58 protein-coding genes and 1 tRNA gene (1 of these 59 running past the window's edge) are annotated in these 53,941 nt (G+C 73.1%); 36 read left to right on the top strand and 23 right to left on the bottom strand.

Annotated features, from left to right (window positions below; translation table 11 throughout):
- Positions 1 to 567 precede the first annotated feature (567 nt).
- Complete coding sequence (locus BCF33_RS07765) at positions 568 to 927, bottom strand: hypothetical protein (RefSeq protein WP_106160401.1); 360 nt, start codon at positions 925 to 927, stop codon at positions 568 to 570.
- Positions 928 to 1,049: 122 nt separating this feature from the next.
- Here BCF33_RS07765 and BCF33_RS07760 point away from each other — a divergent pair, with 122 nt between their 5' ends.
- From BCF33_RS07760 to BCF33_RS07735, 6 genes are all read left to right on the top strand, one after another.
- Positions 1,050 to 2,480 (top strand): FAD-linked oxidase C-terminal domain-containing protein, encoded by a 1,431-nt coding sequence (locus tag BCF33_RS07760; protein WP_106160400.1) that lies wholly within the window; start codon positions 1,050 to 1,052, stop codon positions 2,478 to 2,480.
- Positions 2,477 to 2,827 (top strand): DUF6713 family protein, encoded by a 351-nt coding sequence (locus tag BCF33_RS07755; RefSeq protein WP_106160399.1) that lies wholly within the window; start codon positions 2,477 to 2,479, stop codon positions 2,825 to 2,827. The genes BCF33_RS07760 and BCF33_RS07755 overlap by 4 nt, the downstream gene beginning before the upstream one ends.
- Positions 2,824 to 3,918, top strand: coding sequence for an FAD-binding protein (locus BCF33_RS07750; protein ID WP_106160398.1), 1,095 nt, complete (start codon positions 2,824 to 2,826; stop codon positions 3,916 to 3,918). The genes BCF33_RS07755 and BCF33_RS07750 overlap by 4 nt, the downstream gene beginning before the upstream one ends.
- The gene (gene glcF / locus BCF33_RS07745; protein ID WP_106160397.1) at positions 3,915 to 5,246 is read left to right on the top strand and encodes a glycolate oxidase subunit GlcF; all 1,332 of its coding nucleotides are present in this window, start codon (positions 3,915 to 3,917) and stop codon (positions 5,244 to 5,246) included. Before BCF33_RS07750 ends, glcF begins: the two co-directional genes overlap by 4 nt.
- A 9-nt stretch (positions 5,247 to 5,255) precedes the next feature.
- Complete coding sequence (locus BCF33_RS07740; protein ID WP_106160396.1) at positions 5,256 to 6,005, top strand: trypsin-like serine peptidase; 750 nt, start codon at positions 5,256 to 5,258, stop codon at positions 6,003 to 6,005.
- Positions 6,006 to 6,154: 149 nt separating this feature from the next.
- Positions 6,155 to 6,604, top strand: a complete 450-nt coding sequence (locus BCF33_RS07735; RefSeq protein ID WP_106160395.1) for an Hsp20 family protein — start codon at positions 6,155 to 6,157, stop codon at positions 6,602 to 6,604.
- An 84-nt stretch (positions 6,605 to 6,688) separates the two neighbouring features.
- Here BCF33_RS07735 and BCF33_RS07730 read toward each other — a convergent pair whose 3' ends face one another.
- Positions 6,689 to 7,165: a hypothetical protein gene (locus BCF33_RS07730; RefSeq protein WP_106160394.1), complete on the bottom strand. Its 477-nt coding sequence runs from the start codon at positions 7,163 to 7,165 to the stop codon at positions 6,689 to 6,691.
- 304 nt (positions 7,166 to 7,469) lie between these two features.
- Here BCF33_RS07730 and BCF33_RS07725 point away from each other — a divergent pair, with 304 nt between their 5' ends.
- Both BCF33_RS07725 and BCF33_RS07720 read left to right on the top strand, forming a co-directional pair.
- Positions 7,470 to 8,600: a CaiB/BaiF CoA transferase family protein gene (locus BCF33_RS07725; protein WP_106160393.1), complete on the top strand. Its 1,131-nt coding sequence runs from the start codon at positions 7,470 to 7,472 to the stop codon at positions 8,598 to 8,600.
- A gap of 64 nt (positions 8,601 to 8,664) precedes the next feature.
- A complete protein-coding gene (locus BCF33_RS07720) occupies positions 8,665 to 9,603 on the top strand; it encodes a cation diffusion facilitator family transporter (protein ID WP_106160392.1) in 939 nt (312 codons plus the stop codon).
- A gap of 11 nt (positions 9,604 to 9,614) precedes the next feature.
- Here BCF33_RS07720 and BCF33_RS07715 read toward each other — a convergent pair whose 3' ends face one another.
- On the bottom strand, positions 9,615 to 11,090 hold the full coding sequence (locus BCF33_RS07715; protein WP_106160391.1) for an NAD-dependent succinate-semialdehyde dehydrogenase: 1,476 nt from the start codon (positions 11,088 to 11,090) through the stop codon (positions 9,615 to 9,617).
- A gap of 70 nt (positions 11,091 to 11,160) precedes the next feature.
- Between BCF33_RS07715 and BCF33_RS07710 the strand changes: the two genes are divergently transcribed.
- The 4 genes from BCF33_RS07710 (at position 11,161) to BCF33_RS07695 (ending at position 13,722) form a co-directional block, all read left to right on the top strand.
- Positions 11,161 to 11,946: an alpha/beta hydrolase gene (locus tag BCF33_RS07710; RefSeq protein ID WP_106160390.1), complete on the top strand. Its 786-nt coding sequence runs from the start codon at positions 11,161 to 11,163 to the stop codon at positions 11,944 to 11,946.
- A 75-nt stretch (positions 11,947 to 12,021) separates the two neighbouring features.
- Complete coding sequence (locus BCF33_RS07705) at positions 12,022 to 12,282, top strand: hypothetical protein (RefSeq protein WP_106160389.1); 261 nt, start codon at positions 12,022 to 12,024, stop codon at positions 12,280 to 12,282.
- Positions 12,282 to 12,917: a DUF1523 family protein gene (locus tag BCF33_RS07700; RefSeq protein WP_106160388.1), complete on the top strand. Its 636-nt coding sequence runs from the start codon at positions 12,282 to 12,284 to the stop codon at positions 12,915 to 12,917. The genes BCF33_RS07705 and BCF33_RS07700 overlap by 1 nt, the downstream gene beginning before the upstream one ends.
- Before the next feature lie 49 nt (positions 12,918 to 12,966).
- Complete coding sequence (locus BCF33_RS07695; protein ID WP_158259379.1) at positions 12,967 to 13,722, top strand: SGNH/GDSL hydrolase family protein; 756 nt, start codon at positions 12,967 to 12,969, stop codon at positions 13,720 to 13,722.
- Between the two features lie 15 nt (positions 13,723 to 13,737).
- Here BCF33_RS07695 and BCF33_RS07690 read toward each other — a convergent pair whose 3' ends face one another.
- Genes BCF33_RS07690 through BCF33_RS07680 form a run of 3 tightly spaced genes read right to left on the bottom strand, consistent with a single transcriptional unit; the run spans position 13,738 to position 17,563 of the window.
- Positions 13,738 to 16,065: an aldehyde dehydrogenase family protein gene (locus tag BCF33_RS07690; RefSeq protein ID WP_106160386.1), complete on the bottom strand. Its 2,328-nt coding sequence runs from the start codon at positions 16,063 to 16,065 to the stop codon at positions 13,738 to 13,740.
- A 16-nt stretch (positions 16,066 to 16,081) separates the two neighbouring features.
- Positions 16,082 to 17,083, bottom strand: coding sequence for a deoxyribose-phosphate aldolase (gene deoC / locus BCF33_RS07685; protein WP_106160385.1), 1,002 nt, complete (start codon positions 17,081 to 17,083; stop codon positions 16,082 to 16,084).
- Between the two features lie 30 nt (positions 17,084 to 17,113).
- Positions 17,114 to 17,563 (bottom strand): DMT family transporter, encoded by a 450-nt coding sequence (locus tag BCF33_RS07680; RefSeq protein ID WP_106160384.1) that lies wholly within the window; start codon positions 17,561 to 17,563, stop codon positions 17,114 to 17,116.
- A gap of 79 nt (positions 17,564 to 17,642) precedes the next feature.
- On the opposite strand from BCF33_RS07680, the gene rpe reads away from it, so the two are divergent.
- Positions 17,643 to 18,311, top strand: coding sequence for a ribulose-phosphate 3-epimerase (rpe, locus tag BCF33_RS07675; RefSeq protein WP_106160383.1), 669 nt, complete (start codon positions 17,643 to 17,645; stop codon positions 18,309 to 18,311).
- Positions 18,312 to 18,335: 24 nt separating this feature from the next.
- Here rpe and BCF33_RS07670 read toward each other — a convergent pair whose 3' ends face one another.
- Entirely contained in the window at positions 18,336 to 19,034 is a 699-nt protein-coding gene (locus BCF33_RS07670) for an arylesterase (RefSeq protein ID WP_106160382.1), read from the bottom strand.
- Here BCF33_RS07670 and BCF33_RS07665 point away from each other — a divergent pair.
- The 3 genes from BCF33_RS07665 (at position 19,033) to BCF33_RS07655 (ending at position 23,425) form a co-directional block, all read left to right on the top strand.
- Positions 19,033 to 19,725 (top strand): ABC transporter ATP-binding protein, encoded by a 693-nt coding sequence (locus BCF33_RS07665; protein WP_106160381.1) that lies wholly within the window; start codon positions 19,033 to 19,035, stop codon positions 19,723 to 19,725. The genes BCF33_RS07670 and BCF33_RS07665 overlap by 2 nt on opposite strands.
- Positions 19,726 to 19,780: 55 nt before the next feature.
- Complete coding sequence (locus BCF33_RS07660) at positions 19,781 to 22,291, top strand: ABC transporter permease (protein ID WP_106160380.1); 2,511 nt, start codon at positions 19,781 to 19,783, stop codon at positions 22,289 to 22,291.
- Between the two features lie 96 nt (positions 22,292 to 22,387).
- Positions 22,388 to 23,425 (top strand): peptidoglycan-binding protein, encoded by a 1,038-nt coding sequence (locus BCF33_RS07655; protein WP_158259378.1) that lies wholly within the window; start codon positions 22,388 to 22,390, stop codon positions 23,423 to 23,425.
- Between the two features lie 27 nt (positions 23,426 to 23,452).
- Here BCF33_RS07655 and BCF33_RS14040 read toward each other — a convergent pair whose 3' ends face one another.
- The 3 genes from BCF33_RS14040 to BCF33_RS07640 all read right to left on the bottom strand — a co-directional run bounded on the left by BCF33_RS14040 (position 23,453) and on the right by BCF33_RS07640 (position 24,427).
- On the bottom strand, positions 23,453 to 23,698 hold the full coding sequence (locus tag BCF33_RS14040; protein WP_158259377.1) for a hypothetical protein: 246 nt from the start codon (positions 23,696 to 23,698) through the stop codon (positions 23,453 to 23,455).
- 227 nt (positions 23,699 to 23,925) lie between these two features.
- Positions 23,926 to 24,001: transfer RNA gene (locus tag BCF33_RS07645), tRNA-Ala, on the bottom strand.
- 69 nt (positions 24,002 to 24,070) lie between these two features.
- Positions 24,071 to 24,427 carry a TIGR02300 family protein gene (locus tag BCF33_RS07640; RefSeq protein ID WP_106160378.1) on the bottom strand — a complete coding sequence of 119 codons (357 nt, stop codon included), beginning with the start codon at positions 24,425 to 24,427 and terminating at the stop codon, positions 24,071 to 24,073.
- Between the two features lie 72 nt (positions 24,428 to 24,499).
- Between BCF33_RS07640 and BCF33_RS07635 the strand changes: the two genes are divergently transcribed.
- Together BCF33_RS07635 and BCF33_RS07630 are read left to right on the top strand one after the other, a co-directional pair.
- The gene (locus BCF33_RS07635) at positions 24,500 to 25,198 is read left to right on the top strand and encodes a M48 family metallopeptidase (RefSeq protein ID WP_245883772.1); all 699 of its coding nucleotides are present in this window, start codon (positions 24,500 to 24,502) and stop codon (positions 25,196 to 25,198) included.
- On the top strand, positions 25,195 to 25,830 hold the full coding sequence (locus BCF33_RS07630) for a GntR family transcriptional regulator (protein ID WP_106160377.1): 636 nt from the start codon (positions 25,195 to 25,197) through the stop codon (positions 25,828 to 25,830). Before BCF33_RS07635 ends, BCF33_RS07630 begins: the two co-directional genes overlap by 4 nt.
- A 96-nt stretch (positions 25,831 to 25,926) precedes the next feature.
- Here BCF33_RS07630 and lpdA read toward each other — a convergent pair whose 3' ends face one another.
- From lpdA to BCF33_RS14035, 11 genes are all read right to left on the bottom strand, one after another.
- Entirely contained in the window at positions 25,927 to 27,321 is a 1,395-nt protein-coding gene (gene lpdA / locus BCF33_RS07625) for a dihydrolipoyl dehydrogenase (RefSeq protein WP_106160376.1), read from the bottom strand.
- Positions 27,322 to 27,357: 36 nt separating this feature from the next.
- The gene (locus BCF33_RS07620; RefSeq protein ID WP_106160375.1) at positions 27,358 to 27,753 is read right to left on the bottom strand and encodes an MAPEG family protein; all 396 of its coding nucleotides are present in this window, start codon (positions 27,751 to 27,753) and stop codon (positions 27,358 to 27,360) included.
- The gene (locus tag BCF33_RS07615; protein ID WP_106160374.1) at positions 27,750 to 28,136 is read right to left on the bottom strand and encodes a cupin domain-containing protein; all 387 of its coding nucleotides are present in this window, start codon (positions 28,134 to 28,136) and stop codon (positions 27,750 to 27,752) included. Before BCF33_RS07615 ends, BCF33_RS07620 begins: the two co-directional genes overlap by 4 nt.
- Positions 28,133 to 29,746, bottom strand: coding sequence for a 2-oxoglutarate dehydrogenase complex dihydrolipoyllysine-residue succinyltransferase (odhB, locus tag BCF33_RS07610; protein ID WP_106160373.1), 1,614 nt, complete (start codon positions 29,744 to 29,746; stop codon positions 28,133 to 28,135). Before odhB ends, BCF33_RS07615 begins: the two co-directional genes overlap by 4 nt.
- Positions 29,746 to 32,685 (bottom strand): 2-oxoglutarate dehydrogenase E1 component, encoded by a 2,940-nt coding sequence (locus tag BCF33_RS07605; protein ID WP_106160372.1) that lies wholly within the window; start codon positions 32,683 to 32,685, stop codon positions 29,746 to 29,748. The genes odhB and BCF33_RS07605 overlap by 1 nt, the downstream gene beginning before the upstream one ends.
- 15 nt (positions 32,686 to 32,700) lie before the next feature.
- Positions 32,701 to 33,267, bottom strand: coding sequence for a hypothetical protein (locus BCF33_RS07600; RefSeq protein ID WP_106160371.1), 567 nt, complete (start codon positions 33,265 to 33,267; stop codon positions 32,701 to 32,703).
- Complete coding sequence (gene sucD / locus BCF33_RS07595; RefSeq protein ID WP_106160370.1) at positions 33,264 to 34,145, bottom strand: succinate--CoA ligase subunit alpha; 882 nt, start codon at positions 34,143 to 34,145, stop codon at positions 33,264 to 33,266. The genes BCF33_RS07600 and sucD overlap by 4 nt, the downstream gene beginning before the upstream one ends.
- Before the next feature lie 57 nt (positions 34,146 to 34,202).
- Positions 34,203 to 34,700, bottom strand: a complete 498-nt coding sequence (locus BCF33_RS07590; RefSeq protein ID WP_106160369.1) for a hypothetical protein — start codon at positions 34,698 to 34,700, stop codon at positions 34,203 to 34,205.
- On the bottom strand, positions 34,697 to 35,887 hold the full coding sequence (sucC, locus tag BCF33_RS07585) for an ADP-forming succinate--CoA ligase subunit beta (RefSeq protein ID WP_106160368.1): 1,191 nt from the start codon (positions 35,885 to 35,887) through the stop codon (positions 34,697 to 34,699). Before sucC ends, BCF33_RS07590 begins: the two co-directional genes overlap by 4 nt.
- 244 nt (positions 35,888 to 36,131) lie before the next feature.
- Positions 36,132 to 37,094 carry a malate dehydrogenase gene (gene mdh, locus BCF33_RS07580; RefSeq protein ID WP_106160367.1) on the bottom strand — a complete coding sequence of 321 codons (963 nt, stop codon included), beginning with the start codon at positions 37,092 to 37,094 and terminating at the stop codon, positions 36,132 to 36,134.
- Positions 37,095 to 37,193: 99 nt separating this feature from the next.
- Positions 37,194 to 37,547, bottom strand: a complete 354-nt coding sequence (locus BCF33_RS14035; protein WP_106160366.1) for a hypothetical protein — start codon at positions 37,545 to 37,547, stop codon at positions 37,194 to 37,196.
- A gap of 282 nt (positions 37,548 to 37,829) precedes the next feature.
- On the opposite strand from BCF33_RS14035, the gene BCF33_RS07570 reads away from it, so the two are divergent.
- The 13 genes from BCF33_RS07570 to BCF33_RS07510 all read left to right on the top strand — a co-directional run bounded on the left by BCF33_RS07570 (position 37,830) and on the right by BCF33_RS07510 (position 47,781).
- On the top strand, positions 37,830 to 38,657 hold the full coding sequence (locus tag BCF33_RS07570; RefSeq protein WP_106161455.1) for an HpcH/HpaI aldolase/citrate lyase family protein: 828 nt from the start codon (positions 37,830 to 37,832) through the stop codon (positions 38,655 to 38,657).
- A gap of 9 nt (positions 38,658 to 38,666) precedes the next feature.
- Positions 38,667 to 39,227 carry an NnrU family protein gene (locus BCF33_RS07565; protein ID WP_106160365.1) on the top strand — a complete coding sequence of 187 codons (561 nt, stop codon included), beginning with the start codon at positions 38,667 to 38,669 and terminating at the stop codon, positions 39,225 to 39,227.
- A 156-nt stretch (positions 39,228 to 39,383) separates the two neighbouring features.
- Entirely contained in the window at positions 39,384 to 39,776 is a 393-nt protein-coding gene (gene sdhC / locus BCF33_RS07560; RefSeq protein WP_106160364.1) for a succinate dehydrogenase, cytochrome b556 subunit, read from the top strand.
- Positions 39,777 to 39,788: 12 nt separating this feature from the next.
- The gene (locus tag BCF33_RS07555) at positions 39,789 to 40,193 is read left to right on the top strand and encodes a succinate dehydrogenase, hydrophobic membrane anchor protein (RefSeq protein WP_106160363.1); all 405 of its coding nucleotides are present in this window, start codon (positions 39,789 to 39,791) and stop codon (positions 40,191 to 40,193) included.
- 13 nt (positions 40,194 to 40,206) lie between these two features.
- Positions 40,207 to 40,647, top strand: coding sequence for a hypothetical protein (locus BCF33_RS07550; protein WP_146132799.1), 441 nt, complete (start codon positions 40,207 to 40,209; stop codon positions 40,645 to 40,647).
- Positions 40,644 to 42,449 (top strand): succinate dehydrogenase flavoprotein subunit, encoded by a 1,806-nt coding sequence (gene sdhA, locus BCF33_RS07545; protein ID WP_106160361.1) that lies wholly within the window; start codon positions 40,644 to 40,646, stop codon positions 42,447 to 42,449. The genes BCF33_RS07550 and sdhA overlap by 4 nt, the downstream gene beginning before the upstream one ends.
- 9 nt (positions 42,450 to 42,458) lie before the next feature.
- Complete coding sequence (locus tag BCF33_RS07540) at positions 42,459 to 43,202, top strand: glycosyltransferase family 32 protein (protein WP_146132798.1); 744 nt, start codon at positions 42,459 to 42,461, stop codon at positions 43,200 to 43,202.
- A 354-nt stretch (positions 43,203 to 43,556) separates the two neighbouring features.
- On the top strand, positions 43,557 to 43,835 hold the full coding sequence (locus BCF33_RS07535) for a hypothetical protein (protein ID WP_106160359.1): 279 nt from the start codon (positions 43,557 to 43,559) through the stop codon (positions 43,833 to 43,835).
- Between the two features lie 31 nt (positions 43,836 to 43,866).
- Positions 43,867 to 44,655, top strand: coding sequence for a sulfotransferase family protein (locus BCF33_RS07530; protein WP_146132797.1), 789 nt, complete (start codon positions 43,867 to 43,869; stop codon positions 44,653 to 44,655).
- Between the two features lie 143 nt (positions 44,656 to 44,798).
- Entirely contained in the window at positions 44,799 to 45,578 is a 780-nt protein-coding gene (locus BCF33_RS07525) for a succinate dehydrogenase iron-sulfur subunit (protein WP_106160357.1), read from the top strand.
- A 245-nt stretch (positions 45,579 to 45,823) separates the two neighbouring features.
- Complete coding sequence (locus tag BCF33_RS14230) at positions 45,824 to 46,441, top strand: bactofilin family protein (protein WP_211292367.1); 618 nt, start codon at positions 45,824 to 45,826, stop codon at positions 46,439 to 46,441.
- A 37-nt stretch (positions 46,442 to 46,478) separates the two neighbouring features.
- On the top strand, positions 46,479 to 47,339 hold the full coding sequence (locus BCF33_RS07515; protein WP_106160356.1) for an urea carboxylase-associated family protein: 861 nt from the start codon (positions 46,479 to 46,481) through the stop codon (positions 47,337 to 47,339).
- A 31-nt stretch (positions 47,340 to 47,370) separates the two neighbouring features.
- On the top strand, positions 47,371 to 47,781 hold the full coding sequence (locus BCF33_RS07510; protein WP_106160355.1) for a hypothetical protein: 411 nt from the start codon (positions 47,371 to 47,373) through the stop codon (positions 47,779 to 47,781).
- Here BCF33_RS07510 and deoD read toward each other — a convergent pair.
- On the bottom strand, positions 47,778 to 48,482 hold the full coding sequence (deoD, locus tag BCF33_RS07505; protein ID WP_106160354.1) for a purine-nucleoside phosphorylase: 705 nt from the start codon (positions 48,480 to 48,482) through the stop codon (positions 47,778 to 47,780). The two genes, BCF33_RS07510 and deoD, sit on opposite strands and share 4 nt — an antisense overlap.
- Entirely contained in the window at positions 48,479 to 48,826 is a 348-nt protein-coding gene (locus BCF33_RS14030; RefSeq protein WP_158259376.1) for an H-NS histone family protein, read from the bottom strand. Before BCF33_RS14030 ends, deoD begins: the two co-directional genes overlap by 4 nt.
- Before the next feature lie 214 nt (positions 48,827 to 49,040).
- Between BCF33_RS14030 and BCF33_RS07495 the strand changes: the two genes are divergently transcribed.
- The 5 genes from BCF33_RS07495 to BCF33_RS07475 form a co-directional block, all read left to right on the top strand.
- Entirely contained in the window at positions 49,041 to 50,393 is a 1,353-nt protein-coding gene (locus BCF33_RS07495; RefSeq protein WP_106160352.1) for a 1-acyl-sn-glycerol-3-phosphate acyltransferase, read from the top strand.
- A 289-nt stretch (positions 50,394 to 50,682) separates the two neighbouring features.
- Positions 50,683 to 50,910 carry a hypothetical protein gene (locus tag BCF33_RS07490; RefSeq protein ID WP_106160351.1) on the top strand — a complete coding sequence of 76 codons (228 nt, stop codon included), beginning with the start codon at positions 50,683 to 50,685 and terminating at the stop codon, positions 50,908 to 50,910.
- Positions 50,852 to 51,568 (top strand): helix-turn-helix transcriptional regulator, encoded by a 717-nt coding sequence (locus tag BCF33_RS07485; RefSeq protein ID WP_106160350.1) that lies wholly within the window; start codon positions 50,852 to 50,854, stop codon positions 51,566 to 51,568. The genes BCF33_RS07490 and BCF33_RS07485 overlap by 59 nt, the downstream gene beginning before the upstream one ends.
- 183 nt (positions 51,569 to 51,751) lie before the next feature.
- Entirely contained in the window at positions 51,752 to 52,381 is a 630-nt protein-coding gene (locus BCF33_RS07480) for an acyl-homoserine-lactone synthase (protein WP_106160349.1), read from the top strand.
- A gap of 63 nt (positions 52,382 to 52,444) precedes the next feature.
- Positions 52,445 to 53,941 carry the 5' portion of an ATP-dependent DNA helicase gene (locus BCF33_RS07475; protein ID WP_245883771.1) on the top strand. 33 nt of this gene lie beyond the right edge of the window, so only the first 1,497 of its 1,530 coding nucleotides appear in the window; it begins with the start codon at positions 52,445 to 52,447; the stop codon falls past the right edge of the window.

Here is a 53,941-nt window from a genome sequence, read left to right as displayed (position 1 = left end):
GGCGGCCCCGAAGGGCTCCGCCGATCTTCGCCTCCCGTCCTTCTTCTGCGGAGCGCCCTTGTATCTTTGTTTATGGGACGGTCCGGGCTTCGGACTGTCTTCCCGGGGGCCTGGTTCGTGCCACTCTCGGGCGGGGACCGGGGCGCGAGCCCCCAGGGCCGTTCGGGGCCGCGGGGGGGCTTGGCCGGCCCCCTGGTCTCGGTCGTCCGTGGCCCTCGGCGGCCTTCCTCCGGGGCGCCCCCGTCCTTCGGACTTCCACTTCGCCGGCCTCGTCGGGGCGGGGCGTGCCTTCTGCGCGCGCTGGCGTTCGGCCCTGCCGTTCACCCTTTCTTAAGGGGGCCCGTGCGAGGAGGGGTTGCGGAACAGGCTGCAGAGTCGATGGCCGCGAACGTCGGCGACGGCGTCCCCGTGCGGCCCCGGAACGGCTTCTCGTGCCGATCCGCCGCTGGGGACGTGTTCCTGCCCTCGCCGGCGTTCCCCCCACCTTCCGAGCCAAGGCCGAGGCCGAGGCCGGCCGGGCGGGGCGCGATCCGGCGCCCCCCGGTCCCGGCCGGGGGCGCCCTGGGCTCAGTCGGGAAGGCGCAGCGCGAGGGTCTCGCCCGACCAGCCCGTCGCGAGGGTGCTGGACTGGATGGCGACCTCCTCGACCCCGTCCGGGATCGCCACCCCGGAGAGGGAGCGGGTGAAGGGCTGCTCGTCCGGGTGGGGGTGGGCGAGGACCCGCGTGCCCAGGACCGCGCCGTCCGGGCCGAGGACGCGCCAGCCGTTCGCGTAGTCGTCCCAGCCGGTCTCCTCGTGGGCGATGGTGACGTCGAAGCGCCAGCCGTCCGCCGCGCGCGACGCCTCGGCCGAGACGATGGCGGCCGGGTCGGCGAAGGCCGGCGCGGCGGCGGCGAGAGGCGCGAGGAAGGCTAGGGGGAGGCGCATGGTCGGCCCTTCATGGCACGGAACGGCGCCGATCGCGAGCACCATCGCGTGCGCCCGGACGGCCCCGGTCGCTTTACCGGGCCCCGCCGGCCTGTATACCGGCCCCGAGAGGAGGTCGTCCGATGCAGATGCCCGCGCCCGACGCCCGGATCATGGAGAGGAGGGCCCAGGTCGCCTCGCGCCTGCGCGCGGTCCTGTCCCCCGGCGCCGTGATCGACGACCCCGTGGCGACCCGCGCCTACGAATGCGACGCCCTGACGGCCTACAAGTGCCCGCCGCTCGCGGTCGTGCTGCCGTCGAGCACGCAGGAGGTCGCCGCCGCGCTGCGCGTCTGCCACGAGGAGGGGGTGCCGGTGGTGCCGCGCGGCTCGGGCACCTCGCTGGCCGGGGGGGCGCTGCCCACGGCCGATTCGGTGGTCCTGGGCGTGGCGCGGCTGAACCGGGTGCTCGAGACCTCGCCCGAGGATCGCTTCATCCGGGTGGAGGCGGGGCGCACGAACCTCTCCGTGACCGGCGCGGTCGAGGGGCTGGGCTTCTTCTACGCGCCGGACCCGTCCTCGCAGCTGGCCTGCGCGATCGCGGGGAACGTGGCGATGAACTCGGGCGGGGCGCACTGCCTGAAATACGGGGTGACGACGAACAACCTGCTGGGCGTGACGCTGGTCACGATGGAAGGCGAGGTGCTGGAGATCGGCGGCGCCCACATGGACCCGGCGGGGCTGGACCTGCTGGGGGCGATCTGCGGCAGCGAGGGGCAGCTGGGCGTCGTCACCGAGGCGACGCTGCGCATCCTTCCCAAGCCCGAGGGCGCGATGCCCGTCCTCGTCGGCTTCGACGATCCCGTGACGGCGGGGGCCTGCGTGTCGGGCATCATCGAGGCGGGCGTGCTGCCGGTCGCCATCGAGTTCATGGACCGCCCCTGCATCCGCGCGACGGAGGCCTTCGCGGGCGCCGGATACCCGGATTGCGAGGCGCTGCTGATCGTCGAGGTGGAAGGGTCCGAGGGCGAGATCGAGGAGCAGCTGGGCGCGATCGAGGCCGTCGCCCGGAGGCACGACCCGGTCGAGCTGCGCCGCGCGAAGACCCCCGAGGAGGCGGCGGCGATCTGGCTGGGGCGCAAGTCGGCCTTCGGCGCGATGGGCCAGCTGGGCGACTACATGTGCCTCGACGGGACGATCCCCGTCTCGGAGCTGCCGCGCGTGCTGGGGCGCATCGAAGCGCTGTCGCGGGAGTACGGGCTGGAGGTGGCGAACGTCTTCCATGCGGGCGACGGCAACATGCACCCCCTGATCCTCTTCGACGCGAACGCGGACGGCCAGCTCGAGCGGTGCGAGGCGCTGGGGGCGGAGATCCTGAGGCTCTGCGTCGAGGTGGGCGGCTGCCTGACGGGCGAGCACGGGGTCGGCGTCGAGAAGCGCGACCTGATGGGCGTGCAGTTCGGCGAAGGCGACCTGGAGATGCAGATGCGCGTGAAGGACGTCTTCGACCCCGGCTGGCTGCTGAACCCCGCCAAGGTCTTTCCGCTGGGCGCATCCGAGGGGCGGCGCGCTTGATCCACCCCCTTCCCTGCGCGCCTTGTCTGCTGGTCCACGAGGTCGACGCCATGGAGCATCGCGAACGGCGCCTGCTCCACGGGCTTCGGGACGTGGCCGAGGATCGGGCGCGCGGCGCCTTCATATGGCTCCACTACCCGCTCGTCGCGCTGCTCTCGTGGTCGTTCCTTCCATCCGCGCCCGAGGCGGTTCGCCCGGGCGTCGCCCTCTTCGCCCTCGTTCACCTCGGCCTGCACCTCAGGCTGCGGAACGCGCCTGCGCATGAGTTCCACGGCGTGCTGTCCTGGTCTGCGATCGGCGGTGCGGCCCTGTTCGGCTTGTTCTACCTGCTCACGGTGTTCTTGTGACCCGCCCCGCCACCGAAGACGAACTCGCCGAGGCGATCCGGGGGGCGAATGGCCCCTTGCGGGTCGTGGGCGGCGGGACGCGCGGGATGGCGCCGGGCGGCGAGCCGCTGGAGACGGGCGCCCTCTCGGGCGTGACGCTCCACGAGCCGGGGGCGCTGACGCTGGTGGCGCAGGCGGGAACGCCGCTCGCCGTCGTGAACGAGACCCTGCGGGAGGCAGGCCAGTGCCTGCCCTTCGAGCCGATGGACCATCGGCCCCTGCTGGGGACGGCGGGCGAGCCGACGATAGGGGGCGTCGTCGGGGGCGGCGTCTCCGGCCCGCGGCGGGTGCGGGCGGGGGCCTGCCGGGACGCGCTGATCGGGGTGCGCCTCGTCACCGGCGAGGGGCGCGCGGTGAAGAGCGGCGGGCGGGTGATGAAGAACGTCACCGGCTACGACCTGGCGAAGCTGGCCTGCGGCGCGCGCGGCACGCTGGGGGTGCTGACGGAGGTGGCGTTCAAGGTGCTGCCCCTGCCCGCGGACATGCGGACCCTCGCGCGCGAGGTGCGAGGCGCGCCAGAGGCCGCGGCGCTGATGTCGCGGGCGCTGGCCTCGCCCTACGAGGTCACGGGCGCGGCCTGGGACGGGGCGCGGGTCCTCCTGCGGGTCGAGGGGCTGGAGGGGTCCGTGGCGTACCGGGCCGGGAAGCTGGGCGACTTGGTGGAGGCCGAGCCCTTGGCCGAGGACCCTTGGGCGGCGGTCCGCGACGCGAAGGCCGTCGCCGGGGCGGGCGACCTCTGGCGGGTCCATGTCCGGCCGTCGGACGCGCCCGCCGTGCTGGACCGGGTGCCGCACGAGAGGGCGCTGCTGGACTGGGGGGGCGGGTTGGTCTGGCTGCGGACGGCGCCCGGCACGGACGTGCGGGCGCTGATGGGCGTGCCGGGCCATGCGACCTGCCTGCGGGGTGCGGCCCCGCCCCTCCACCCGCCCGCGGCCGGGATCGCGGCGCTGGAGGAGGGGCTGCGCCGGCGCTTCGATCCCAGGGGTCTGTTCCGGGGCGGGCCGCTCCGCCGCGAGGGGCCGGGCGCCGCCCGCGCCATGGCGGCCCCATGAGGACCGAGTTCACCCCCGAGCAGCTTCGCGACCCGGCGACCGCGCGCTCGAACGAGATCCTGCGGTCCTGCGTACATTGCGGGTTCTGCACGGCGACCTGCCCGACCTATGCGGTGCTGGGCGACGAGCTCGACAGTCCCAGGGGGCGCATCTACCTCATCAAGGACATGCTCGAGTCCGGCCGGCCGGCGGATGCCCGGACGGTCAAGCACGTCGACCGCTGCCTCTCCTGCCTCGCCTGCATGACGACCTGCCCCTCGGGCGTGCACTACATGCATCTCGTCGACCACGCCCGCGCCCATATCGAGCGGACCTTCCACAGGCCCTGGCCGGACCGCGCGCTGCGCCGGGTGCTGGCCATGGTGCTGCCCCATCCGGGACGGTTCCGCGCCGCGCTGGTCGGGGCCAAGCTCGCGCGGCCGTTCCGGCGGCTGGTGCCGGACGCCCGGCTGCGCGCGATGCTGGACATGGCCGACGCGCCCATCGCGTCCCCCGCGCGGCACGACGACCCGCAGGTCCACCGGGCCCGGGGAACGCGCCGGATGCGGGTCGCCCTGATGACGGGCTGCGCGCAGCGCGCGCTGGACGCGGAGATCAACGCCGCCACGATCCGCCTCCTGACCCGGCTGGGCTGCGAGGTGGTGATCCCCGAGGGGCAGGGCTGCTGCGGCGCCCTCGTCCATCACATGGGCCAGGAGGAGCGCGCCCATGCCCAAGCCGCCCGGAACGTCCGGGCCTGGCGTTCGGCGGGCGCCCTCGACGCGGTGGTGATCAACACCTCGGGCTGCGGCACGACCGTGAAGGACTACGGGCACATGCTTCGGGGCGGCCCCCTCGCGAGGGAGGCGGCGGAGGTCTCGGCCCTCGCCGCGGACGTGTCCGAGGTGGTCGACCGGCTGGCCCCCCAGGAAGTTGCCTTCGGCCTGGCGCCCGAGGCGCTGCGGGTGGGCTACCACGCCGCCTGCTCGCTGCAGCACGGGCAGCGGATCAAGGGGGTGCCGAAGGACCTGCTGCGGCGCGCCGGCTTCGAGGTGGTCGAGCCGGCCGACCCGCACCTCTGCTGCGGCAGCGCGGGCACCTACAACCTGATGCAGCCCGAGATCGCGGGGGAGCTGAGGCGCCGCAAGGTCGCCACGCTCGAGGCCGCGGCGCCCGACGTGATCGCGGCGGGCAACATCGGCTGCATGAAGCAGATCGGCGGGGGCACGAAGGTTCCGGTGGTGCACACCGTGCAGCTTCTCGACTGGGCGAACGGGGGGCCGCGGCCGGCGGCGCTGCCGCCCGCCGGGGGCGGCGGGGGCGGTTCCCCCCGGGGCCGAGGCCTGTAGAGGGGCGGGATGCGCCGCGCCCTCCTCCTCCTCTTCCTCCTCCTGACGCCGCTCGCGGCGCCGGCCCAGGGGGTGCGGGGGGACGAGGGCGGCGTGGGCCGCCTCGACATCGGGGAGAGGCGCCTCTGCACCGGGGCCCTGATCGCGCCCGACCTCGTGCTGACGGCGGCGCATTGCCTCCTGCGGGAAGGCCGGGAGGTCGAGATCGGGGGCATCCGGTTCCGCGCCGGCCTGTCGGGCGCCCGCGGCGAGGCGGAGCGCCGGGTCGCGGCGCTGGCGCGCGGGCCGGGCGGCGCGGGGGCGGCGGGCGCCTCCGCGCTGGACGTCGTGCCCGGCGACGTCGCGGTGCTGCGGCTGGCCCGGCCCGTCACGAGCTTCCGCGCGCTGCCGCTGATCCTGGGTCCGCCCCCCGGGGTGGGCGCGCCGCTGCGGGTGATCTCCTACTCGGCGGGGCGGCCCGACGCGCCGCGCACGGAGGAGGGGTGCCGCGTGATCGAGCGGGCGGAGGGCATCCTCGTGACCGACTGCCTGGCGGAGATGGGGGCGTCGGGCTCGCCCGTGCTGGACGGCGAGGGGCGGCTGGTCGGCGTGATCAGCGCCTCGGCGCTGCGCGCCGGCGACGCGGTGTCCCTGGCCGCCGAACTGCCGCCCGCGCTGGTCGCCGCGCTGCGCGAGCGGGCGTCGGGCCGCGATCCCGCGCCGCGCCTGCCGCGTGAGGGCGACGGCGCCCGCGCAAGCGCGCGGTTCGTCCGGCCCTGAGCGGACCCGAGCGGGCTTCTTGAAGCGGCCGCTCCGCGCCCCCATCTGACGGGGGCCCCGGGATGCCGAAGCGTCGGGTCCGGGGGCGCCGAAGGGTCGGCCCCGCCGCGAGGGGGGCGGCCCGCTCATCGCTTGAAGAGGATGAACCCATGCGAACATTCGATCTCGCCCCGCTCTACCGCGCGACCGTCGGCTTCGACCAGATCGCCGAGCTGATGGACCGCGTCACCGCGTCCGAGCAGGGCAACACCTACCCGCCCTACAACATCGAGAAGACCGGCGACGACGCCTGGCGGATCACGCTGGCCGTGGCCGGGTTCACCGACGCCGACCTGAACGTCGAGGTCCGCGAGAGCGCGCTCGTCGTCTCGGCGAAGAAATCCGAGGAGGAGGGCGAGCGGACGTTCCTGCACCGCGGCATCGCCACCCGCGCCTTCGAGCGTCGGTTCACGCTGGCGGACCATGTGCGGGTGACGGGCGCCACCGCCGAGAACGGGCTGCTGAACATCGACCTCGTGCGCGAGGTGCCCGAGGCGCTGAAGCCCCGCCGCATCGAGATCGCCGGCCCGAAGACGATCGAGGGCGAAGCCGTCAACTGATCGGCCTGCGGTCGATTATGGAAGCGAAGGGGCGTCGCCGGATGGCGGCGCCCCTTTCTAGCATGGGGGGCTGGCCCCGTGCCGTCAGTCGGCGGCGCCGACCTCGAACGCGGTGGTGGCCAGGCTCAACTCGTCGTCGTCGTCCATGCCGACGGCGACCCGGCCTTCGATCCCCGATCCGCCGACCTCGTCGAGCGCCGCGACGAAGGGCAGGGTTCCCCGAAGGACGCCGCAGGCGACGACGTCCGCGTCCTCGTCGTCGGTCGCATGGATCGCCACGGCGTAGCCGCCCCCCCCGATCTCGTCGGCGGACACGTCGTCGATGTCCTCGTCCTCGGACCAGAGGGGGTCGGGCTGGGGCGCGCCGGCGTCGCTGACCCGGGCCCATTCGTCCGAGGCGTCGTCGTCCCGGTCGAGGTCGCCGACATCGGCCACGATCGCGTCGCCCGAGAGGCTGCCGCAGTCGGCCGCATAGAGGTAGGCGCCGAGATCGTCGTCATCGGCGAGCGCGGCCGTCCCGAGAAGGGCGGTGGCGGCGGCGGAGGTGAGCAGGCGGGTCATGGGCAAATTTCCTTCGGTGGCGGTGTGCAAGGGCATCCCGCAGAACCGGGCGCCCGTGGAGGAGAACACGGGGCCGGCGGGCGCCGTTCCCGGGGGCGGCGTGCGGTGCGCGCGTCCACGCCGACGCGCAAGGGGACCCGCCGACCCCTCGTGGCGAGGCTCGCCCCCGAGGGGCCGTCCTGCTAGGGCGTGGCCAAGATCGCGGCCGGGGAAAGCACGGAAGAGGGGACCTCATGGGGATCGAGGGGAGGGCAGGGGTGGCCCGCGGCCGCGCAGGACCGGACGTTCCGGCCCCCGCGTTGCCATGAGCGCCGAGGCGCCGCTGAAGGGCCTTCGCGTGCTGGAGCTGGCGCGCGTGCTGGCGGGTCCCTGGATCGGGCAGGCGCTGGCCGACCTCGGCGCGGACGTGCTGAAGGTCGAGGCCCCCGAGGGCGACGAGACGCGGCAATGGGGCCCGCCCTTCGTCGAGGGTGCCGGCGGCGCGCGGGGCTCGGCGGCGTACTTCCACTGCGCCAACCGCGGCAAGCGGTCGGCCGTCGCCGACTTCCGCACGGAGGCGGGGCGCGCCCTCGTCCGCGAGGAGGCCGCCCGCGCCGACGTCCTGATCGAGAACTTCAAGGTCGGCGGCCTCGCCAAGTACGGACTGGACTACGAGAGCCTGTCGGTGCCGAACCCGCGGCTGATCTACTGCTCGATCACCGGGTTCGGGCAGGACGGCCCCTATGCCGCGCGTCCGGGATACGACTTCCTGATCCAGGGCCTGTCCGGCCTGATGTCGATCACGGGCGAGGCGGACGGCCCGCCGCAGAAGGTCGGCGTCGCCGTCACCGACATCGTCACCGGCCTCTACGGCGCGATCGGCATCCTCGCCGCGGTCGAGCAGCGCCACCGGACCGGGCGGGGCCAGCACATCGACATGGCCCTGATGGACTGCGCGATGGCGATGCTGGCGAACCAGGCGATGAACGCCCTGGTGACGGGGCGGGCGCCCGCGCGGCGCGGCAACGCGCATCCGAACATCGCGCCCTACCGCGTCTTCGCCTGCGCGGACGGCCACCTCATCGCGGCCGTCGGGAACGACCGGCAGTTCGCGGCCCTCGCCAAGCTGCTGGGCGCGCCGGCCCTCGCCCGCGACGCGCGCTTCGCGACGAACCCCGCGCGGGTCGCCAACCGCGAGGCGCTGGACGCCGCGCTGGAGCCCCTGGTCGCCGCGCGCAGCCGGGCGGCGCTCCTGTCGGCCATGGAGGCGGCGGGCGTGCCGGGCGGGCCGATCAACGACATCGCCGAGGCGCTGGCCGACCCGCAGGTGGTCGCGCGGGGCCTCGCCATCGCGCCGGGCGGGGTGCCGTCGCTGCGCGGGCCCTGGCGGTTCTCGGACGCGGAGCTGTCCCTCGACCGCGGCGCGCCGGAGCGGGGCGGGGCCGAGGAACCCTAGGGGCGTGCCCGGGATTGTCGCTTTGCGACCGGAGGCGGATCGACCAGGGGCCGGGGGCACGGGCATGGCCGGGCACCATCATCATCACCACGTGGACCCCGAGGCGGGCGACCGGCGCGTGATCGCCGCGATCGGGGTGAACCTGGCGCTGACGGTCGCGCAGGTCGCGGGGGGCATCCTTTCGGGCAGCCTCGCGCTGATCGCGGACGCGCTGCACAACTTCTCGGACGCGGTGTCGCTGATCATCGCCTTCGCCGCCCGGCGGATCGCGCGGCGCCCGCGCGACATGTCCATGACATTCGGCTACGGCCGGGTCGAGGTGGTGGCGGCGCTGGTGAACTACACCACGCTGATCGTGATCGGCCTCTACCTGCTGTGGGAGGCGGGGGCCCGCCTTCTGGATCCGCAGCCGGTGGAGGGGTGGCTCGTCGTCGCGATCGCCGGGGTCGCGCTGGCGGTGGACCTAGTCACGGCCGCGCTGACCTACGCCATGTCGAAGTCGAGCGTGAACATCCGCGCGGCCTTCCTCCACAACGTCGCCGACGCCCTGGGGTCGGTCGCGGTGATCGTGGCGGGGACGCTGATCCTCCTCTTCGGGTGGTGGCTGGTCGATCCGCTCGTGACGGCGCTGATCGCGGGCTACATCCTGTGGCAGTCCGCGCGCGAGATCGGGCCGGTGATCCGAATCCTGATGCTGGGCAGCCCGCCGGACGTGGATGGCGGGGCGGTGATCGCGGCGATGCGGGGCGCGGACGGGGTCCGGGACGTGCACCACGTCCACCTCTGGCAGATGGACGAGCATCGCAGCGCCGTGGACGCGCATCTCGTGATCGCGCCCGGACGCTGGGGCGAGGCCGACGCGGTCAAGCGGGCGGTCAAGCGGGACCTCGCCGCGCGGTTCGGCATCGCACACGCGACGCTGGAGACCGAGTGCGCCCGCCATGCCTGCCCGGACGTCGCCGCCGGCGGCCGTCCCGGGCCCGCCGCGGTGCCGCGGGGCTGACCGCCCCCACCTCAGATCGACAGGCAGACGTATTTCATCTCGAGGAACTCGTCGATGCCATGGGTGGAGCCCTCGCGCCCGAGGCCCGACTGCTTGACGCCGCCGAAGGGAGCCACCTCGGTCGAGATGATGCCGGTGTTCACGCCCACGATGCCGTATTCGAGCGCTTCGGAGACCTTCGTGACCCGGCCGAGGTCCTTGGCGTAGAAATAGGCGGCCAGGCCGTAGATCGTGTCGTTGGCGAGGGCGATCACCTCGTCCTCGTCCTCGAACCGATAGACGGGCGCGAAGGGGCCGAACGTCTCCTCCTCGTTGAAGCGCATGTCGCGGGTCACGTCCGTCACGATGGTCGGCTGGTAGAAGAGAGGCCCCGCGCCGGAGGGCGCGCCGCCCGTGACGACGCGGGCGCCCTTCCCCTTCGCGTCGGCGAGGTGCGCCTCGACCTTCTCGACGGCCTCCCCGGTGATCAGGGGGCCGAGGTCCGCGCCTTCCATGCCGTCGCCGACGGTCATCGCCCGGACGCGCTTCGCGAAGGCCTCGACGAAGGCGTCGTGGATGCCCGACTGCACGTAGAGGCGGTTGGCGCACACGCAGGTCTGGCCGTTGTTGCGGAACTTGCAGGCGATGGCCCCCTCCACCGCCGCGTCGAGGTCCGCGTCGTCGAAGACGATGAAGGGGGCGTTGCCGCCCAGCTCCATCGAGACCTTCATCACCCGGTCTGCGGCCTGCCGCAGCAGGATGCGGCCCACGGGGGTCGAGCCGGTGAAGGTCAGCTTCCGCACGCGGTCGTTCTGCGTGAACTCGTGCCCCATGCCCTCTGCGTCGGTGGAGGGCAGGACGGCGAGGAGGCCGGCGGGGATCCCCGCCCGCTCGGCCAGGACGGCGAGGGCGGTCGCCGAGAGCGGCGTCTCGGCGGCGGGCTTGGCGACGAAGGCGCAGCCCGCGGCGAGGGCGGGGGCGGCCTTGCGGGTGATCATGGCCGAGGGGAAGTTCCAGGGCGTGATCGAGGCCACCACGCCCACGGGCTGGCGGATCACGTGGATGCGCTTGTCGGGCATGTGGCCGGGGATGATCTCGCCCGTGACGCGCTTGGCCTCCTCGGCGAAGAACTCGATGAAGCTCGCGGCATAGGCGATCTCGCCCTTCGCCTCGGCCAGCGGCTTGCCCTGCTCGGCCGTGAGGATCGTGGCGAGGTCGTCCTGGGCCGCCATCATGAGGTCGAACCAGCGGCGCAGCACTTGGGCGCGGTGCTTGGCCGTCGTCGCCGCCCACTCGGCTTGGGCGGCATGCGCCCGCTCGATCGCGCGCGCCGCGTCGGCGCGGGTGGCGTCCGCGACCTCCGCGATCACGTCGCCGCGGGCGGGATTGGTCACGGGAAAGACGGCGCCGCCCTCCGCGTCCCGCCATTCGCCGTCGAAGAGCCGCGTCCGCAGGAGGTCCCGGTCCCCCAGCAGGCCCGGCAGGTTCGTGGTCTCGTCTCTCGGCATGGCGCGATCCTTCCGCGGGTCCCCTTCCTGGCGGGATGACAGGCCCGGCGGGCGCTGCCAAGACGGCGGCATGGACCTGACGGACGAGTACGAGAACGCCAAGTACGTCCCGGACGCCGAGGCCATCCGGGACGGATGGGAGGCGGACAGCCGCGACTTCCGCGCCGCCCAGCAGGCGCTGGGGCGCGCGGCGCTGAACCTCGCCTACGGGCCGGGCGAGCGCGAGCGCTGGGACCTCTTCATGCCCGCCGCCCGGCCCGAGGGGCTGATGGTCTTCGTGCACGGCGGCTACTGGCGGCTGATGGGGCGCGAGTGGTTCGGCCATCTCGCGCGGGGCGCGATGGAGCGGGGCTGGGGCGTGGCGATGCCGTCCTATCCCCTGGCGCCGGACGCGCGGATCGGGGGGATCGCGGGCGCGGTGCGCCGCGCGGTGCTGGCGGCCTGCGCGCGGGTGCCGGCCGGGCCGCTGGTGCTGACCGGGCACTCGGCCGGCGGGCACCTCGCCGCGCGGACGGCGGAGGGGCTGGAGGGGGCGGCGCGGGATCGGCTCTCGCGGGTGGTGCCGATCAGCCCCGTCTCGGACCTGCGGCCCCTGATGCGCACGGCGATGAACGCGGATCTCGGGATCGACCCGCCCGAGGCCGCCGCCGAGAGCCCGGCGCTGCGCCCCGCGCCGGGCGTCCCCGGGACCGTCTGGGTCGGCTCGGAGGAGCGGCCCGCCTTCCTCGACCAGGCGCGGTGGCTGGCGGACGCATGGGGCTGGCCGCTGCGGGTCGATCCGGGGCGGCACCATTTCGACGTGGTGGACGGCCTCGCCGATCCCGGCAGCCCCCTGATGGACGCCGCCTTGGGCTGAAGGGCCCGCGCAGCGGGGTCTCGCGCCCGGCGCGGAGGGCGCTATATCGGGAAGGGGAAGGGAGGCCCCGAGCCGATGCTGCCGATCCTGCGCCTGATGCTGTTCGCGTTCGCCGTGCTGACGGCCATCTACGTGTGCCTCTCGCTCTACGCCCGCGACCGCCGCCGCGAGGCGCTGGAGACGGAGTGGCACCGCCTGAAGGTCGGCGAGAAGGACGACTACGTCCGCGACGGGCTGGTGGCCTATCAGGGCACCCTGCGCCGGCACCTCCTGGGGTGGGTCTACGCGCTGCCGCTGTCGCTCCTGTTGCTGGCGATCTGGATGACGGACGACTGATGCTGACCACGATCCTCCGCATCCTGTTCTGGGGCACGCTCGCGCTGATCCTGGCGGGGTTCCTGCACTACACGCTGCCCCAGCGGGACGTGGTGCAGATCGTGGGCGTGGACGTCCGTCGCACGGACGTGGGCGCCCGGCCGCTGTTCTGGGCCCGGCCCGACACCGGCCAAGCCGCGCTGGAGAACCGGGACGTCCGCTTCATCCGCACGGTCTATCCCGACGGCACGACGATGGAGTTCCGGAACGAGGACACCGGCCTCGGCTGGCCGCCCTACCTCAAGTTCGACAGCGACGAGCTGCAGACCAAGGCCACGGTCGCCGCGCGGGGCGACGAATGGGTGGTGGTCCGGCACTACGGATGGCGCAGCAACCTCTTCTCGATCTATCCCAACGCCTTGTCGATCCGGCCCGCCGCGGGGCCGGGCGACACGCCGTTCCCCTGGACCGCGGCGGTGGTCCTGATCCTCCTGGGGGCGCTGTTCTGGGCGGTGGCCACCCGCTGGCGGCGGTTCAAGCGGGCGCGCATCTCGCCCGTGCTCGACGACATGGACGCCGCTTGGGATGCCCGCCGCGCCCGGATGCGCGAGCGGCGCGCCCGCCGCGCGCGAGAAAAGGCCGAGCGTATCGGCTGAAGCGGCACGCCTTTGGAAACCGTCCGGGGGTGCGACACGTTGTCCCTGCATGGCCGACCTGTCAGCATTCACCCCACCGTCCCGCCGCCGGATGCCGGAGGTCCCGGTTCCCGTCCTCCTCGCCGCGCTCGCGCCGGTGATCGTGCCGCAGGCGGTGATGGCCCGCCGCTTCGCCCGCGTCATGCCCGAGCCGGCCGGCCCACGCGCGGGGCGCGCGGGCGAGGGGCGGCCGCTGAAGGTGCTGGTGGCGGGCGACAGCTCGGCCGCGGGGGTCGGGGTGGCCTGGCAGGACCAGGCCCTGACCGGGCGCCTCGTGCGGCGGCTGGCGCGCCGCTTCGACGTCTCCTGGCGGATCGAGGCGCGATCGGGCCTGACGACGGCGGGCCTGGTCGAGCGGCTGGAGGGCGCGCGCGCGGAGGCCTTCGACGCCGTCGTGCTGGGCGTCGGGGTGAACGACGTGACGCGGGGCGTGCGGCGACGTGACTTCCTGCGCCGGCAGGCTCGGCTGCGGACGCTGCTGCGCGCGCGGTTCGGCGCCCGGCGCTTCTACGTCACCGGCCTCCCCCCCGTGGGCGAGTTCCCCTTGCTGCCCGACCCTCTGCGCCGCGTCGTCGGCCTGCAGGCGGCGCGTTTCGACCGGGCGCTGCGCGGCGCCCTCGCGGGCGAGGAGGACGCCCGGAGAGTGCCTTTCGACACGGGGCTGGACCCGGCGCTCATGGCGGCGGACGGCTTCCACCCCGGGCCCGCCATCTACGAGACCTGGGCCGAGCGGATGGAGCGGGCGATCCTGCGCGACTTCGGCTAGCGGCGGCGCGCCCGCTCAGCCCTCGCCATAGGGCACCCAGACGGTCTTCACCTCCGTCGCCGCCTCCAGGAGCCAGCGCATGGACCCGGTCCAGTCCCGGCCCCTGCCGTTCGTGACCACCGTGCGCTTGAGGTCGCGCGCGGCCTCGCGCTCGACCACCGCGTCGAGGCCGGGCGAGAAGCCCCAGCAGGCGCCCAGGTCCATGTGACCGGCGAGGTGCGGCGCCAACTCGGCGTGGTCCCCCGTCAGGAGGTTCAACGCGCCCGCGGGCACGTCCGAGGTCTCGATCACCTGGATCAGGTCCGTCCCCGCCAGCGGCATGGCCTGCGAGGCGACGGCGACGACCCGGTTGCCCATCGCCAGCGCCGCCGCGATTGGGGCGACGAGGCCGAGGAGGGGGGCGTCGTCCGGGGCGAGGATGCCTATCGTCCCGACCGGCTCGCGCAGCGCCAGCGCCAGCCCCCGGATCGGTACGCCCTTGGCCGCCCCGTCGAACTTGTCCGCCCAGGACGCGGCGGCGGTGAGGGCGGAGACGGCGTCCTCGACCTCCTGCGCGCCACCCTTGCCGGCCATCGCGTCGATCCGGTCGGCGAAGCGCCCGGCCTGCGCGGCGAGGTTCTCGGCCAGGTACCAGAGGATCTGCGCGCGGAGGTGGCCGGAGGTCGCGGACCAGCCCTTCGCCGCGCCCGCCGCCTCGACCGCGTTGCGCACGTCCTTGCGATTGGCGAGCGAGACGGTGCCGAGATGCCCGCCCCCCCGGCCGAACACGGGGCGCGACTGGCCCCCGTCGGGACGGGCCTGCCTGCCGCCGATCAGCATCTTGTGGGTCCGGTCCAGCGGATCCGCGGGCCCGCCCCCGCCCGTCGCCGGCGCGACGCGCGCCAGCTTCGGCCTCTCGGCGGCGTCCTTCGTGTAGGCCAGGAGGCCCTCGGTCCCGCCCTCGCGGCCGAACCCGCTCTCCTTCACGCCGCCGAAGGGGGCGGCCGCGTCCAGCATGTTCGTGCCGTTCACCCAGACGATCCCCGTCCGCAGCTTCGGCGCGACCCCGAGGGCGAGGTTCACGTTCTCGGACCAGACCGAGGCGGCGAGGCCGTAGCGGCTGTCGTTGGCCATCGCGACCGCCTCGGCCGGGGTGCGGAAGGTCGAGGAGACGAGAACGGGGCCGAACACCTCCTCCTGCATCAGGCGGTCGGCTGGCTGGAGGCCGGTGACGAGGGTGGGCGGGAAGAAGCAGCCTTCCGGCGCCTCGCCCTGGTGGACCTCCGCATGGGCCGGGGCGGCGGCGACGGCGGCGCGGACGGCGGCCAGGTGGTCGGGATGGATCATCGCGCCCACGTCCATGGCCTTGTCCAGCGGGTCGCCCACGCGCAGGCTCGCCATCCGGTCCCGCAGGCGGGCGTGGAAGGCGCCGGCGATCCCCTCCTGCACGAGGAGGCGCGAGCCCGCGCAGCAGACCTGCCCGCCGTTGAACCAGATCGCGTCGACCAGCCCCTCGACCGCGCTGTCGAGGTCGGCGTCGTCGAACACGATGTAGGGCGACTTCCCCCCCAGCTCGAGCGTCAGGCGCTTGCCGGTGCCGGCGGTCGCCTCGCGGATGCGGCGCCCGACCTCGGTGGAGCCGGTGAAGGCGACCTTGTCGACCTCCGCCGCGACCAGGGCCGCGCCCGTCGCGCCGTCCCCGGTGACGACGTTCAGCACGCCCTTCGGCAGCCCTGCCTCCAGGGCCAGGTCGCAGAAGGCCAGCGCTGTCAGCGGCGTCCATTCGGCGGGCTTCAGGACGATCGTGTTGCCCATGGCCAGCGCCGGCGCGACCTTCCACGCCAGCATGAGGAGGGGGAAGTTCCACGGGATCACCTGCCCGCACACCCCCAGGGGCGTGCGTCCCGGGACCATCTCGGGCATCAGGCGGGCATGGCCGGCATGGTGGTAGAAGTGGCGGACCGCCAGGGGCAGGTCGATCCCGCTCGCCTCGCGGAAGGGCTTGCCGTTGTCGAGGGACTCGAGCACCGCGAAGCGCCGCGCGTGCTTCTGCAGGCCGCGCGCGAGGGCGTAGAGATGCCGCGCCCGCCCCTCGGGTCCCAGCGCCACCCAGCCCTTCTGCGCGCGCCGGGCGGCCTTCACCGCCCCCGCCACGTCGCCGTCCGTGCCCTGCGTGACCTCCGCCAGCACCTCGCCGTCGCGGGGAGCGGCGGTCTCGAACGTCTCTCCCGGCTTCGTCCAAGCGCCGTCAACGAAGTGCCCGAACCGCCGCCCGTGCCCCTCCAGCCAGTCCGTCGCCGGCTGCGCCGCCTCCGGGGCGGGGCCGTACTCCATGCTCTCGAAGATGCTCGCGATCTCGTTCATCGGGTTCGCCCCCTCCTCATCCCATCGCGTGCCGGTGCGCCGCCGAGTAGCGGCCGGTGACGAAGTGCTCGATCTGCCGCTCGATGTCGCCCAGCAGGGACGAGGCGCCGAAGCGGAAGAGGTCGGGGCGCAGCCAGCGGTCCCCGAGCTCGTCCTTGACGAGCGCGAGGTAGCTCAGGGCGTCCTTCGCCTTCGAGATGCCCCCCGCCGGCTTGTAGCCGACCTTGAAGCCCGTCCGCTCCCCGTAGTCGCGGATGGCGCGCAGCATCACCAGGGTCACGGGCAGGGTGGCGTTCACCGCCTCCTTGCCGGTCGAGGTCTTGATGAAGTCCGCCCCCGCCATCATCGCCACCCGGGAGGCGCGGGCCACGTCGCGCAGGGTGCCCAGCTCGCCCGTGGCGAGGATCGCCTTCATGTGCGCCTCGCCGCAGGCCTCGCGCATGGTCCGGGTCTCGTCGTAGAGGGCCTGCCAGTCCCGGGTCAGGACGTGGCGGCGCGAGATGACGACGTCGATCTCGCGGGCCCCTTCGGCGACGGATCGCTCGATCTCCTTCAGGCGCAGGTCGAAGGGCGAGAGGCCAGCCGGGAAGCCGGTCGAGACGGCGGCGACGGGAACGTTCGTGCCCCTCAGCGCCTCGACGGCGGCGGGCACCATCTCGTGATAGACGCAGACCGCGCCCACCGTCAGGTCCGGCAGCCCGATCGCGTCCAGCAGGTCCTGACGCATCGGCCGGGCCGCCTTGGCGCAGAGCCGCCGCACCCGGCCGGGCGTGTCGTCCCCCGAGAGCGTCGTCAGGTCGATGCAGGAGACGGCGCGCGCCAGCCAGGCGGCCTGCCACTCCTTCTTGACGCTGCGGCGGCTGGGCAGGGTGGCGGCGCGCCGCTCGATCGCGGACTGGTTCGCGCGGGCGTCCAGCGCCCAGTCGAGGTCGGGCGCGGTGCCCTCGTTCCTCGGCTCGTGGAGGGCGAGGGCGCCCTCGGCGCTGCGGGTCCCGGCATGGTGGGCGGTATCGGTCATGGCCTCGGTGTCGCACGGGCGCGCGGGGGATCAAAGCCGCGACGTGAGGACGCCCGCCGCGACCAGCGCGACGGCGAGGAGGCGCTTGGCGTCGACCTCGCGCGGCCGGAGCCCGAAGGCGCCCGTCGCGTCGAGGACCAGGGCCGCCGACATCTGTCCCGCGATCAGCGCGGCCACCAGAGTGACGACGCCGAGGCTGCCCACCGACCATGCCGCCGCCCAGACGTAGACCGCCCCCAGCGCGCCGCCCGCCCAGGCCCACCAGGGTGCGGCGGCGACGGCGGCGGCGGGGGGCAGGCCCCCGCGGGCGAGGGCGATCGCGGCGAGGATCGCGAAGCCGACCCCGAAGGAGACGGCGGCCGCGGCGACCGGGCCCCCGGCATGCGCGGCGAGGCGGGCGTTCATCGGGGCCTGGACCGCGATGCAGGCCCCGCCGAGGAGGATGGCGGCGAGGGCGACGAGGAGGGGCGGTTGGGTCATGGGCGCTGGGTAGCCGCCTGCGCATGTCCGGGACAGCATCGCCCTACACATCGCGGACGCCGCGTGGCAGATCGTCGTCATGCCCAAGCCCCTCATCGCCCCGTCCATCCTCTCCGCCGACTTCGCCGCCTTCGGCGAGGCGATCCGCGCCGTCGAGGCGGCGGGCGCCGACTGGGTCCATGTCGATGTGATGGACGGGCACTTCGTCCCGAACCTGACCTTCGGGCCGCCCGCGGCGGTGGCCTTCCGCCCGCACGTGACGACCTTCATGGACGTCCATCTGATGATCGCCCCCGTGGACCCTTGGATCGAGGCGTTCGCCGAGGCCGGCGCCGACCTGCTGACCGCCCATGTCGAGGCCGGCCCGCACATCCACCGCACGCTCCAGTCGATCCGGGGGGCGGGGTGCAAGGCCGGGGTCGCGCTGAACCCCGGCACCCCCGTCGAGGCGATCGGGCCGCTCCTCGACGACGCGGACCTCGTCCTCGTGATGTCCGTGAACCCCGGCTTCGGCGGGCAGGGCTTCATCCCCGGCACGGTCGAGCGGGTGAGGCGCGTGCGCGCGATGATCGGCGACCGGCCCGTGCGGATCGAGGTGGACGGCGGCGTGGACTCCGGCACGGCCCCGGCCGTGGTGGCCGCCGGGGCGGACGTGCTCGTCGCGGGCTCGGCGGTGTTCCGGGGCGGGCCGGACGCCTACGAGGGCAACATCGCCGCCATCCGCGCCGCCTGCGACGCCGCCGCCTGACGGCGCCGCGCCGGGGGGCCGCGCCTAGGCCCCGTCCGCCTCGATCCGGTCGATCAGCCGCTCGACGGAAGGCCCGATGTCCTCGACGATCAGGGCCACGCCCTCGGCGTTCGGGTGGATGCCGTCGGGCTGCATGTAGGGGCGAAGGTCCTGCGGCGAGCCGCCGCCGGCCGCCTCGATCAGCGCGCCGAACCAGCGCGGATGCAGAAGGTCGCCATGCGCCCGGGCCAGATCGGGGTACATCGCGTCGAAGGCCGCCTTCCAGTCCGGCCCGTAGTTCGGGCTGGCGACGAGGCCGACCACCAGCGTCTCGACCCCCGCCTCGTCGGCCGCGCCGAGGATCGCGTCGAGGTTCGCGCGGCTCGTCGCCGGGTCGATGCCGCGCAGGAAGTCGTTGCCCCCGAGCGCGACGATCATCCCGTCCACCTCGGGCGTCAGCGTCCAGCCGGCGCGCGCCGCGCCGCCGGCCGTGGTATCGCCCGAGACGCCCGCGTTGATCAATCGCACGTCGTGCCCGCGCGCGTCCAGCCACGCCTGCATCCGCGGCACGAACCCGTCCCTCTCGGGCAGGCCGTAGCCTTGGGTCAGGCTGTCGCCGAGCGCGGCGATCACCACCTCCTCGGCCGCCGCCGGCAGCGCCAGCGCGAGCAGGAGCGCGAGGTTGCAAAGGCCCCCGCGCACCCCATGTCGAGCCACGCCCCCGAGACGCCGGAGCCGCCGCATGACCGATCCCGTCCTGTCACTGAGGGACGCCGCCCTCTCGCTCGGCGGGAACGCGGGGCGCGTGGACATCCTGAAGGGCGTCACCCTCGACGTGGCGCGGGGCGAGACCTTGGGGCTGACGGGGCCGTCGGGATCGGGCAAGTCTTCTCTCCTCATGCTCATGGGCGGGCTCGAGCGTCCGACCGGCGGCACGGTGCGGGCGCTGGGCCGCGACCTCCATGCGATGGACGAGGACGCGCTCGCCCGGTTCCGAAGGGACCATATGGGCGTGGTGTTCCAGTCCTTCCACCTGATTCCCACCATGACCGCCCTCGAGAACGTCGCCACCCCGCTGGAGCTGGCCGGCGCCCCGGACGCCTGGGACCGCGCGGAGGCCGAGCTGGGGGCGGTCGGCCTCGGGGCGCGGGCGGCGCACTATCCCGCGCAGCTCTCGGGCGGCGAGCAGCAGCGCGTGGCCCTCGCGCGCGCTTCCGCCCCACGCCCCGAGATCCTCCTCGCCGACGAGCCGACCGGCAACCTCGACGCGGCGAACGGGGCGGCGATCATGGACCTTCTCTTCGGGCTGCGCGACCGGCACGGCGCGACGCTGATCCTCGTGACCCACGCGCCGGACCTCGCCGCGCGCTGCGATCGCGAGCTGCGGTTGGTGGACGGCGCCCTGGACGCCCCGCTCGCGGAAGCGGCTGAGTGACCGTCCCGCGCCGGGGCCCTCCCCCGGCCGCCGGGCCCGCGCGCGGGTCCCGGACGTGAGGGCCGCGTGGCGCATCGCCCGGCGCGAGCTGGCGGGCGGGTTCCGCGCCGGCCTCTCGGGGTTCCGGGTGTTCCTCCTCTGCCTCGCGCTCGGGGTCGCGGCGATCGCGGCGATCGGCCTGACCGGCGAGGCGATCGACCGCGGGCTGAAGGCCGAAGGCGCGGTCCTTCTCGGCGGGGACGCGCAGATCACCCTGACCTACCGCTTCGCCACCCCCGAGGAGCGGGCCTGGATGGACGCCGCCGGCCGCGTCTCGGAGATCGCGGAGTTCCGCTCCCTCGCCCGTGCGGGCGGGGAGGGCGCGCTGACCCAGGTTAAGGCCGTCGACGGGGCCTGGCCCCTCCTGGGCGCCCCCGTCCTCGACCCGCCGATCCCGCTGGAGGAGGCGCTGGCCGGCGACCGGGTCGTCCTCGCGCCCGAGCTCGCCGCGCGGCTGGACGTCGGCCCGGGCGATCCCGTGGCGCTGGGCTCGAAGGAATACGAGGTCTCCGCCATCCTCGTCTCCGAGCCGGACGCCGCGGTGGATTTCGGCCTCGGCCCGCGGACGGTGATTCGCCGGGACGCGCTGGCGGGGGCCGGCCTCATGACCGAAGGTACGCTCTTCGACAGCGCCTACCGGATCGACCTGCCGCCCGGCGCGGACCCGGACGCCCTGCGCGCCGGCTTCGAGGCGCGGTTCGGCGGGTCGGGCGCGCGCTGGCAGGACGCGCGGGATGGCGCCCCCGGCGTGGCCGAGTTCGTCCGCACGCTCGAGGACTTCCTGATCCTCGTCGGCCTCGCCGGCCTCGCGGTCGGGGGCGTGGGCGTGTCGGCGGCGGTGCGCGCCTATCTCGCGCGCAAGACGGGGGTGATCGCGACGCTGCGGACCCTCGGGGCGACGCGCGGCACGGTGTTCCTGGCCTACGTGATGCAGGTCGGTGTCCTGGCGCTGCTGGGGGTGGCGCTGGGGCTCGTGCTGGGGGCCGCGATTCCCCTGGCGCTGGCGCCCGTGATCGAGGCGGCGCTGCCCATCCCGGCGCGGTTCGCCCCCTATCCCGCCCCCTTGGGCGAGGCCGCGCTCTACGGCCTTCTCGCCGCGGCCCTCTTCGCGCTCCCGCCTCTCGCCCGGACGGAGACGGTGCGCCCCGCCGCGCTCTACCGGGACGCGGCGGGCGGGGGCGGCGCGGGGCGGCCGAGGGCGCGCTACCTCGTGGCGCTGGCGGCGCTGGCCGCCGCCCTCGTGGGGATCGCGGCGCTGCTGCAGGGCAACCGGGTGCTGACGCTCTGGGTCGCGGGCGGCGTGGCGGGCGCGCTCCTGGCGCTGACGCTCGCGGCGTGGGGCCTGCGCCTCCTCGCCCGGCGGCTGGCGCGCGCGCGGGCCATGCGGGGCCGCCCGGCGCTGCGCACCGCCTTCGGTGCCATCGCCGGCCCGCGCGAGGAGGCGGGGGCCGTCGTCCTCTCGCTCGGGCTCGGGCTGACGGTGCTGGCGGCGATCGGCCAGATCGACCGCAACCTGCAAGGCTTCGTGCGCGGCGCCCTGCCGGAGATCACGCCGTCCTTCTTCTTCCTCGACATCCAGCCCGACCAGCTCGAGCGGTTCGAGGCCGTCCTGGACGGCACCGGGGCGGTGGACGAGATCGAGGCCGCGCCCATGCTGCGCGGCATCATCACCGGGATCGACGGGCGCCCCGCCGCGGAGGTGGCTGGCGACCACTGGGTGCTGCAGGGCGACCGGGGCGTGACCTACGCGGCCGCCCCCGGCGCGCGCGAGGTGACCGAAGGCGCCTGGTGGCCCGAGGGCTACGACGGCCCGCCCCTCGTCTCCTTCTCCGCGGACGAGGGGCGGGAGCTGGGCCTCGAGCTCGGCTCGACGATCACGGTGAACATCCTGGGGCGGGGCGTCACGGCCGAGATCGCCGCCTTCCACGAGGTGGACTTCGCCACGGGCGGCATCGGGTTCGTCATGGTGATGGACCCCGCCGCCCTGCAGGGCGCGCCGCATACGTGGATCGCCACCGCCCGCGCCGATCCGGGCGCCGAAGGGGCCGTCCTGCGCGCCGTCGGCCGGGCGCTGCCCAACGTCACGGCCGTCTCCGTGCGCGACGCGGTGGACCGGGCGGCGGAGGTGATCGACGGCATCGCGGGCGCGATCCGCGCCGGGGCGCTGGTGACGCTGGTCACGGGCTTCGCGGTCCTCCTGGGCGCGGCCGCCGCGGGGGTGGGCGCCCGGGTGTTCGAGGCGGCGATCCTCCGGACCCTCGGGGCCGAGAGGGGGACGATCCTGCTCAGCTTCGCGCTCCGCTCGGCCCTTCTGGGGGCGGCGGCGGGGGCGGTCGCGCTGGTCGCGGGGTGCCTCGGCGCATGGGGGGTCGTCACCTTCGTGATGCAGGCCGACTACTCGGTGGCCTGGGGCAACGCGCTGCTGATCGTCGCGGGGGGCGCTGCGATGACGCTCCTGGCGGGGCTCGCCTTCGCGTGGCGGCCACTCAGGGCGCGGCCGGCGGGGGTGCTGCGCGCGCGGGACTGAAACATGCTTCGGCGGCAGGCCGCGCGGGACGTCCCGTCACCCCGTGCGCCCGCCTGCGGGCGGTGATAGATGGGGGCGGACCACGGAGAGCCCCCCATGCGACACGTTCCGACGATCCTAGCCGCCGCGCTGGCCGCGCTGACGCTGCCGCAGGCGGCGCGCGCCCATCCCGGCCCCGCCGACGCGAACGGGTGCCACTGGGACTTCCTCTTCTACCACTGCCACCAGATCGCCCCCCAGCAGGCCCCGCTGCCTCAGGCCCAGGCGGTCCCCGTGCCCAGCCGCCCCTTCCAGGCCGAGCCGTCGCGCCAGCCGCGCGTCGATCCGCGCCGGGTGCTCGTGCGCGAGGTGCAGACGGCCCTCTCCGATCTCGGCTGCGAGCCGGGGCCGATCGACGGTGCCGAAGGCCCCTCCACCCGCAGCGCGATCGAGCGGTACGAGGCCGCGTTCGGCTATCCCGTGGTCGGCGCGCCGACAGACGTGCTGCTCCGGCGAATCCGCGCCGACCGCTCCCGCGCCGTGCTGGGCGCCTGCGAGCCGCGGGGCGGCGCGCTCGCCATAGCGCCGCTCCCCGGCGCCGGGCCCGCCATCGAGGAGGCGTCGGGCGGTGCCATCGGCCTCTCCTCGCTGCCGCCCCCGCCCAACGATCCGGGCCGTCCGACGCTGACGGGCTTTCCCGAGCTGAAGGCAGCGGCGGGGCAGGTGCCCATACTCGACTTCGACGGGCTGCCCGTGCGCATCGACGGCGTCGCCGCCGCCCCCGGGCTGACGGCCGAGGCCGACCTGGGCGAGCTGACCGCCGCCATCTCGCCCGAGCCGCACGTCACCTGCGAGCTGACGCGCGGGCTCGACGCGCAGGGCCGCCTGGTGGGCCAGTGCCGCGCCAATGCGCGCGACCTCGGCGAGCAGCTCGTCCTCGCGGGCGCCGCGCTCGACTGCCCGGCGGAGAGCGCGGGGCGCTATGCCGACGCCGAAGGGCGCGCCCGGCGGTCGGGCCGCATCCCCGACGGCGTCGCGGCGGCGGCCGACTGCGCCGACCCCGCAGGCGCGGTGGCCTCGGCGCCGACCGCGCCCGGCCCGCTCGACATCGATGCAATCGGGGTCGAGGCGCTCGAGGCCGTCGGCCGGAACTAGCCGGCGGACGGGGTCCGGGGGACGCGTTCAGGCGCCGCAGCCCGTCGGCAGGCCTTCGGCGACGATCCGCTGCCAGTCCGGCCTGAGCAGCGCCCTGACCGAGAGCGCGTCGCGCGCCCCCGCGGCCGCCGGGTCCAGCATCTGGACCGCGGGCCTCTGCCGGCTCTCCGTGAAGGTCTGGAAACCGACATAGGGGTTGAAGGTGGTGCCCGTGATCCTGCTATCGGACCCGGCCGCGCGGAACACGAACAGGTCGCCGCCCCTGCGGATCACCTCGACGGCCGCCGCCCGGTTGGCGACGGTCCGGGTGCCCTGCGCGCGGCGGGACGCAGCCGCCGCAGGCTCTCCGTACGGACGGCATCGCCGCCGGACCCTCCGGGATCGAGCGGGTCGACCGAGCGCGGCGGGATCGGATGCGCCATGGACACACCCGCCGGTCGGCGCTGCCGACAGCGTAGTTCCGCAGGGGGCGTAGTTCCGAGGCGGGAGGTGTGGAGGTTTGGTGGAGCCTAGCGGGATCGAACCGCTGACCTCCTGCATGCCATGCAGGCGCTCTCCCAGCTGAGCTAAGGCCCCGTCGGCGCTGCCCTTAGACCGCGCCCCCGGGCCGCGCAAGGGGGTCCCCCGCGCGGCCCGGGAAAATCGTCAATCGTCGTCCCCGTCCTTCGAGGCGACGTCCGCCAGCTCGTCCAGCGAGACCTCGTCCTCGTCGTCGTCGTCCAGGACGTCCTCGTCGTCGTCGGCGGCCGCCGCGGCGTCCTCCTCCTCGTCGAGCACGTCGTCGTCGTCGAGCACGACCTCCTCCTCGTCGTCCGCCTCCTTCGAGACGGATTTCGGGTCGGCCTTGTCCGCCTGCATGTGGCGCACCTTGCCCGACATCAGGCTTTCGACGGTGTGCTGGGTGCCGCATTCGGGGCAGGTCATCGGGTCGTTCTGGAGGTCGTAGAAACGCTCGCCGCAGGCCGGGCAAAGCCGCTTCACGCCCCATTCTTCCTTCGGCATCGGGGTCCCTTCCGGGGTCGTGGAAACTGGTGGAACTGGTGGGTCGGGGCCCGATGCCATAGGGGATGGGGCGTGACAAGGCATTCCCCCCGCCGCGCCCCGAAGGCGCTGATCCTCTCCGGCGAGCCGCCCGTCGAGGTGATGCTGCGCGTCGACGCCCGCGCGCGCCGCATCACGCTGCGGATCGGCGCGGACGGGCGCGCCGCCGTCACGCGCCCGCCCTGGGTGCCGGCGGAGGAGGCCGCGCGCTTCGCCCGCTCGCGCGAGGGATGGCTGCGCGAGCGGCTGGACGCCCGGCCCCCGCGCCTGCGACCCGGGCCCGGCGCCGCCCTGCCGGTCGAGGGCGCGCCGCGCGCCATCGTCCCCGGCCCGCGCACCGCGCTCGAGGGCGGTCGCCTCCTCGTCGCGGGCGATCCCGCGGCGGCCGCGCGCGCGGTGCTGCGGCAGGTCGCGCGGGACCGGCTGACGGCGGAGTGCGACCGCCTCGCCGCGGTGCTCGGCGTCTCCTGGGGGCCGCTGGCGCTGCGCGACACCCGCTCGCGCTGGGGGTCCTGCACGGAAGGGGGGCGGCTGATGTTCTCCTGGCGGCTGGCGATGGCGCCGCCCCGCCTCCTGCGCTACGTCGCGGCGCACGAGGTCGCGCATCTGCGGCGCATGGACCACTCGCCCGCTTTCTGGCGCCTGGTCGAAGGGCTCCACCCCCTCTGGCGCGAGGATCGCGCCGCGCTCCACGCGCTCGGGCCCGCGCTGCACGCCTGGGACTTCGGATGAGCGAAGGCGGCGGCCCCCCCGCGCACGAGCGCGTCTACCGCGCCCTGCGCGCCGCCATCATGCACGGCGAGGTCGCGCCGGGCGCGCCCCTCACCCTGCGGGGCCTCGCGGGCGAGCACGGGGTCTCCATGACCCCCGCGCGCGAGGCGCTGCGCCGGCTGGCCGCCGAGGGCGCCCTGACCCTCTCGGCCTCCGGGCGCGTCGCGACGCCCCGCCTTCCCCCCGAGCGCATAGAGGAGCTGGCCGCCATCCGCGCCATGATCGAGCCGGAGCTGGCCTCGCGCGCGCTGCCCCGCGCCCACGGCGCCCTCATCGAGCGGCTGGAGGGGCTGCAGCGCGGCATGGCCGAGATCACCGCCAAGGGCGACGCGGTGGGCTACATCCGCCAGAACCTCGACTTCCACCGGACCCTCTACCTGCGCGCCCGAGCCCCGGCGATGCTGGCCCTGTCCGAGACCGTGTGGCTTCAGCTCGGGCCGACGATGCGGGCGCTCTACGGCCGGCTGAACCGCACGGACCCGCCCCTGCACCACCGCACCATCATCGCCGCGCTGAAGGCGGGGGACGAGCCGGGGCTGCGCGTCGCCGTTCGGGCGGACGTCACCCACGGCCTGCGCCTCCTCCTGGCCTGAGGGCGGCGGCGGCCCGGCCGCCCCGAAGGGCGCCAGCCCCCCGCGGGGCGGAACAGGGGCCGGCCTCGGGCGTGCGCGTCTCGCGTGCCCGTCGTCTCAGGCGTGGATCGCCCCGTCGCCGCAGGCGAGGGCGGCCTCGCGCACGGCCTCGGAATAGGTCGGGTGGGCATGGCAGGTGCGGGCGAGGTCCTCGGCCGCGGCGCCGAACTCCATCGCGACGGCGATCTCGTGGATCAGGTCGCCGGCCATGGGCCCGACGATATGGGCGCCCAGGATGCGGTCCGTCTCGGCGTCCGCGACGATCTTCACGAAGCCCTCGGCCGCGAAGTTCGCCCGCGCCCGGCCGTTGCCCATGAAGGCGAACTTGCCGACCTTCACCTCGCGCCCGCCATCCTTCGCCTGCTCCTCCGTCAGGCCGACGGCGGCGACCTCGGGGGCGGTGTAGATCACGTTCGGGATCACGCGGTAGTTCACGTGCCCGTGGCCCTTCGCGATGGCCTCCGCGACGGCCATCCCCTCGTCCTCGGCCTTGTGGGCCAGCATGGGCCCTTCGATGCAGTCGCCGATCGCGTAGAGGCCGGGGACGTTCGTGTCCCAATGGTCGCGCACCTTCACCTGGCCCCGGTCCGTCATCTCGACGCCCAGCGCGTCCAGCCCCAGCCCTTCGGTGAAGGGCCGCCGGCCCGTGGCGACCAGCACCGCGTCGACCTGGGCCTCGCCCTCGCCGCCGTCCTTGCGCAGCTTCCAGCGGACGGTGGCCTTCCTGCCCTTCCTCTCGACCGCCTCGACGGCGGCGCCCGTGACGAAGGATATACCCTGCTTGGCCATGATCTTCTGGAACTGGCGCGCCACCTCGGCGTCCATGCCGGGCGTGATGCCGGCGGCGTATTCCAGCACCGTCACCTCCGCGCCGAGGCGGGCGTAGACGCTGGACAGCTCCAGCCCGATCACGCCGCCGCCGATCACCGCCATCGCCTTCGGGATCCTGGGCAGGCGCAGCGCGCCCTCGCTGTCGACGATCACGCCGCCGTCGTTGTCGACCTCGGCGAAGGGCAGGGCGCTGGCCTCCGAGCCGGTGGCGATCACGACGTTCCTCGCCTCGTGGACCTCCTCGCCCACCTTCACGCGCCCCGCCTCGGGGATCTCGGCCCAGCCCTTCAGCCAGTCGACCTTGTTCTTCTTGAAGAGGAACTCGACCCCCTTGGTGTTCTGCTCGACCACGTCCTGCTTGTAGGACTGCATCCGCTTCCAGTCGACGGACGGGGCGGCGCCCTTCAGGCCCATCTTGGCGAAGTTCTCCTGCGCCTCGTGCAGCTGCTCGGTGGCGTGCAGCAGCGCCTTCGACGGGATGCAGCCCACGTTCAGGCAGGTGCCGCCCAGCGTCTCGCGCCCCTCGACGCAGGCCGTCCTCAGGCCGAGCTGCGCGCAGCGGATCGCGCAGACGTATCCGCCGGGGCCGGAGCCGATCACGATGACGTCGTAGGTGGCCATTTCCGTTGTCCTTCGGGTGGGGGGTTGGGTGCCGGGTCAGATAAGGACGGCGAGGATCATCGCATAGGTCGCCCCGAACCCCGCGATCCAGACGACCGAGCGCCAGGGCCTGAGGTCGAAGGCGTAGGCCGGCACGTAGAGGACGCGGGCGGCGAGGTAGAGCCACGCCATCGCCGCGGTGAAGCCCGTGGAGCCTTCCGAGAGCGTGACGAGGACCACCGCGACGGTGAAGAGGATCAGCCCCTCGAAATGGTTCGTCATCGCCCGCTGCAGCCGCCCGCCGAGATCCGACAGGGGCCGCGAGGGCGGCCGGTCCCGCGCGGACATGGCATAGCCCGGCCCCACGTCCCGGTTCGCCCGGATCGAATAGAGCAGGAACTGCACCCCCTGAAGGAGCGCGGCGAGCGCGAGGACGAGGAGTTCGGGGGTCATGCGTTCTCCCAGTGGTAGGGCACGTCCGACAGGCGGTCGGCGGCGAAGGTGAAGAGGACGCGCATGGGCCCGTCCGGGGCGGACCAGCCGTGGATCAGGCCGGCGGGGACGAACACAGCGTCGCCCGCCCCGATGGCGACCCGGTCCGGCCCGGCGAGGAGGAACCCCTCGCCCTCGATGACATACCCCGTCTCGGGTCTGTCGTGGTGGTGGCGTCTCTCGACCTGGCCCGCCCTCATCTCGACGATGCCCTGGACGATGGAGGCGGAGGGCCCGTGCTCGGCGTCCACGAGCGTGCGGAAATTGACCCGCCCGCGCGCCGGGTCGTCCCAGGCGTCGAGCCGCGTGTCGGCCTCTCGGATGTGGACGACGGCCCCGGTCACAGGTCCATCAACAGCCGCCGCGGGTCCTCCAGCGCCTCCTTCACCCGCACGAGGAACGTGACCGCCCCCTTTCCGTCCACGATCCGGTGGTCGTAGCTCAGCGCGAGGTACATCATCGGGCGCGCGACGATCTCGCCGCCCACGACCACGGGCCGCTCCTGGATCTTGTGCATCCCGAGGATGCCGGACTGCGGCGGGTTCAGGATCGGCGAGGACATCAGCGAGCCGTAGACCCCCCCGTTCGAGATCGTGAACGTCCCGCCCTGCATGTCCGCCATGGAGAGCTTGCCGTCCCGCGCCGCCACGCCCTTCTCCGCGATGGCCTTCTCGATCCCGGCGAAGGACAGCCGGTCCGCGTCGCGGATGACCGGGACCACCAGCCCCGAGGGCGTGCCGACCGCGATGCCCATGTTCACGTAGCGCTTGTAGACCACGTCCGTGCCGTCGATCTCGGCGTTGACCTCCGGCACCTCCATCAGGGCGTGGCAGCAGGCCTTGGTGAAGAAGGACATGAAGCCCAGCTTCACGCCGTGCTTCTTCTCGAAGAGGTCCTTGTACTCGCGCCGCAGGCCCATCACCGCCGACATGTCCACCTCGTTGTAGGTGGTCAGCATCGCGGCGGTGTTCTGCGCGTCCTTCAGGCGGCGCGCGATGGTCTGGCGCAGGCGGGACATTCGGACCCGCTCCTCCCCGTCGGCCTGATCCGCCGGGGTCGGCGCGCGCGGCGGGGCCTTGGCCGCCGGGCCCTCCCCCTGCGGCTGGGAGAGGGCCTTCAGCACGTCCTCCTTCATCACGCGCCCGTCGCGGCCGGTGCCCGTCACGTCGTCCCGCGATAGCCCCTCGCGGGCCATCATCGCCTGGGCCGAGGGCGCGTCCTCGACGTCGCCCCTGGGGTCGCTGCGTGCCGGCGCCGGCTCGTCCGCGGGGGAGGAGCCGTAGTCCGGGCTCGTGCCCCCGGCCGAGGGCGCGGCCTCATCCGCACCGCCGGACGCCGCCCCGGCGCCCGCATCGCCGCCCCGGATCACCGCGAGCTGCGCGTCCGCCTGCACCGTCTCGCCCTCGGGGGCTGTGATCCGGTCCAGCACCCCGGCGGCGGGGGCGGGCACCTCGACCGAGACCTTGTCGGTCTCCAGCTCGCAGAGCATCTCGTCCGCCTCGACGCTCTCACCTTCCTTCTTGAACCAGGTGGCGACCGTGGCCTCGGTCACGGACTCGCCCAGGGCCGGCACCATGACGGGGATCTCGCCCCCGGCCTCGCCCCCGGCCTCGCCCCCGGCGCCTTCGGCCGCGCCCCTCGCCACGTCCTCCGAATGGCCCGCGGCCTCGGCGGCCTCGCGCTGGTCGGGGGTGTTCGGCCGGGCGGACCGGGTCGCGCCCTCGCCCGCGGCGATGCTCGCCAGCAGCGCGTCGGGCGCGACTGTCTCGCCCTCCTTGGCGACGATCTCCTCCAGGATGCCGGCGGCGGGGGCGGGCACCTCGACGGTGACCTTGTCGGTCTCCAGCTCGCAGAGCATCTGGTCGGCCTCGACGGCCTCTCCCTCCTTGACGAACCAGGTCGCCACGGTGGCCTCGGTCACGGACTCCCCCAGGGCGGGCACGCGGACTTCCATCACTTCTCTCCGATCGTCAGGGCGGCGTTCACGAGGTCGGCCTGCTGTTCCTTGTGCGACGAGGCGAGGCCCGTCGCGGGCGAGGCGCTCGTCGCGCGGCCGGCATAGGCGGGGCGCTTCGCGCGGTGCCCGATCCGCCCCAGCACCCATTCGAGGTTGGGCTCGATGAAGGACCAGGCGCCCTGGTTCTTCGGCTCCTCCTGGCACCAGACGACGTCGGCGTTCGGGAAGCGCGACAGCTCCTGGACCATGGACTGGGCGGGGAAGGGGTAGAACTGCTCGACCCTGAGGAGGTAGACGTCGTCCGCCCCGCGCGCGTCCCGCTCCTCCAGAAGGTCGTAGTAGACCTTGCCCGAGCACAGGACGACCCGCCGGACCGCGTCGTCGGCCTTCAGCGCCAGGTCGCTCAGCCCCTGCTGGGCGTCGTCCCACAGGACGCGGTGGAAGCTGGACCCGGTGGTCATCTCGGCCTTGGTGGACACCGCCATCTTGTTCCGCAGCAGCGATTTCGGCGTCATCAGGATCAGGGGCTTGCGGAAGCTCCGGTGAAGCTGCCGGCGCAGGATGTGGAAGTAGTTGGCCGGCGTGGTGCAGTTGGCCACGATCCAGTTGTCCTGCCCGCACATCTGCAGGAACCGCTCCAGCCGGGCCGAGGAATGCTCCGGCCCCTGTCCCTCGTAGCCGTGGGGCAGCAGGCAGACGAGGCCGCTCATGCGAAGCCATTTCGACTCGCCGCTGCTGATGAACTGGTCGAACATGATCTGCCCGCCATTGGCGAAGTCGCCGAACTGCGCCTCCCACAGCGTAAGGGCGTTGGGCTCTGCCAGCGAGTAGCCGTACTCGAAGCCCAGCACCGCGTATTCCGAGAGCATCGAGTCGATGACCTCGTAGCGCGCCTGCCCCTCCTCGACGTGGTTGAGGGGGTAGTAGCGATCCTCGTCCGCCTGGTTCACGAAGGCGCTGTGCCGCTGCGAGAAGGTCCCCCGCGCCGAGTCCTGCCCCGACAGCCGAACCGGATACCCCTCCGTGAGGAGCGAGCCGAAGGCCAGCGCCTCGGCCGTGGCCCAGTCGAAGCCGGCCCCCGTCTCGAACATCTCGCGCTTGGCGCCGATCAGCCGCTCGACCGTGCGATGGACGGGGAAGCCCTCGGGCACGCGCGTCAGCGCGCCCCCGATCCTGTCGAAGAGGGCGGGGTCGATCGCGGTCTTGCCGCGCTGGTACTTGCCCTTCTCGCGCTTGTCCAAGTGCGACCACTTCCCGTCCAGCCAGTCGGCCTTGTTGGGGCGGTACTCCTTGCCGGCCTCGAACTCGTCCGCGAGGTGGGACTGGAAGGCGGCCTTCATGTCCTCGACCTCGCCCTCGGGGATCAGGTCGTCGGCGATCAGCCGGTCGGTGTAGAGGGTCAGCGTGGTCTTCTGCTTCTTGATCGTCTTGTACATCACCGGGTTGGTGAACATGGGCTCGTCGCCCTCGTTGTGCCCGAACCGGCGGTAGCAGAAGATGTCGATCACGACGTCCTTGCGGAACTTCTGGCGGAACTCGGTCGCCACCTTCGCCGCGTGGACCACCGCCTCGGGGTCGTCGCCGTTCACGTGGAAGATCGGCGCCTCGACCATCAGCGCGATGTCCGTGGGGTAGGGGGACGAGCGGCTGAAATGCGGCGCCGTGGTGAAGCCGATCTGGTTGTTCACCACGATGTGCATCGTCCCGCCCGTCCGGTGCCCCCGGACGCCCGAGAGCTGGAAGCACTCGGCCACCACGCCCTGGCCGGCGAAGGCCGCGTCGCCGTGCAGCAGCAGCGGCAGGACGCGTGTGCGCTCCTCGTCGCCCATCTGGTCCTGCTTGGCCCGCGCCTTGCCCAGCACCACGGGGTTCACCGCCTCCAGGTGCGAGGGGTTCGCCGTCAGGCTGAGATGGACGGTGTTCCCGTCGAACTCCCGGTCGGAGGAGGCGCCGAGGTGGTACTTCACGTCGCCAGAGCCGTCGACGTCGTCCGGCTTGAACGAGCCGCCCTGGAACTCGTTGAAGATGGCGCGGTAGGGCTTGCGCATCACGTTGGCCAGGACCGACAGCCGGCCCCGGTGGGGCATGCCGATGACGATCTCCTCGATCCCGAGGGCGCCGCCGCGCTTGATGATCTGCTCCATCGCCGGGATCAGCGCCTCGCCCCCGTCGAGGCCGAAGCGCTTGGTGCCGGTGTACTTCACATGGAGGAACTTCTCGAAGCCCTCCGCCTCGACGAGCTTGTTCAGGATCGCCTTGCGGCCCTTCCGGGTGAACGCGATCTCCTTGCCGTAGCCCTCGATCCGCTCCTTCAGCCAGGCCGACTGCTCGGGGTCGGAGATGTGCATGAACTGCAGCGCGAAGGTGCCGCAATAGGTCCGCCGCACCAGGGCGAGGATCTCGCGCAGCGTCGCCGTCTCGAGGCCGAGGACGTTGTCGATGAAGATGCGCCGGTCGAGGTCCGCGTCCGTGAACCCGTAGGACCGGATGTCCAGCTCGGGGTGGTCGGACTTCTCGCGAAAGCCCAGCGGGTCGAGGTCGGCGGCGAGGTGCCCGCGGATGCGGTAGGCGCGGATCAGCATGAGCGCGCGGATGCTGTCGGTGACGGCCCGCCGCACGTCCCGCTCCGAGACCTCGCGCCCGGCCTCGGCGGCCTTCCTCTCGATCTTCGTCGCGGCGGCCTTGGCCTCCGCCTCCCCCCACTCGCCCGTCAGGGCGCCGTGCAGCTCGCCCCCGGGCTGGGGCGGCCAGTCGGCCCGCGCCCAGGACGGCCCCTCGGGCGCCTCGCCGAGCTGGTCGAAGAACGCCCGCCAGTCGTCCGCCACCGCGTTCGGATCGTCCCGATAGCGGGCCTGCAGCCGCTCGAGATAGGCGGCGTTGCCCCCGTCGAGGAACTGCGAGGCGTGCATGATGTCGTTGGGGGACTGGTCGGTCATCGGAACGTCTCGGGGCTATTGAGGGGGGAGATCGCGTTCGATCAGGTAATGCCCCGTCGCCGCCACGGGGAGGGCCGCCGCCTCGGAAAGGACGGCCGGGTTCATCGGCACGGCCCGAAGGCGCCCGCCTGGCAGCGGCTGGCTCAGCGGCGGGCCGTAGCCGGCGGCCGGGTCGGCCGGGGGCGGCAGGGGCGCGGCGGTGGTCGCGGCGCAGGTCAGCGTCGTGCCGTCGATCAGCGAGAGCCGCAGCGCCTCGCCCGGGTTCCGCAGCAGCACCCGCACCCGGCTGCCTTCCGTGTCCACGCGCCGCGCCAGCCCGCGGGCCATCGCTACCGACCGCTCGATGTCCGATCCCGCATGGGGGGGCAGCGGGCCGGACGCCAGCATGTTGTAGGCGTCGATCAGGCCGACCCCCAACGCGGCCTCGTCGGGCAGCGCCTCGCCCGGCTCGACCACCGCCCAGCCTTCGCCCTTCAAGGCCTCCAGCGCGGCCTCGAAGGACGGCGCGGAGAGGCACGGCCCCGGCGGGGTCGCCGCGGCCGGCGCGGCCAGCAGCGCGAGCGCCGCGGCGAGCCGCTTCACCCGATCGCCTCCAGAACCGCCTCGCCCAGGGTGGCGGGGCTGTCGGCCACCACGATCCCGGCCGCGCGCATCGCCTCGATCTTCGATTCGGCGTCGCCCTGACCCCCCGCGACGATGGCGCCCGCATGGCCCATCCGGCGGCCCGGCGGCGCGGTGCGGCCGGCGATGAAGCCCGCCGTGGGCTTCCAGCGGCCGCGCTTGCGCTCGTCTGCGAGGAACTGCGCGGCCTCCTCCTCGGCGGTGCCGCCGATCTCGCCGATCATGATGATCGACTGCGTCTCGTCGTCGGCGAGGAACATCTCCAGGACGTCGATATGCTCGGTCCCCTTGATCGGGTCGCCCCCGATCCCGACGGCGGTGGACTGGCCCAGCCCGCTGTCGGAGGTCTGCTTAACCGCCTCGTAGGTCAGCGTCCCGGACCGCGACACGACCCCCACCGACCCCCGCTTGTGGATGTGGCCCGGCATGATGCCGATCTTGCAGGCGCCGGGCGTGATCACCCCGGGGCAGTTCGGCCCGATCAGCCGCGTCCCCGAACCGTCCAGCGCCCGCTTGACCACCGCCATGTCGAGGACGGGGATGCCTTCGGTGATGCACACCACCAGCGGCACCTCCGCGTCGATCGCCTCCAGGATGGAATCGGCCGCGAAGGGGGGCGGCACGTAGATCACGGAGGCGTCCGCCCCCGTCTCCGCCACCGCCTCGTGGACGCTGTCGAAGACCGGCAGGTCCAGGTGCACCTGCCCGCCTTTGCCGGGGGTCACGCCCCCCACCATCTTGGTCCCGTAGGCGATCGCCTGCTCGGAGTGGAACGTCCCCTGCGAGCCGGTGAAGCCCTGGCAGATGACCTTCGTTTCTTCGTCGATGAGGATGGCCATGTCGGCTCCTGGAGTGGGTGTTCCTTGCGGGCGCGTCCCGCCCATGCGGCCCGCGGGCTAGTCGCGGCGCCCCTCGCCGTGGCCGCCGCCGTGCGAATGCTCGCCCCAGCGCCCGCCCTCCTCCCCGTGGGAGGTGTCCCGGACCATCGAGAAGCGCACGGGCCCCTCGAGGCGCGTGACCACGATCATCTCGCCCTCGGGCGCGTCGATGCGGTGGAAGAAGCCGCGGCCCCCGTCCTCCGCGCGCGAGACGACGACCTCGCCGCCCGCGGCCTCGGCGATGGCGTCCGCGTCGGCGTCCGCGCCCTCGCGCGTGGGGGCGGGGGCCCCGTGCGCGCGCACCTGGCAGGCGCGCCCGGCCTCGAACTCGTAGTCGAAGGCCCGTGCCCCCTCGCGCCCGGTGTAGTCGCGCGCGGCCGAGCGGATCGCCTCGGCGTCCAGCTCCGGCACGGCGGCGATGCAGACCGCCTGGAAGGGCGTGGGGCCCTCCCCCTCTGCCGCCGCCCCGAGGGGCGGCGCCAGCAGGACGGCCGCGATCAGGATCCGGCCCCTCATCCCTTCACCGCCTTCACGATCTTCTGCGCCCCGTCCTTCAGGTCGTCCGCCGCGATCACGTTCAACCCGCTCTCGTTGATGATGGCCTTGCCCTTCTCGACGTTCGTGCCCTCGAGGCGCACCACCAGCGGCACCTCCAGCCCGACCTCCCTCACCGCGGCGACCACCCCTTCGGCGATCACGTCGCAGCGCATGATGCCGCCGAAGATGTTCACGAGGATGCCTTTCACCTGCGGGTCGCTCGTGATGATCTTGAACGCCTCCGTCACCTTCTCTTTCGTCGCGCCGCCGCCCACGTCGAGGAAGTTCGCCGGCTCCGCCCCGTAGAGCTTGATGATGTCCATCGTCGCCATGGCCAGGCCCGCGCCGTTCACCATGCACCCGATCTCGCCGTCGAGGGCGATGTAGTTCAGGTCGTACTTGCCGGCCTGCAGCTCCTTGGGGTCCTCCTCGGACTCGTCGCGCAGCTCGGCGATGTCGGGATGGCGGTAGAGGGCGTTGCCGTCGAAGCCGACCTTCGCGTCCAGGACCTTCAGGTCGCCGCCCGTCGTGACGATCAGCGGGTTGATCTCCAGCTGCTCCATGTCCTTCTCGACGAACGCCCGGTAGAGCTGGCCCATCAGCTTGACGCACTGCTTGACCTGCGGCCCCTCCAGCTCCAGCGCGAAGGCGACCCGCCGCCCGTGCCAGGGCATGAACCCGGTCGCCGGGTCCACGTCGAAGGAGACGATCTTCTCCGGCGTGCTCTCGGCGACCTCCTCGATGTCCATCCCGCCTTCCGTCGAGCAGACGAAGCCGATGCGCCCCGTCTCCCGGTTCACGAGCAGCGCGAGGTAGAGCTCGCGCGCGATGTCGCTGCCGTCCTCGATATAGATGCGGTTCACCTGCTTGCCCGCCGGGCCCGTCTGGTGCGTGACGAGGGTCCGTCCCAGCATGGCGCGGGCCTCCTCGGCGGCCTCCTCGACCGATCGGGCGATCCGGACGCCGCCCTTGCCTTCCTCGGCACCCTCGAAGCGGCCCTTGCCGCGCCCGCCCGCATGGATCTGCGCCTTCACGACCCAGAGGGGGCCGTCCATCTCGCCCGCCTTGGACTTCGCCTCGTCGGCGCGCAGGACCACCCGCCCGTCGCTCACGGGCGCGCCGTAGTCGCGCAAGAGGGCCTTGGCCTGGTACTCGTGGATATTCATGGGCGGGCTCCGCTGGAACGTCTCCGCCCCCTTAGCCCGGCGCGCCGGCCCCGCCCAGCCCCGGGGGCCCCGGGAAGGCGGCCCGGCCACCCGCCGCGCATTCCCGTGATCACGGCTCGCGGCGCCGTGATCACAAACCCGCGCCGCGGGCCGCGGACGGTGCCGCGCCGCCGTCGGGTCCCGCGCCTCCGGGATGGTCGCCGCGGCGCCCCGGCTCGCCCGCCGCGGTCCCCGGCGGCCGGCCTCAGGCCAGCGCGTCGTCGATGCCCTTGCAGGCGTCCACGAGGCCCTTCACCGCCTCGACGGACTTGTCGAACATGGCCTGCTCGTCCCGCGAGAGCTTGATGTCCACGACCCGCTCGATGCCGCCGGCGCCGATCACCGTCGGAACGCCCACGTACATCCCCTTCAGCCCCAGCGCGCCGTCCACCCAGGCCGCGCAGGGCAGCACGCGCTTCTGGTCCTTCAGGTAGGCCTCCGCCATCTCGATGCCGCTCGTCGCGGGGGCGTAGAAGGCGCTGCCGGTCTTCAGCAGGCCGACGATCTCCGCCCCGCCGTCGCGGGTGCGCTGCACGATCCGGTCCAGCTTGTCCTGCGTGGTCCAGCCCATCTCGACGAGGTCGGGCAGCGGGATGCCCGCCACGGTCGAGTAGCGAACGCTCGGCACCATGGTGTCGCCGTGCCCGCCGAGCACGAACGCCGTCACGTCCCGCATCGAGACGCCGAACTCCTCCGCGAGGAAGTGCCGGAAGCGCGCGGAATCGAGGATGCCCGCCATGCCGCACACCCGCTCGGCCGGCAGGCCGGAATACCGCTGCAGCGCCCACACCATCGCGTCGAGCGGGTTGGTGATGCAGATGACGAAGGCGTCGGGGGCGTTCCTCGCGATCCCCTCCCCCACCGACTTCATGACCTTCAGGTTGATCCCCAGAAGGTCGTCGCGGCTCATGCCGGGCTTGCGGGGCACGCCGGCGGTCACGATGCACACGTCGGCGCCCGCGATGTCGGCGTAGTCGTTCGCGCCCTTCAGGGCGACGTCGAACCCCTCCACGGGGCCGGACTCGGCGATGTCCAGCGCCTTGCCCTGCGGCACCCCTTCGGCGATGTCGAAGAGGACGACGTCCCCCAGCTCCTTGATGGCGGCGAGATGGGCGAGCGTGCCGCCGATCTGTCCCGCGCCGATCAGCGCGATCTTGGGTCTGGCCATGTCCGGTTTTCCCCTGAGCATGTCGGTGTGGCTTTCGGTTCGGTCCGCGGGCCTAGCCCCGGCGCGGGGCCGGGGCAAGGCGCGCGCCCGGCGCCCGCGTCAGGCCGGCACGCCCGGCGGGGGAGGGGCCTCGCGCAGGTCCTCCCAGCCGTGGCCGGCGGCGATGACGCAGGTCCGGCCCGAGGGCTCGGTCGCGATCACCGTCCAGCCGCCCCCCTCGGAGGCGAAGACCTCGACCACCCGGCCCGACCCGTGCATCCCGATGCCGCGCCGGGTCTCGCCGCGCCGCTCCGCCAGAAGGGCCAGCACCTCCGGGCGGCGCCCGCATGCCGCCGCCGCGCCTGGCCGGGCCTCCGCCGGCCTGGCTCCGCCGCCGCCTTCCCGCGCCTCGGCCGGTCCCCACCATGGCGGCCCCAGCAAAGCCGCCAGCATGCAACCCAAGATGACCCGCATGACCCCGCACCCCCCTTGCTGCCGGCATCCTCGGCCGACGCGAGAAGGATGCCGCAGGATCCTTGCGGGCCCGTTAACGCACCGCGCTCTCCTCCCCGCGCGCTCGCGCACGGGGCCGCGGCCCTGTCTCCGAAGGGGTCTCCGAAGGGGCGGCGGCGGACGGCACGGGCGATTCGCGCCCCCGGGGGCAGAGGCGTGAACGCGCCGCGCGCCGCGCAACGCCGGCTTCGGGCGCGGTTCGGCCTTGCGCCCGCCCGCGCCGGCCCGCAGGCATCGGGCGGCATGACCGATCCCGCCCCGCGCCCCGTCAGGTCCGCGCTCTTCGTGCCGGCCTCCAGCCCCCGGGCCCTCGCCAAGGCGCCCGGCGCCGGGGCGGACGCCGTGATCTACGACCTCGAGGACGCCGTCGCGCCCGCCGCGAAGCCCGCGGCCCGCGACGCCCTGGCCGGCGCGCTTGCGACGCCCGGCCCTGCGCTGCGGATCGTCCGCGTCAACGGCCTCGGCACCCCCTGGCACGAGGACGACCTGCAGGCAGTCCGGGCGCTCGCCCCAGACGGCGTGCTGATTCCGAAGGCCGAGGGCCCCGCCGCCGTCGCGAAGGCGCGCGACGGCACCGGCCTTCCCGTCTGGGCCATGATAGAGACGCCGTCCGGCGTCCTTCGGGCCCCCGCCATCGCCGCCGCCGAGGGCCTCGCCGGCCTCGTCGCCGGGACCAACGACCTCGCCGCCGAGCTGCGCGCCGAGGGGCGCCCGGCCATGGCCCTCGCCCTCCAGGGCATCGTCCTGGCCGCCCGCGCGGCCGGGGTCGTCGCGCTCGACGGGGTGTGCGGGGCCTTCCGGGACGCGGACGCCCTCCGGGCCGAATGCGCGGAGGGCCGCCGCCTCGGCTTCGACGGCAAGACCCTGATCCACCCCGTGCAGGTCGCCGCCGCGAACGCCGCCTTCGGCCCCTCGGACGAGGAGGTCGCCCTGGCCCGCCGCCGCATAGAGGCCTTCGAGGCCATGCTGGCGCAGGGCGCGGGCGTCGCGGTCCTCGACGGCCGCATCGTCGAGAACCTCCACGTCCGCGCCGCCCGGCGGATCCTCGCCATCGCCGGGGCGGCGGGGTAGAGGCGGCGGATGGGCTATCTCCTCCTCGTCTCCGGCGTCGCGCTCTGGTCCGGCGCCCATCTCTGGAAGCGCCTCGCGCCCGCCTCCCGCGCGCGGCTCGGCGATCCCGGCAAGGGCCTCGTCGCCCTCGCGCTCGTCCTCTCGCTCGTGCTGATGGTCTATGGCTACCGCTGGGCCGCATGGGTCCCGCTCTGGTACCCGCCGCTCTGGCTGACGCATCTGAACAACCTGCTGACGCTGCTCGCCGTCTGGCTCTTCGTGGCCTCGAACGCCGGGGGGCGGATCGGCACCCGGATGCGGCACCCGCAGCTCACGGCGGTGAAGATCTGGGCGGTGGCGCATCTGCTGGTGAACGGAGACCTCGCGGCGGTGGTCCTCTTCGGGGGGCTCCTCGCCTGGGCCGTGGCGGAGGTGATCCTCATCAACCGCCGCGCGGCATGGTCGCCCTCCGCCCCCGGTCCGCTCTGGCGGGACGCGGCCGCCTTCGCCGCGGCGCTCGCGCTGTGGCTCCTGATCGCATGGGTGCACGTATGGCTGGGCGTCTGGCCGTTCGGCGGAACGCCCGGCTGAAGATCCGCAGTCCGGCCCCGCCGCGTGATCACATGACGACCCGGCGTGATCGCCCTCGTGCCCCGCACGGGCCGCGCCGAACGCCCGCGACGCCACGCCCCCCGTGACAACGGCGCCCGTATGCGTCATCCGGGCGCCGGCAGAGAAGGACGCGACATGGCCGACGTGAACCGGGGGGCGCGGCCCCTCAGCCCGCACATCATGATCTACAAGCCGCAGATCACCTCGATCTCGTCGATCTTCATCCGGATCACGGGGCAGGCGCTGATCGTGGCCACGCTCATGATCGTCTGGTGGTTCGTCGCCCTCGCCACGGGGCCGGAGGCCTTCGCGATCGCGACCTGGTGGCTGACCATGCCGCTCGGGGACCTCGTCCTCGGCCTCTCCGTGTGGGCGTTGTGGTACCACCTGCTGGGCGGGCTGCGGCACCTCTACTGGGACGCCGGCGGCTCGATGGAGATCGAGTGGGCCGAGCGCCTCGGCTGGGCCTGCTTCATCGGCGCCACGGTGCTGACGCTGCTGACCTGGCTCGTGTTCCTGTTCGTCTGACGGAGGCCGCCCATGTACCTCACCGACCGCAAGCGCGCCGCGGGCCTCGGGGCCGCGAAGTCCGGCACCTCCGACGTCTGGAACATGCAGATCACGTCCTGGGCGCTTCTGGTCCTGGTGCCCGTCTTCGTCTTCACCTTCGGCCCCGTCCTCGGCGAGGGCTACGTCGAGGCGCTGGCCTACTACCGCAACCCCGTCACGGCGACGATCGCGGCGGCCACCATCCTCGTGACGATGCTGCACTTCCGGCAGGGCTTCCAGACGCTGATCGACGACTACGTGCGCGGCGAGACCCGGAAGATGACGCTGATCGCGGCCTCCTTCGTCCTCTACGGGCTGGGGCTGCTGGCGCTGATCTCCATCGTTCGGGTGGCGCTCTCGCCGGTGCCGGCGCTGGTCCCGGCCGTGGTGCTCTGATCCCTTGGACCTCGTGACCGACCACCTCGCGGTCGAGCTGGCCGCCCCGCCCCCCATGGGCGGCGCCGCCTGGGTCGCCGCCCTGGGCGAGCCGGACGCCCTGCGCAACCGCGCCGTCCTCCACGTCATGGCCGAGGAGGGGGGCACTTGGGCCCTCGACGCCCGCTGCGAGGGGGATCACTGGCGCTACTGGGCGCCGCACCCCTACGCCGTCGCCCCCGCCACGGCCGCGCTGGGATACGTGCCCGGCGCGGACCGCTCGCCCGAGCTGCCGGCCCTCGCCGCCTGCCTCGGCGCCGATCCCGCCGCCCTGGGCGAGGCGCTGACCGCCCCCGACGGCGGCGCGTCCCTCGGCGCCCTTCTCGGCGCGCCTGTCCATCCCGGGATGCGTCCCGGCGCCGCGCTGCCCGAGGGCGCGCTCGACCTTATCTCCGCCCCGGAGGCCGAAGAATGACCCAGAGCTACGAGCTGACCCATCACGAATACGACTGCATCGTCGTCGGCGCAGGCGGATCGGGCCTGCGCGCCACCCTCGGCATGGCCGAGCAGGGGCTGCGCACGGCCTGCATCACGAAGGTCTTCCCGACCCGTTCGCACACGGTCGCGGCGCAGGGCGGCATCGCGGCGAGCCTCGGGAACATGGGGCCCGACAACTGGCAGTGGCACATGTACGACACGGTGAAGGGCTCCGACTGGCTCGGCGACACCGACGCTATGGAATACCTCGCCCGCGAGGCCCCGAAGGCCGTCTACGAGCTGGAGCATTACGGCGTGCCCTTCTCGCGCACCGAGGAAGGCAAGATCTACCAGCGCCCCTTCGGCGGCCACACCACCCAGTTCGGCGAGGGGCCGCCCGTGCAGCGCACCTGCGCCGCCGCCGACCGGACCGGCCACGCGATCCTGCACACCCTCTACGGCCAGTCGCTGAAGCAGCAGGCCGAGTTCTACATCGAGTACTTCGCGACCGACCTCATCATGTCCGAGGACGGGCAGTGCCAGGGCGTGCTCGCCTGGTCGCTGGAGACGGGCGAGATGCACGTCTTCAACGCCAAGATGACCGTCCTGGCCACGGGCGGCTACGGGCGCGCCTATTTCTCCGCCACGAGCGCGCACACCTGCACGGGCGACGGCGGCGGCATGGTCGCGCGCCAGGGCCTGCCCCTCCAGGACATGGAGTTCGTGCAGTTCCACCCCACGGGCATCTACGGCGCGGGCTGCCTCATCACCGAAGGGGCGCGGGGCGAGGGGGGCTACCTCACCAACTCCGAGGGCGAGCGCTTCATGGAGCGCTACGCCCCCACCTACAAGGACCTCGCCTCGCGCGACGTGGTGTCCCGCTGCATGACCCTCGAGATCCGCGAGGGCCGCGGCGTCGGCGCGCAGAAGGACCACATCCACCTCCACCTCAACCACCTGCCGCCCGAGACCCTGGCCGAGCGGCTGCCCGGCATCTCCGAATCGGCGCGCATCTTCGCCGGCGTCGACGTCACGAGGGAGCCGATCCCCGTCCTGCCCACGGTCCACTACAACATGGGCGGCATCCCCACGAACTACTGGGGCGAGGTGCTGAACCCCACCGAGGACGACCCCGACCGCGTGGTCCCGGGTTTGATGGCCGTGGGCGAGGCGGGCTGCGCCAGCGTGCACGGCGCGAACCGCCTGGGGTCCAACTCCCTCATCGACCTGGTGGTGTTCGGCCGGGCCGCCGCGATCCAGGCGGGCAAGGTCGTGGACCCGAACGCCTCGAACCCCAGGCTGAACGAGGCCTCGCTCGACAAGGCCGTCGCCCGCTTCGACGACGTCCGCCACGCCGACGGCGGCACCCCCACCGCCGAGCTGCGGCTGGAGATGCAGAAGAACATGCAGGCCGACGCTGCCGTGTTCCGCACCTCCGAGACGCTGGCGCAGGGTGTCGAGAAGATGACCGAGACGGCCGGGCGCATGTCCGACCTGAAGGTCACGGACCGGACGATGATCTGGAACAGCGACCTGATGGAATCGCTCGAGCTGACGAACCTGATGCCCAACGCCCTGGCCACCGTCGTCTCCGCCGAGGCCCGCAAGGAGAGTCGCGGCGCCCACGCGCACGAGGACTTCCCCGACCGCGACGACGAGGACTGGCGCGTCCACACGCTGGCCCGCGTGAACGGCACGGTCGAGCTCGACTACCGCCCCGTCCACCTCAGCCCCCTCCTCGGCCACAACGAGGGTGGCATCGACCTGGCGAAGATCGCCCCGAAGGCGCGCGTGTACTGAGGGATGGCCGTGGCGTCGGGGATCCCGCGGCGCCTGTCGCATATCTGGATCGGGCCGCATCCCGCGCCCGACGCCTGGATGCGGACCTGGCGGGACCACCACCCGGACTGGGACTACACCCTCTACGACAACGACTACGTCTTCGGGCGCAGGTTCCGGAACCAGAAGCTGCTGGATTACTACTTCAGATACGGCCAGTACGCGGGTGCCGCGGACGTCATCCGCTACGAGTTGCTGCAGGAGAGGGGCGGCTTTCTAGCGGCGGCGGATTCCACGTGCCTTCGCCCCGTGGACGGGCTCTTCCCCGAGCCGCACGCCTACACCGTCTACGAGAACGAGTTCGTGCGCGGGCAGCTCGTCTCCCCCATCCTGGCCTGCGAGCCCGGAAACCCGTTCGTCGAGGCGCTGGTCGCCATGCTAGGCGAGATCGGCGAGGACGAGATTGGCCGCCCGTGGATGACGACCGGGAACCTCTTCGTGACCAAGGCCATCCGCGATCTGAAGCCTGAGATCACGATTTTCCCGTCCCACTACTTCATCCCGGAGCATTTCGACGGCGGACGCTACGAAGGCGACGGCCCGATCTACGCGCGTCAGCATTTCGGAACCACGGTCGACGGATACGAGAAGAACAGACCGGGATTCTTCGCCCGCAGGAAGGAGAAGCGGCTCCGCCGCGAGTACGACGAGCAGCTGAGGCGGCGGCGCGCCGCCGTGCGCGAGCGCATGATCCGTGGACATGACGGACCGTAGGCATCCGCCGAGAGTGCGGGTTCCGGCCCGCCTGCGGCTCCGGTGCGGGGGCAGGTCGTGCTGCACCTCGTGACGGGTGGGTGCCCCGCAACGCACCGACGGTGACGCGGGGGCTTGCGCCTTCATGGCGGCACCGCCCGAAGGTAGTCCCGCAGTTCGCCTTTCGGACGCCGCACCAGGGCGAGGGCCCTCGGTCCCTGCCGTAGCCCGTGTGCCCGGCGCGCCCCGGCAGGCGGGGCCGGGCCCGGCGGACGGTTGCGGAACGCCCGCGCGATGGGATAACGCTCGGCGACGATGGTGGATTCCCGGCCGGCGCCCTTGTCGTGGCGGTGCCGGGCAAGGCTCGAGGTTGATTTGGCTGGACTGCGAACGATCGTCGGCGCGCTCGGGTGCCTGCCTCTCCTCGCCGCGTGCGGCGCCGCGCCGATCGCCGACGCCGCGACGGCCCCGCCCGAGGATACCGTCACCATCGTCCCCATCGTCGAGCCCGCGAGCGCCGCGATCACGGTGCCCGCCTCGCAGGCCCCGGCCCGCGCGCGGCGCGCGGCGGGCGGGCTCGGCGGCGACCCGCTGGGCGACCCGGACTGCAACCCGGACGCCATCCTGCAGGGCGGCGACCTCTACTGCCCCTGACGGCGCGTCCCGAGGCACGGGCGACACCCCGATGAGAGAGGCCGCCACCCCCCGCGTGCTGTGCGTGGGCACGCATCACAAGACCGGCACGGTCTGGATGCGCACCGTGTTCCGTGCCCTGGCGGCGGCGCTGGACGCGCCCGTCCTGCCCCTTCACCGGCCCGCGAAATGGAGCCGCATCCCGAAGGAGGGTCGCGCCGTCGTCCTCAACTGGGCCGGCACCTTCGCGCCGGAGGTGTTCGCCATGCCGGACGCGCGGTTCCTGCACGTCATCCGCGACCCGCGCGACGTCCTCCTGTCGGGCGCGCGCTACCACGAGACGACCGAGATGGGCACGGAGCGGGACCTCGCACGCCCGCGCGCGCGGTTCGGCGGCCTGAGCTACCTCGAGGCGATCCGTGCCCTGCCCACCTTCGAGGAGAAGCTCGCCTTCGAGATGGAGGGGCGCCACGCGGAGGTCCTGCGCGAGATGCTCGCCTGGCCCTACGGGCACCCCAGCGCGGTCGACCTGCGCTACGAGGACCTGATCGTGGACACGCGGGGCGACCTCTTCGTACGGGCGCTGGAGCGCCTGGGCCTCGAAGAGGCCGAGCGCGAGACCGGGCGCCGCGTCTTCGTCGAGAACAGCCTCTTCGGCGGGAAGGCCGCGGACGAGGGCCGGCAGAGGACGCATGTCGCATCCGGGCGGCCCGCGCAGTGGCTCACGAAGCTGCCGCCCGCCACGGCCGCCCTCTACGCCGAGCGGCACACCGCCGACCTGATCGCGCTGGGCTACGAGGACGGCCCCGGCTGGACCGGGCGGCTGGCCTTCGAAGGGTGAGGGCGCGGCCCGTGCCGGATCCTGCGATCCCCGTCGCGGCCCCATGTGATCACAAGCCTCCGACCCGCTTGACCCCCGCGCCCCGGCGCCGCATTCCCAAGGCCGGCCCGCGCGCCTAGATGGGCGGGCAAGGAGGCGCCCCGATGGTCCAGCTCACCCTGCCGAAGAACAGCCGCATCACGACCGGCAAGACCTGGCCGAAGCCGGAGGGGGCGACGAACCTGCGCACCTTCCGCATCTACCGCTGGTCCCAGGAGGAGGGGGGGAACCCCCGGCTCGACACCTATTTCGTCGACATGGACACCTGCGGGCCGATGGTCCTCGACGCCCTCATCAAGATCAAGAACGAGATCGACCCGACCCTGACCTTCCGCCGCTCCTGCCGCGAGGGGATCTGCGGGTCCTGCGCGATGAACATCGGCGGAATCAACACGCTGGCGTGCATCTACGGCATGGACGAGGTGAAGGGCGACGTGACGATCTACCCACTGCCTCACATGCCCGTCGTGCGCGACCTGATCCCGGACCTCACGCATTTCTACGCCCAGCACGCCTCCGTCATGCCTTGGCTGGAGACGAAGACGAACCGCCCGAAGGAGGAGTGGCGGCAATCCATCGAGGATCGGCGCAAGCTCGACGGCCTCTACGAATGCGTGATGTGCGCCTCCTGCTCGACGGCCTGCCCGTCCTACTGGTGGAACGGCGACAAGTATCTCGGCCCGGCGGCGCTGCTGCACGCCTATCGCTGGATCATCGACAGCCGCGACGAGGCGACGGGCGAGCGGCTGGACGACCTCGAGGATCCGTTCAAGCTCTATCGCTGCCACGCGATCATGAATTGCGCCAAGACCTGTCCCAAGGGCTTGAACCCGGCCAAGGCGATCTCGGAGATCAAGCACCTGCTGGTCGAGCGGGCGGTCTGAGCGCGGCCGCCGGCCCGAGGCTCGGCAGCGGTTCGGCCCCCGGCCGCTGACCGCGCGGCCGGAGCATGAACGTCGCGGGGGGCGCGCTCGGCGCGTGCCCCCTTGCCGGTCGTCCTTGATCCACCGGGGACGGCGCGCCCGGTTCCGCATCTGGTGGGTCCCGGGGAACGGACTTCCGGCGGTAGATGGCCGGCGCGGGGCCCTCCGCCCTTTCCAGCGGGACGCCCGCACGCCATATGTCCCCGATGCTCGCGCGATTGATCCAGCGTCTGCCACCCGAGTGGCGCCGCCGCGTGCGCCGGGCCATCGCTTGGGTGCGCCTGAAGGTGCCGGTCGGGCTGCGTCTCCCGCTGGGGATCCTTCTGATCTGCGGTGGCTTCCTGGCGATCCTCCCGGTGTTCGGCCTCTGGATGATCCCGGTGGGGATCGCCGTCGCCTCCCTCGACATCCGCCCGCTCCGTCGGCGGTGGGCCGCCCGCCGGGGCCTCGTCGCGCGTCTCGCCCCTTCGCAAACGTCCCGGGCCGGGCATGATGGACCCGGCGCACCGCAGGAGGACGGCATGCGGGTTCTGGACGGGACGATCGACGGCGACCTGACGGTCGCGGACGCGGTGCGGATCACGGGGTGCGTCGCGGGATCGCTCGTGCTGCGGCCGGGCGCGCGGGTCCATCTCGACGGCACGGTGGGCGGCGACGCGACCGTGGGGCGGGACGCCACCTTGCGGATCGCAGGGCAGGTCGCAGGAACCGTGTCCTGCGAGGCGGGGGGACGTGCCTTCATCTGCGGCATGGCCGGGCGCGCCGACCTCTCCGACCCTCATGTCGTCCTGGACGGCGGCCTCGTGGCGCATCGCGCCGCCTGAGCTTTCGCCCCGTACGGAGGCAGGGCAAGATCGCCCCATGACCGAGCCTGCCCGATCCCGGACGCCACCTCCGCCCGACGCGGCCCTGCGCCGGGCGGCCCCCGCCGTTCCCGTCTATACGGCCGGTACCCTCGCATCGCCCGGGATCGCCGCCTATCGAGCCGCCATCGCCGCCGCGAAGCCCGCCGAAGCCGTCGCCGTCCCGCCCCGGGAAGCGCGCGCCCTGCGCGTGCCGGCGGGGCAGGGGTTCCGCATCACCTGCATCGAAGGCCCGCAAGTCGGCGACCTGAACCTCTTCTCCACGGACTGGTCCGAACAGTTCTGGTCCGGCAAGACCCGCGCGCTGCATGGCACCCATCTGTCGACAGGGGACCGTCTCTGGTCCTCACTGCCGACGCTGCGGCCCATGGCGACGATCGTGGAGGACAGCCTGGACTGGTACGGTTTCGACGAGGACGGCTGCTCGGTGCACGACGTGATCGGCACGCGCTGCGATCCGTACACCGCGAACCTCCTCTCGGGCGGTCAATACCATCACTGCTGCCATTCCAACCTGACCCGCGCGATCATGGCCGAAGGCTTCCACCGCGACATGGCCGAAGGGCTGGTCCATGACGTGCTGAACGTGTTCATGGCCACCGGCTTCGACGCCGAGGGGCGCTACGTCATGAAGGCGAGCCCCGTGCGCCCGGGGGACCACATCGCGTTCCTGGCCGAGATCGACCTGGTCGCCGTGCTCTCGACCTGCCCCGGGGGCGATTGCGGGCAGGGCCACTCCTCCGACGCGGCGGCCTGCCACCCCCTCCTCCTCGAGCGGCTGAAGGGTGCCGCGCCAGCGGGCTGGGCGCCCCCGCCCCGCAACGGATACGACCGCAGCCACGGCCAGATGACGTCATGACGTAGCCCCATTCGGCGAAGAGCGTCGGAACATGGCCTATCTCGTGCGACGCCTCCTCGCCGGCATCCTTCAAGCCGTCTTCCTTTCCGGCGGCGCCCTGGCGGCCGCCTTGGCGACCGCCCAGCACAGACCCGACCTGACGCTGGAGGCAGGGGTGGCCACCGTGCTTCTCGCGGGCCTCATGCTCTGCGGCCAGCTCGTGCCGGGCGCAGGGCCGCCGAGGACGGCGCCCCGCTTCCGCGAGCGACCGGGCGCCGTCACGCCGCGGAAGGTCAGGCGCACCATCCGTACCGCGGAAGGCTGCGTCTGGAAGCCCGTCGGGGGCAGCATGAGTACCCGCCTGATGCGCTATGGCTGCGCACGCTGCGGCAAGACCGGATACGGCCCCATGGGGCGTGCGCCCCTGGCCTGCCTGAGGAACAGCGCGGTGCCCCAACTCTAGCCGAAGGCCGCCTCCAGCGCGATCTCGACCATGTCGCCGAAGGACCGCTCGCGCTCCCCGCTGGGCAGGGCCTCGCCGGTCAGGAGGTGGTCGCTGATCGTCATCACCCCCAACGCGCGGGCTCCGTGGCGCGCCGCCACGGTATAGAGCTCGGCCGCCTCCATCTCGACGGCGAGGACGCCGTGCCGGGTCATCTGCTCGGTGAGATCGGGCCGCTCGTCGTAGAAGACGTCCGAGGAATAGATTCCACCGACATGCGGCGCCATTCCCTTTCCTTCCGCTGCCGCGACCGCCGCACGGAGAAGGCCGAAATCGGCGCAGGGTGCGAAGTTCAGTTCGCGCATGATGCCGCGGGAAGGGGTCGAGATCGTGCTCGCCGTCATCGCGATCACTACGTCGCGGATATTCACCGCCTCCTGCATCGCGCCGGCCGAGCCGATCCGGATCAGCGTCCGGGCGCCGAAATCCCGAATGAGCTCGTTGGCGTAGATGGAAAGCGACGGCATCCCCATGCCGCTGCCGTGGATCGTGACGCGATTCCCCTTCCATTCGCCCGTGAAGCCCAGCATTCCGCGTACCTCGTTCACGAGACGCGGGGCGCGCAGGAACGTCTCGGCCGCCCATCTCGCCCGGAGAGGGTCGCCCGGCATCAGGACGACATCGGCGATGTCGCCCTTCTCGGCCCCGATGTGGACGCTCAAATCGCCAGATCCTCGGGCTTGCCGCCCTTCTCGACATGCTCCTTGAACCAGACGGGCTGACGGCCCTTGCCGGTCCAGGTCCGCTCTGGGTTCTCGGGGTGCCGGAACTTCGGCTCGCCCTTCGCGGCGGTCCCGCCGACGCGCCGCTTCTTCGCGCTTCCGAAGACGGACGAGGGGTCGACCCCTTCGGCACGGGCGCGTTCCTCGAATTCGGCGCGCAGGGCGGCGGCCTTGCGGTCCGCGAATTGCATGATCGCCTTCTCGACCTCTCCAACGGCTTTCTTGCGCTCCTTGAGTTCGGCGCGCAGCTCGTCGAGGTCCATCTTCTCCAGCTTCTTCGTCATTGGAAGTCTCCCTTTTCTCGAATCACAATCCCGCCCATAGCCCCATGAACGCAAATGGGGCAAGAATCGTCTCATCCAAGCGGCTTTACGAAATTCAGCCGGCTCGCCGCGAAAGGGCCGCCGAAAGCGGCCGGGATGCGCGGCGGAGACGCCCGGAGCCCCACGGTCCCGGCCCGTCTGGACGCCGCCCGCGCCGCGGTGTCCTCTCCCGCGCATGGGAACGGTGGAGCTTCCGGTCTGGGCGTTCGCCCTGCTGCTCGGCTTCGCCGCCGTCAGCTTCGCGACGAACTTCCTCTTTCCGTCGGTGCGCTGGTTCTTCCGCCGCCGGGCCGAGCGCATCGTCGCCCGCCTCAACGAGCGTCTCGCCCGTCCGATCCAGCCCTTCAAGCTGGCCCGGCGCCACGACATGATCCAGCGCCTCGCCTACGACCCGGAGGTGGCGCGCGCCGCTGCCGCGCACGCGCGCCGGACGGGCGTGCCGGAGAACGTCGCCCACGAGCAGGCCGTCCGCTACGCGCGCGAGATCGTGCCGGGTTTCTCGGCGACGGCCTACTACACCGTCGCGATGCGCCTCGCCCGCGCGCTGACGCGCTTCCTCTATCGCCTCAGGCCGTCCGACGGCGATCCCCGCGCCCTTGCCGGCGTGCCCCCTGGGGCGACGGTGGTCTTCGTGATGAACCATCGCAGCAACATGGACTACGTGCTGGTCACGCATCTCGTCAGCCGGGCCACGCCGATCTCCTACGCCGTCGGCGAATGGGCGCGGGTCTTCCCGCTTCTGCCGCTGATCCGCGCGCTCGGCGGCTACTTCATCCGGCGCAACCGAACCGGGAACGACCTCTATCGCCGCGTGCTGGCGCGCTACGTCCAGATGGCGACGGCAGGGGGCGTCACGCAGGCGGTGTTTCCCGAAGGGGGGCTGACGCTGGACGGCCGCGTCGGCGAGCCGAAGCTGGGCATCCTCTCGTACATCGCGGCGGGCGAGTACGAGCGCGACGTCTTCTTCGTCCCGGTCGGGCTCAACTACGACCGGGTGCTGGAGGACCGGCTCCTGACCTCGAAGGGCGAGGGCGGGGCACGGCGCTTCCGCGCCTCGGTCTGGGCGGCGCTCGGGTTCACGCTGAGGCATGCGTTCAGGCGGACGCTGGGGCGGACGGACAGGTTCGGGGCGGCGGCGGTCGCCTTCGGCGCGCCCGTGCCCCTCGCGGACGGACCGGGGGACGTGCGGGCACTCGGCCGCGATCTCATGCGCCGTATCGCCGACAACGTGCCGGTCCTTCCGGTGCCGCTTCTCTGCCGCACGCTCGAGGAGGCCGGGGGCGTGCTGCCCGAGGACGAGGTGGAGGCCGCGATGGCTTCCCTGTCCGTCCGCCTGGAACGCGCGGGCGCCGTAACACGGCTTCCACGGCAAGCCGGCGCTGCGGCGGAGGCGGCCTTGTCCATCCTCGTCGGGCGGCGGATCGTCGAACGTCGGGACGGCACCCTGGCGGTGCGCGGGGGGGCCGAGCGCCTCGTCGCCTACTACGCCAACTCGATCGCGCATCACGGCCCCGCCAGCCACTCCTGAGCCTTGGGCATCGCGTGCAGCGTCCCGGACGGCCGCGTGGCCGACATGGCGCGCAGGCCGTTCCGCCCCGGGGGCTTCGCCGATATCCGCCGATCCCCGCGCACGGGCACCGGGTGCGCGAGGGTGAGTCGCACCGTCTCCCGCACCCGCGAAGGATAAGATCGAGTGCATTCAAGGCACTGGCGTCCCACAGGGCCCCACATTCGGGGGATAAGGAACGGGGGGTGATGTATCGGCGAAGGCTCGCCTATCCTGGCGCGAGGTTGCAAAGCGTGACGGGGATGCTTCAATGGCGAACGAATGGATAATAGACGTCCTTTCCGATCTCAGGACGTTCGCTACGAGCAACGGCCTCGACCGTTTGGCCGAGCAGCTCGACGACACGACGCTGATCGCCGCGGCCGAGCTGGTCGCCAACGATCCAGGAGGAAGCTGGTCATGCCGCATCCCGGCCGCCGATGACGGAACGGAACCTGACTCCGGCCCTGGAGGCGATCGGTGCCGTCAGAACGCTTGATTCCCTGAGGGAGCAGATCGTCGGTCTGCGCGACCTTCTGGACGTCGCGCATGTCACCTACCACTCCGTCAACTCGACCGGCCGGCAATACGCGGTCCATACGCACAGCCCCGAATGGCAGGGCCGCTACATGGAGCGTGGCTATTTCAAGATCGACCCGGTCGTCCTGGGAAGCTTCCAGCGGTTCCAGCCAGCCGATTGGAAGAGCTTCGACTGGTCGTCCCGTCCCGCGCGCGAGTTCTTCCGCGACGCCGTCGCGTACGGGGTCGGCAATCAGGGAATGACGGTGCCGATCCGCGGCCCCGGCGGGCAGTTCGCGCTCTTCTCGGTCTCGGCGCAGATGGACGACGAGGAGTGGAGCGCCTGGTGCCGGACGCGGACGGGCGACCTGATCGCCCTCGCCCACACCACCAACGCGGCCGCGCTGCAGATCGAGGGTGCCGCTGCGGCCCCGGCCATGCAGGCGCTCTCCCCGCGCGAGGCCGAGACGCTGCGCCTCCTGGCGCTGGGCTACAGCCGGGCGAAGGCCGCGGAGAGCCTTTCGATCTCCGAGCACACGATCCGCGTCTACATCGAGAGCGCGCGCCTGAAGCTCGGCGCGCAGAACACCATCCACGCCGTCGCCCGGGCGCTCTCGGACGGCCATATCACCGTCTAGTGCGGCGGGATCCCGCCCGGCGCGATCGCTCCGGCCTTGCGTCGGGTCGCGAAGGCCCGGCCCCTCGACGCGATATCAATGGTTAACGCGGCGCCCTTCTCCCCGTATAGAGCCGGGCGCTAACGGTCTGTTAACCATTTACTCCCATCTTCCGGTTGTCACTGGAAAGTGGGGGAAGACGCTATGATCACCTATGTCGACACTTCGAGCCTCGACGGGAACCGCAGGCTCGTCGATTCGATGTTCCGGGACCGCGCCGCGCAGTTCCGCGGCCGCCTCGGCTGGCCCGTCCAGGTGGACGCCGACGGGCGCGAGATCGATCAGTACGATCCGCTCGATCCGGTCTACGTCATATGGGTGAACGAGGACGGCCTCCACGGCGGCTCCATGCGGATCATGCCGACCACCGGCCGCACCATGGCGGCCGAGCACTTCGCCACCATCTGCGGCGGCCCCGTCCGCGACGCGCGCATATGGGAATCGACCCGCTTCGCCATCGCGCCCGGCGCCCCGCGCGGCGTCGCCTCCGCCCTGATGATGGCGGGGCAGGTCTTCGGCATCCGGCGCGGCATGACCGGCTGCCTCGGAGTCTACGACATGCCGATGGAGCGCGTGTACCGCCGCCTCGGCTGCGCACCCGCACCGCTGGGGCGCACGGGAGACGGACGGGGCGCGATCGGCGCGGGCATGTGGTCCGTCTCGATGACCAACGTGGAGGCGCTGTCGCGCCGCTCCGGCATTCCGGCCGATGCCGTCATCGGCTGGCACGACGCCTGCTACGACGACGTGCCGGCGGTGGTACGCGCGGCGTAGCGCACCCGCCCGCGGCGGCGGGTCCCCTTGCGGGACGGTCCCGCCCCCGCGATAGGGTTCCCCGTGACGCTGCCCGACCTCTCGCCCGACCAGTCCGCCGCATGGGACCGCGCCTCCGCCCTCCTCGCGGGGGCCGGCATCGACATGGCCGCCGGGCGGGCCGACCCGGCGGGCGAGGGAAGCGGCGAGGTACTCGCCGTCACCGGCAAGGCGGGCTCGGGCAAGACGCTCCTCCTGGCGGAGCTGGCCAAGGCGATGCAGGCCGCCGGGGTGCGCGTCGTCTCCGGCGACTGGGAGGGGCGGACCCGCGGCCGGCGGACGCTCGCCATCCTCGCGCCGACCAACAAGGCCGCCTTCGTCCTGCGCACCCGCGGCGTGCCGGCGACGACGATCCATCGCATCCTCTACTCCCCCGTCTACGCGCCCGAGTTCGAGGCGCTGGCCGAATGGCTCGCCGGCGACGGCGACCGCCCCGCGGAGACTGAGGCCTTTCCCGAGGACGTGCTAGACCGGATCGCCGCCTTCCACGAGCAGATGGCCTCCGTGCCCGCGGCCCTCGCCGCCGCCGGCCTCAGGGGCAGCGACTTCATCACCGGCTGGAAGCGGCGCGACGACCCGCTCGACATCGGGTTCGTCGACGAATCCTCCATGCTCGACCAGCGCCAGCTCGACGACCTGCGCGAGATCTTCGGCGCGCTGATCCTCTTCGGCGATCCCGCGCAGCTCGCGCCGGTGAAGTCGGAAGGCTCGGCCCGGATGGTGTTCGACCGGCTGCCCGCGCCCGACGTGCTGCACCTCAGCCGCGTCCACCGGCAGGAGGCGGACAGCCCCATCCTCGACCTTGCCCATGCCCTGGGCGACGACGGCCTGACCTTCGAGGGGTTCGAGCGGATGATCGAGGAAGCCGCCGCGCGGGACGACCGCGTCGTGGTCCCCGGCCGGGTGGACGCGGCCCTGATGGCGCGCTCGCCCGTGCTGACCTGGCGCAACGCGACCCGCATCCGCCTGATCCACGCCTTTCGCGCCGCCTACGACGCCCCCGAAGCCGAGCTCCTGCCCGGCGAGCCGCTGATCTGCGACGGGCTGGAGCTGCCGCTGAAGCATCGCAAGAAGCGCCTCGACCTCGAGGCGCGGGGCCTCGTGAAGGGCGCGCAGTGCGTCTATCTCGGTCCCGGCCGCAAGCCCGGCTTCTCGCGCCTCCACGTCATCGGGGCCGAGCAGCCGCAGGTCTCGGCCGCGTCCATCGTGAAGATCGAGAAGCCTGGCGAGGAGGACCCGTTCCTGCCCTTCGCCGCCCGCATGGGCGCGGTGTTCCTCCACGGCGCGGCCTGCACGATCCACAAGGCGCAGGGCAGCCAGTGGGACGAGGTGCAGGTCTTCGGCCCCGACCTCTACGCGGCCGCCCGTTCGGGGCGGTCGGATGCGGGTCAGCCGCTCTGGAAACGCCTCGCCTACGTCGCGGTCACGCGCGCGGCGACGCGGCTGCACTGGGTGACGCGCTACGCCCTCGCCCGGCCGCAGGGGGGGCTCTCCACCGCCGACCTCGAAGCGCCCGTCGCG

The organism is Hasllibacter halocynthiae (assembly GCF_003003095.1).
Taxonomy (GTDB): domain Bacteria; phylum Pseudomonadota; class Alphaproteobacteria; order Rhodobacterales; family Rhodobacteraceae; genus Hasllibacter; species Hasllibacter halocynthiae.
This window is presented reverse-complemented; position numbering and strand designations above follow the sequence as displayed.

Coding starts and splice junctions, on each gene's coding strand:
- BCF33_RS14035 (WP_106160366.1), bottom strand. CDS start 37,547: ATGCGGGTCATCTTGGGTTGCATGCTGGCGGCTTTGCTGGGGCCGCCA.
- mdh (WP_106160367.1), bottom strand. CDS start 37,094: ATGGCCAGACCCAAGATCGCGCTGATCGGCGCGGGACAGATCGGCGGC.
- BCF33_RS07715 (WP_106160391.1), bottom strand. CDS start 11,090: ATGCCGAGAGACGAGACCACGAACCTGCCGGGCCTGCTGGGGGACCGG.
- glcF (WP_106160397.1), top strand. CDS start 3,915: ATGAGGACCGAGTTCACCCCCGAGCAGCTTCGCGACCCGGCGACCGCG.
- BCF33_RS07665 (WP_106160381.1), top strand. CDS start 19,033: ATGACCGATCCCGTCCTGTCACTGAGGGACGCCGCCCTCTCGCTCGGC.
- BCF33_RS07720 (WP_106160392.1), top strand. CDS start 8,665: ATGGCCGGGCACCATCATCATCACCACGTGGACCCCGAGGCGGGCGAC.
- BCF33_RS14230 (WP_211292367.1), top strand. CDS start 45,824: ATGCTCGCGCGATTGATCCAGCGTCTGCCACCCGAGTGGCGCCGCCGC.
- sdhA (WP_106160361.1), top strand. CDS start 40,644: ATGACCCAGAGCTACGAGCTGACCCATCACGAATACGACTGCATCGTC.
- BCF33_RS14030 (WP_158259376.1), bottom strand. CDS start 48,826: ATGACGAAGAAGCTGGAGAAGATGGACCTCGACGAGCTGCGCGCCGAA.
- BCF33_RS07705 (WP_106160389.1), top strand. CDS start 12,022: ATGCTGCCGATCCTGCGCCTGATGCTGTTCGCGTTCGCCGTGCTGACG.
- sucC (WP_106160368.1), bottom strand. CDS start 35,887: ATGAATATCCACGAGTACCAGGCCAAGGCCCTCTTGCGCGACTACGGC.
- BCF33_RS07510 (WP_106160355.1), top strand. CDS start 47,371: ATGGCCTATCTCGTGCGACGCCTCCTCGCCGGCATCCTTCAAGCCGTC.
- lpdA (WP_106160376.1), bottom strand. CDS start 27,321: ATGGCCACCTACGACGTCATCGTGATCGGCTCCGGCCCCGGCGGATAC.
- BCF33_RS07655 (WP_158259378.1), top strand. CDS start 22,388: ATGCGACACGTTCCGACGATCCTAGCCGCCGCGCTGGCCGCGCTGACG.
- rpe (WP_106160383.1), top strand. CDS start 17,643: ATGCCCAAGCCCCTCATCGCCCCGTCCATCCTCTCCGCCGACTTCGCC.
- BCF33_RS07495 (WP_106160352.1), top strand. CDS start 49,041: ATGGGAACGGTGGAGCTTCCGGTCTGGGCGTTCGCCCTGCTGCTCGGC.
- BCF33_RS07690 (WP_106160386.1), bottom strand. CDS start 16,065: ATGAACGAGATCGCGAGCATCTTCGAGAGCATGGAGTACGGCCCCGCC.
- BCF33_RS07735 (WP_106160395.1), top strand. CDS start 6,155: ATGCGAACATTCGATCTCGCCCCGCTCTACCGCGCGACCGTCGGCTTC.
- BCF33_RS07670 (WP_106160382.1), bottom strand. CDS start 19,034: ATGCGGCGGCTCCGGCGTCTCGGGGGCGTGGCTCGACATGGGGTGCGC.
- BCF33_RS07710 (WP_106160390.1), top strand. CDS start 11,161: ATGGACCTGACGGACGAGTACGAGAACGCCAAGTACGTCCCGGACGCC.
- BCF33_RS07480 (WP_106160349.1), top strand. CDS start 51,752: ATGATCACCTATGTCGACACTTCGAGCCTCGACGGGAACCGCAGGCTC.
- BCF33_RS07760 (WP_106160400.1), top strand. CDS start 1,050: ATGCAGATGCCCGCGCCCGACGCCCGGATCATGGAGAGGAGGGCCCAG.
- BCF33_RS07485 (WP_106160350.1), top strand. CDS start 50,852: ATGACGGAACGGAACCTGACTCCGGCCCTGGAGGCGATCGGTGCCGTC.
- BCF33_RS07590 (WP_106160369.1), bottom strand. CDS start 34,700: ATGAGGGGCCGGATCCTGATCGCGGCCGTCCTGCTGGCGCCGCCCCTC.
- sdhC (WP_106160364.1), top strand. CDS start 39,384: ATGGCCGACGTGAACCGGGGGGCGCGGCCCCTCAGCCCGCACATCATG.
- BCF33_RS07640 (WP_106160378.1), bottom strand. CDS start 24,427: ATGCCGAAGGAAGAATGGGGCGTGAAGCGGCTTTGCCCGGCCTGCGGC.
- BCF33_RS07700 (WP_106160388.1), top strand. CDS start 12,282: ATGCTGACCACGATCCTCCGCATCCTGTTCTGGGGCACGCTCGCGCTG.
- BCF33_RS07515 (WP_106160356.1), top strand. CDS start 46,479: ATGACCGAGCCTGCCCGATCCCGGACGCCACCTCCGCCCGACGCGGCC.
- BCF33_RS07740 (WP_106160396.1), top strand. CDS start 5,256: ATGCGCCGCGCCCTCCTCCTCCTCTTCCTCCTCCTGACGCCGCTCGCG.
- BCF33_RS07605 (WP_106160372.1), bottom strand. CDS start 32,685: ATGACCGACCAGTCCCCCAACGACATCATGCACGCCTCGCAGTTCCTC.
- odhB (WP_106160373.1), bottom strand. CDS start 29,746: ATGGAAGTCCGCGTGCCCGCCCTGGGGGAGTCCGTGACCGAGGCCACC.
- BCF33_RS07695 (WP_158259379.1), top strand. CDS start 12,967: ATGGCCGACCTGTCAGCATTCACCCCACCGTCCCGCCGCCGGATGCCG.
- BCF33_RS07730 (WP_106160394.1), bottom strand. CDS start 7,165: ATGACCCGCCTGCTCACCTCCGCCGCCGCCACCGCCCTTCTCGGGACG.
- BCF33_RS07555 (WP_106160363.1), top strand. CDS start 39,789: ATGTACCTCACCGACCGCAAGCGCGCCGCGGGCCTCGGGGCCGCGAAG.
- sucD (WP_106160370.1), bottom strand. CDS start 34,145: ATGGCCATCCTCATCGACGAAGAAACGAAGGTCATCTGCCAGGGCTTC.
- BCF33_RS07525 (WP_106160357.1), top strand. CDS start 44,799: ATGGTCCAGCTCACCCTGCCGAAGAACAGCCGCATCACGACCGGCAAG.
- BCF33_RS07765 (WP_106160401.1), bottom strand. CDS start 927: ATGCGCCTCCCCCTAGCCTTCCTCGCGCCTCTCGCCGCCGCCGCGCCG.
- BCF33_RS07725 (WP_106160393.1), top strand. CDS start 7,470: ATGAGCGCCGAGGCGCCGCTGAAGGGCCTTCGCGTGCTGGAGCTGGCG.
- BCF33_RS07620 (WP_106160375.1), bottom strand. CDS start 27,753: ATGACCCCCGAACTCCTCGTCCTCGCGCTCGCCGCGCTCCTTCAGGGG.
- BCF33_RS07680 (WP_106160384.1), bottom strand. CDS start 17,563: ATGACCCAACCGCCCCTCCTCGTCGCCCTCGCCGCCATCCTCCTCGGC.
- BCF33_RS07565 (WP_106160365.1), top strand. CDS start 38,667: ATGGGCTATCTCCTCCTCGTCTCCGGCGTCGCGCTCTGGTCCGGCGCC.
- BCF33_RS07570 (WP_106161455.1), top strand. CDS start 37,830: ATGACCGATCCCGCCCCGCGCCCCGTCAGGTCCGCGCTCTTCGTGCCG.
- BCF33_RS07630 (WP_106160377.1), top strand. CDS start 25,195: ATGAGCGAAGGCGGCGGCCCCCCCGCGCACGAGCGCGTCTACCGCGCC.
- BCF33_RS07490 (WP_106160351.1), top strand. CDS start 50,683: ATGGCGAACGAATGGATAATAGACGTCCTTTCCGATCTCAGGACGTTC.
- BCF33_RS07530 (WP_146132797.1), top strand. CDS start 43,867: ATGAGAGAGGCCGCCACCCCCCGCGTGCTGTGCGTGGGCACGCATCAC.
- deoC (WP_106160385.1), bottom strand. CDS start 17,083: ATGACCGATACCGCCCACCATGCCGGGACCCGCAGCGCCGAGGGCGCC.